Source organism: Cytobacillus purgationiresistens, from assembly GCF_030813235.1.
Lineage (GTDB): Bacteria > Bacillota > Bacilli > Bacillales > Cytobacillaceae > Cytobacillus > Cytobacillus purgationiresistens.
In genome coordinates this window covers 57,672-115,342 of the sequence record NZ_JAUSUB010000011.1, presented here as the reverse complement: position 1 = coordinate 115,342, position 57,671 = coordinate 57,672, and the positions used below count along the sequence as shown (strand labels likewise).

55 protein-coding genes and 2 pseudogenes (2 of these 57 cut by a window edge) are annotated in these 57,671 nt (G+C 37.8%); 17 read left to right on the top strand and 40 right to left on the bottom strand.

From position 1 onward, the window contains the following. The 4 genes from J2S17_RS28880 to J2S17_RS13880 form a co-directional block, all read right to left on the bottom strand. Nucleotides 1–306, bottom strand: partial view of a TnpV protein gene (locus tag J2S17_RS28880; RefSeq protein WP_370875023.1) — the 5' portion only. The gene continues 42 nt to the left of window position 1, outside the view; only the first 306 of its 348 coding nucleotides appear in the window; the start codon lies at nucleotides 304–306; its stop codon lies off the left edge, out of view. A gap of 754 nt (nucleotides 307–1,060) precedes the next feature. After that, complete coding sequence (locus J2S17_RS13890; RefSeq protein ID WP_307475805.1) at nucleotides 1,061–2,062, bottom strand: Fic family protein; 1,002 nt, start codon at nucleotides 2,060–2,062, stop codon at nucleotides 1,061–1,063. 168 nt (nucleotides 2,063–2,230) lie between these two features. Next, entirely contained in the window at nucleotides 2,231–2,674 is a 444-nt protein-coding gene (locus J2S17_RS13885; RefSeq protein WP_307475803.1) for a hypothetical protein, read from the bottom strand. A 78-nt stretch (nucleotides 2,675–2,752) separates the two neighbouring features. Further along, on the bottom strand, nucleotides 2,753–3,508 hold the full coding sequence (locus J2S17_RS13880; protein WP_307475801.1) for a hypothetical protein: 756 nt from the start codon (nucleotides 3,506–3,508) through the stop codon (nucleotides 2,753–2,755). Between the two features lie 564 nt (nucleotides 3,509–4,072). On the opposite strand from J2S17_RS13880, the gene J2S17_RS13875 reads away from it, so the two are divergent. From J2S17_RS13875 to J2S17_RS13855, 5 genes and pseudogenes are all read left to right on the top strand, one after another. Further along, a complete protein-coding gene (locus J2S17_RS13875) occupies nucleotides 4,073–4,246 on the top strand; it encodes a YjfB family protein (protein ID WP_307475800.1) in 174 nt (57 codons plus the stop codon). Nucleotides 4,247–4,402: 156 nt separating this feature from the next. Beyond that, nucleotides 4,403–4,876: a DUF2306 domain-containing protein gene (locus J2S17_RS13870; protein ID WP_307475798.1), complete on the top strand. Its 474-nt coding sequence runs from the start codon at nucleotides 4,403–4,405 to the stop codon at nucleotides 4,874–4,876. A 204-nt stretch (nucleotides 4,877–5,080) separates the two neighbouring features. Further along, nucleotides 5,081–5,593 (top strand): annotated as a pseudogene (locus J2S17_RS13865) (DUF3231 family protein). A gap of 420 nt (nucleotides 5,594–6,013) precedes the next feature. Further along, nucleotides 6,014–6,529, top strand: coding sequence for an RNA polymerase sigma factor (locus J2S17_RS13860; protein ID WP_307475796.1), 516 nt, complete (start codon nucleotides 6,014–6,016; stop codon nucleotides 6,527–6,529). Next, nucleotides 6,516–7,160 (top strand): hypothetical protein, encoded by a 645-nt coding sequence (locus J2S17_RS13855; protein ID WP_307475794.1) that lies wholly within the window; start codon nucleotides 6,516–6,518, stop codon nucleotides 7,158–7,160. The genes J2S17_RS13860 and J2S17_RS13855 overlap by 14 nt, the downstream gene beginning before the upstream one ends. Before the next feature lie 281 nt (nucleotides 7,161–7,441). Here the strand turns inward: J2S17_RS13855 and J2S17_RS13850 are convergent, their stop codons facing one another. Continuing rightward, nucleotides 7,442–8,002 (bottom strand): hypothetical protein, encoded by a 561-nt coding sequence (locus tag J2S17_RS13850; protein WP_307475792.1) that lies wholly within the window; start codon nucleotides 8,000–8,002, stop codon nucleotides 7,442–7,444. A gap of 269 nt (nucleotides 8,003–8,271) precedes the next feature. Between J2S17_RS13850 and J2S17_RS13845 the strand changes: the two genes are divergently transcribed. Both J2S17_RS13845 and J2S17_RS13840 read left to right on the top strand, forming a co-directional pair. Further along, a complete protein-coding gene (locus J2S17_RS13845) occupies nucleotides 8,272–8,526 on the top strand; it encodes a M15 family metallopeptidase domain-containing protein (RefSeq protein WP_307475790.1) in 255 nt (84 codons plus the stop codon). Nucleotides 8,527–8,917: 391 nt separating this feature from the next. Next, a complete protein-coding gene (locus J2S17_RS13840; protein ID WP_307475788.1) occupies nucleotides 8,918–9,385 on the top strand; it encodes a hypothetical protein in 468 nt (155 codons plus the stop codon). Between the two features lie 50 nt (nucleotides 9,386–9,435). Here the strand turns inward: J2S17_RS13840 and J2S17_RS13835 are convergent, their stop codons facing one another. After that, entirely contained in the window at nucleotides 9,436–9,801 is a 366-nt protein-coding gene (locus J2S17_RS13835; RefSeq protein WP_307475847.1) for a CPBP family glutamic-type intramembrane protease, read from the bottom strand. Nucleotides 9,802–9,823: 22 nt separating this feature from the next. Next, complete coding sequence (locus J2S17_RS13830; protein WP_307475786.1) at nucleotides 9,824–10,216, bottom strand: hypothetical protein; 393 nt, start codon at nucleotides 10,214–10,216, stop codon at nucleotides 9,824–9,826. 756 nt (nucleotides 10,217–10,972) lie between these two features. Here J2S17_RS13830 and J2S17_RS13825 point away from each other — a divergent pair. Next, nucleotides 10,973–11,542 carry a DUF6944 family repetitive protein gene (locus tag J2S17_RS13825; protein WP_307475784.1) on the top strand — a complete coding sequence of 190 codons (570 nt, stop codon included), beginning with the start codon at nucleotides 10,973–10,975 and terminating at the stop codon, nucleotides 11,540–11,542. A 453-nt stretch (nucleotides 11,543–11,995) separates the two neighbouring features. Here the strand turns inward: J2S17_RS13825 and J2S17_RS13820 are convergent. Next, a pseudogene (locus J2S17_RS13820) lies at nucleotides 11,996–12,544 on the bottom strand (N-acetylmuramoyl-L-alanine amidase family protein); the annotation flags it as partial. 510 nt (nucleotides 12,545–13,054) lie between these two features. Here J2S17_RS13820 and J2S17_RS13815 point away from each other — a divergent pair. From J2S17_RS13815 to J2S17_RS13790, 7 genes are all read left to right on the top strand, one after another. Then, entirely contained in the window at nucleotides 13,055–13,246 is a 192-nt protein-coding gene (locus J2S17_RS13815) for a DUF4177 domain-containing protein (protein ID WP_307475782.1), read from the top strand. Nucleotides 13,247–13,342: 96 nt separating this feature from the next. Next, nucleotides 13,343–13,489 carry a hypothetical protein gene (locus J2S17_RS13810; protein ID WP_307475780.1) on the top strand — a complete coding sequence of 49 codons (147 nt, stop codon included), beginning with the start codon at nucleotides 13,343–13,345 and terminating at the stop codon, nucleotides 13,487–13,489. 611 nt (nucleotides 13,490–14,100) lie between these two features. Further along, nucleotides 14,101–14,325 carry an SDR family NAD(P)-dependent oxidoreductase gene (locus J2S17_RS28875; protein WP_370875025.1) on the top strand — a complete coding sequence of 75 codons (225 nt, stop codon included), beginning with the start codon at nucleotides 14,101–14,103 and terminating at the stop codon, nucleotides 14,323–14,325. Continuing rightward, nucleotides 14,292–14,624 carry an SDR family oxidoreductase gene (locus J2S17_RS13805; protein ID WP_307475845.1) on the top strand — a complete coding sequence of 111 codons (333 nt, stop codon included), beginning with the start codon at nucleotides 14,292–14,294 and terminating at the stop codon, nucleotides 14,622–14,624. The genes J2S17_RS28875 and J2S17_RS13805 overlap by 34 nt, the downstream gene beginning before the upstream one ends. A 62-nt stretch (nucleotides 14,625–14,686) precedes the next feature. After that, nucleotides 14,687–15,286, top strand: a complete 600-nt coding sequence (locus J2S17_RS13800; protein WP_307475778.1) for a hypothetical protein — start codon at nucleotides 14,687–14,689, stop codon at nucleotides 15,284–15,286. A gap of 87 nt (nucleotides 15,287–15,373) precedes the next feature. Next, on the top strand, nucleotides 15,374–15,754 hold the full coding sequence (locus J2S17_RS13795) for a PH domain-containing protein (RefSeq protein ID WP_307475776.1): 381 nt from the start codon (nucleotides 15,374–15,376) through the stop codon (nucleotides 15,752–15,754). Nucleotides 15,755–15,932: 178 nt separating this feature from the next. Continuing rightward, nucleotides 15,933–17,033 (top strand): glycosyltransferase, encoded by a 1,101-nt coding sequence (locus tag J2S17_RS13790; RefSeq protein WP_370875022.1) that lies wholly within the window; start codon nucleotides 15,933–15,935, stop codon nucleotides 17,031–17,033. Nucleotides 17,034–17,129: 96 nt separating this feature from the next. Here the strand turns inward: J2S17_RS13790 and J2S17_RS13785 are convergent, their stop codons facing one another. From J2S17_RS13785 to J2S17_RS13760, 6 genes are all read right to left on the bottom strand, one after another. Further along, the gene (locus J2S17_RS13785) at nucleotides 17,130–23,090 is read right to left on the bottom strand and encodes a beta strand repeat-containing protein (protein WP_307475771.1); all 5,961 of its coding nucleotides are present in this window, start codon (nucleotides 23,088–23,090) and stop codon (nucleotides 17,130–17,132) included. Between the two features lie 386 nt (nucleotides 23,091–23,476). After that, nucleotides 23,477–23,917, bottom strand: a complete 441-nt coding sequence (locus J2S17_RS13780) for a VanZ family protein (RefSeq protein WP_307475769.1) — start codon at nucleotides 23,915–23,917, stop codon at nucleotides 23,477–23,479. Beyond that, on the bottom strand, nucleotides 23,914–24,630 hold the full coding sequence (locus J2S17_RS13775) for a metallophosphoesterase family protein (protein WP_307475767.1): 717 nt from the start codon (nucleotides 24,628–24,630) through the stop codon (nucleotides 23,914–23,916). The genes J2S17_RS13780 and J2S17_RS13775 overlap by 4 nt, the downstream gene beginning before the upstream one ends. 40 nt (nucleotides 24,631–24,670) lie before the next feature. Beyond that, nucleotides 24,671–25,279, bottom strand: a complete 609-nt coding sequence (locus J2S17_RS13770; protein WP_307475766.1) for a hypothetical protein — start codon at nucleotides 25,277–25,279, stop codon at nucleotides 24,671–24,673. A gap of 90 nt (nucleotides 25,280–25,369) precedes the next feature. After that, nucleotides 25,370–25,516 carry a paeninodin family lasso peptide gene (locus tag J2S17_RS13765; protein WP_307475764.1) on the bottom strand — a complete coding sequence of 49 codons (147 nt, stop codon included), beginning with the start codon at nucleotides 25,514–25,516 and terminating at the stop codon, nucleotides 25,370–25,372. Between the two features lie 101 nt (nucleotides 25,517–25,617). After that, on the bottom strand, nucleotides 25,618–27,408 hold the full coding sequence (locus J2S17_RS13760) for an ABC transporter ATP-binding protein (RefSeq protein WP_307475762.1): 1,791 nt from the start codon (nucleotides 27,406–27,408) through the stop codon (nucleotides 25,618–25,620). Nucleotides 27,409–27,723: 315 nt separating this feature from the next. Here J2S17_RS13760 and J2S17_RS13755 point away from each other — a divergent pair, with 315 nt between their 5' ends. Then, the gene (locus tag J2S17_RS13755; RefSeq protein WP_307475760.1) at nucleotides 27,724–29,772 is read left to right on the top strand and encodes a right-handed parallel beta-helix repeat-containing protein; all 2,049 of its coding nucleotides are present in this window, start codon (nucleotides 27,724–27,726) and stop codon (nucleotides 29,770–29,772) included. 72 nt (nucleotides 29,773–29,844) lie between these two features. Here the strand turns inward: J2S17_RS13755 and J2S17_RS13750 are convergent, their stop codons facing one another. The 24 genes from J2S17_RS13750 to J2S17_RS13635 all read right to left on the bottom strand — a co-directional run bounded on the left by J2S17_RS13750 (nucleotide 29,845) and on the right by J2S17_RS13635 (nucleotide 54,334). After that, on the bottom strand, nucleotides 29,845–31,389 hold the full coding sequence (locus tag J2S17_RS13750; RefSeq protein ID WP_307475759.1) for a lipopolysaccharide biosynthesis protein: 1,545 nt from the start codon (nucleotides 31,387–31,389) through the stop codon (nucleotides 29,845–29,847). 9 nt (nucleotides 31,390–31,398) lie between these two features. Continuing rightward, nucleotides 31,399–32,661: a peptidase gene (locus J2S17_RS13745; protein ID WP_307475757.1), complete on the bottom strand. Its 1,263-nt coding sequence runs from the start codon at nucleotides 32,659–32,661 to the stop codon at nucleotides 31,399–31,401. Beyond that, nucleotides 32,654–33,646, bottom strand: a complete 993-nt coding sequence (locus tag J2S17_RS13740; RefSeq protein ID WP_307475754.1) for a polysaccharide pyruvyl transferase family protein — start codon at nucleotides 33,644–33,646, stop codon at nucleotides 32,654–32,656. Before J2S17_RS13740 ends, J2S17_RS13745 begins: the two co-directional genes overlap by 8 nt. A 40-nt stretch (nucleotides 33,647–33,686) precedes the next feature. Then, nucleotides 33,687–34,037: an XRE family transcriptional regulator gene (locus J2S17_RS13735; RefSeq protein ID WP_307475752.1), complete on the bottom strand. Its 351-nt coding sequence runs from the start codon at nucleotides 34,035–34,037 to the stop codon at nucleotides 33,687–33,689. Between the two features lie 32 nt (nucleotides 34,038–34,069). After that, nucleotides 34,070–35,215 (bottom strand): DegT/DnrJ/EryC1/StrS family aminotransferase, encoded by a 1,146-nt coding sequence (locus tag J2S17_RS13730; RefSeq protein ID WP_307475750.1) that lies wholly within the window; start codon nucleotides 35,213–35,215, stop codon nucleotides 34,070–34,072. A 54-nt stretch (nucleotides 35,216–35,269) separates the two neighbouring features. Next, entirely contained in the window at nucleotides 35,270–36,088 is an 819-nt protein-coding gene (locus J2S17_RS13725; protein ID WP_307475748.1) for a methionyl-tRNA formyltransferase, read from the bottom strand. 17 nt (nucleotides 36,089–36,105) lie between these two features. Then, entirely contained in the window at nucleotides 36,106–36,720 is a 615-nt protein-coding gene (locus tag J2S17_RS13720) for a sugar transferase (RefSeq protein ID WP_307475746.1), read from the bottom strand. A gap of 277 nt (nucleotides 36,721–36,997) precedes the next feature. After that, the gene (gene galE, locus J2S17_RS13715) at nucleotides 36,998–38,080 is read right to left on the bottom strand and encodes a UDP-glucose 4-epimerase GalE (RefSeq protein WP_307475744.1); all 1,083 of its coding nucleotides are present in this window, start codon (nucleotides 38,078–38,080) and stop codon (nucleotides 36,998–37,000) included. Between the two features lie 19 nt (nucleotides 38,081–38,099). Continuing rightward, complete coding sequence (locus J2S17_RS13710) at nucleotides 38,100–39,299, bottom strand: glycosyltransferase (protein ID WP_307475742.1); 1,200 nt, start codon at nucleotides 39,297–39,299, stop codon at nucleotides 38,100–38,102. 26 nt (nucleotides 39,300–39,325) lie between these two features. Continuing rightward, nucleotides 39,326–40,459 (bottom strand): glycosyltransferase family 1 protein, encoded by a 1,134-nt coding sequence (locus tag J2S17_RS13705; RefSeq protein ID WP_307475741.1) that lies wholly within the window; start codon nucleotides 40,457–40,459, stop codon nucleotides 39,326–39,328. Between the two features lie 11 nt (nucleotides 40,460–40,470). Next, nucleotides 40,471–41,550: an EpsG family protein gene (locus J2S17_RS13700; protein ID WP_307475739.1), complete on the bottom strand. Its 1,080-nt coding sequence runs from the start codon at nucleotides 41,548–41,550 to the stop codon at nucleotides 40,471–40,473. 28 nt (nucleotides 41,551–41,578) lie between these two features. Continuing rightward, nucleotides 41,579–42,472, bottom strand: a complete 894-nt coding sequence (locus J2S17_RS13695) for a glycosyltransferase family 2 protein (protein ID WP_307475738.1) — start codon at nucleotides 42,470–42,472, stop codon at nucleotides 41,579–41,581. Then, complete coding sequence (locus J2S17_RS13690; RefSeq protein ID WP_307475736.1) at nucleotides 42,472–43,587, bottom strand: glycosyltransferase family 1 protein; 1,116 nt, start codon at nucleotides 43,585–43,587, stop codon at nucleotides 42,472–42,474. The genes J2S17_RS13695 and J2S17_RS13690 overlap by 1 nt, the downstream gene beginning before the upstream one ends. Continuing rightward, nucleotides 43,572–44,723 (bottom strand): glycosyltransferase family 4 protein, encoded by a 1,152-nt coding sequence (locus J2S17_RS13685; protein ID WP_307475734.1) that lies wholly within the window; start codon nucleotides 44,721–44,723, stop codon nucleotides 43,572–43,574. Before J2S17_RS13685 ends, J2S17_RS13690 begins: the two co-directional genes overlap by 16 nt. Beyond that, nucleotides 44,720–45,604 carry a UTP--glucose-1-phosphate uridylyltransferase GalU gene (gene galU, locus J2S17_RS13680; RefSeq protein WP_307475732.1) on the bottom strand — a complete coding sequence of 295 codons (885 nt, stop codon included), beginning with the start codon at nucleotides 45,602–45,604 and terminating at the stop codon, nucleotides 44,720–44,722. Before galU ends, J2S17_RS13685 begins: the two co-directional genes overlap by 4 nt. 26 nt (nucleotides 45,605–45,630) lie before the next feature. Continuing rightward, on the bottom strand, nucleotides 45,631–47,454 hold the full coding sequence (locus tag J2S17_RS13675) for a nucleoside-diphosphate sugar epimerase/dehydratase (protein WP_307475730.1): 1,824 nt from the start codon (nucleotides 47,452–47,454) through the stop codon (nucleotides 45,631–45,633). A gap of 297 nt (nucleotides 47,455–47,751) precedes the next feature. Next, nucleotides 47,752–48,417: a CpsD/CapB family tyrosine-protein kinase gene (locus tag J2S17_RS13670; RefSeq protein WP_307475728.1), complete on the bottom strand. Its 666-nt coding sequence runs from the start codon at nucleotides 48,415–48,417 to the stop codon at nucleotides 47,752–47,754. Next, nucleotides 48,404–49,132: a YveK family protein gene (locus tag J2S17_RS13665; protein ID WP_307475727.1), complete on the bottom strand. Its 729-nt coding sequence runs from the start codon at nucleotides 49,130–49,132 to the stop codon at nucleotides 48,404–48,406. The genes J2S17_RS13670 and J2S17_RS13665 overlap by 14 nt, the downstream gene beginning before the upstream one ends. Nucleotides 49,133–49,276: 144 nt before the next feature. After that, nucleotides 49,277–50,473, bottom strand: a complete 1,197-nt coding sequence (locus J2S17_RS13660; RefSeq protein ID WP_307475725.1) for a nucleotidyltransferase domain-containing protein — start codon at nucleotides 50,471–50,473, stop codon at nucleotides 49,277–49,279. A 1-nt stretch (nucleotide 50,474) separates the two neighbouring features. Then, nucleotides 50,475–50,945, bottom strand: coding sequence for a lasso peptide biosynthesis B2 protein (locus J2S17_RS13655; protein WP_307475724.1), 471 nt, complete (start codon nucleotides 50,943–50,945; stop codon nucleotides 50,475–50,477). Between the two features lie 24 nt (nucleotides 50,946–50,969). Then, complete coding sequence (locus J2S17_RS13650) at nucleotides 50,970–51,269, bottom strand: lasso peptide biosynthesis PqqD family chaperone (RefSeq protein WP_307475722.1); 300 nt, start codon at nucleotides 51,267–51,269, stop codon at nucleotides 50,970–50,972. Beyond that, nucleotides 51,266–52,198: an aldolase gene (locus tag J2S17_RS13645; protein ID WP_307475720.1), complete on the bottom strand. Its 933-nt coding sequence runs from the start codon at nucleotides 52,196–52,198 to the stop codon at nucleotides 51,266–51,268. Before J2S17_RS13645 ends, J2S17_RS13650 begins: the two co-directional genes overlap by 4 nt. Before the next feature lie 82 nt (nucleotides 52,199–52,280). Continuing rightward, nucleotides 52,281–52,406: a paeninodin family lasso peptide gene (locus J2S17_RS13640; protein WP_307475718.1), complete on the bottom strand. Its 126-nt coding sequence runs from the start codon at nucleotides 52,404–52,406 to the stop codon at nucleotides 52,281–52,283. A 5-nt stretch (nucleotides 52,407–52,411) separates the two neighbouring features. Beyond that, nucleotides 52,412–54,334 (bottom strand): asparagine synthase-related protein, encoded by a 1,923-nt coding sequence (locus J2S17_RS13635; protein ID WP_307475716.1) that lies wholly within the window; start codon nucleotides 54,332–54,334, stop codon nucleotides 52,412–52,414. An 822-nt stretch (nucleotides 54,335–55,156) separates the two neighbouring features. Between J2S17_RS13635 and J2S17_RS13630 the strand changes: the two genes are divergently transcribed. Beyond that, nucleotides 55,157–55,639: a hypothetical protein gene (locus tag J2S17_RS13630; RefSeq protein WP_307475714.1), complete on the top strand. Its 483-nt coding sequence runs from the start codon at nucleotides 55,157–55,159 to the stop codon at nucleotides 55,637–55,639. A gap of 296 nt (nucleotides 55,640–55,935) precedes the next feature. Here the strand turns inward: J2S17_RS13630 and J2S17_RS13625 are convergent, their stop codons facing one another. Together J2S17_RS13625 and J2S17_RS13620 are read right to left on the bottom strand one after the other, a co-directional pair. Continuing rightward, entirely contained in the window at nucleotides 55,936–57,105 is a 1,170-nt protein-coding gene (locus tag J2S17_RS13625; protein ID WP_307475712.1) for an endonuclease, read from the bottom strand. A 238-nt stretch (nucleotides 57,106–57,343) separates the two neighbouring features. Beyond that, nucleotides 57,344–57,671 carry the 3' portion of an SDR family oxidoreductase gene (locus J2S17_RS13620; RefSeq protein ID WP_307475711.1) on the bottom strand. The gene runs 314 nt beyond the window's last position, so only the last 328 of its 642 coding nucleotides appear in the window; the start codon falls outside the window, past its right edge — the gene reads right to left on this strand; the stop codon is at nucleotides 57,344–57,346.

The window sequence follows — 57,671 nt, the reverse complement described above, 5'->3', positions numbered from 1 at the left end:
AGATGACCATAGATTCTTGTATTGCGCTACTTCCATGAGTTCTTCTGTCTTCGGTCCTGGGTTTTTCATCTCCAGTTCTTGCATTAGACTGATTATGCTGTCTTTCGCTTCTCTGTCCATTTGATGCAGCATGTCCATTAAGGTCCCGTTCATTTGTAACTCCTGAAACCGAATCGGATACTTTTCTTGAAGAAATGACATCGCTAGTTTCCCGTACTTCCCTAACTCCTGGTGCGCTTGTTCGTTGTTGCTCAATTGTATGTTCGGATAAAGGTTTCCGTCCTCTTTCAATTCGTAACTTATCATTGCTAACATCCCTTTCCAAATTGTATTGTTTTTTCAATTTTGCAATTTCACTCATTGCGTCTTGTGTACTTGTATTTGTTATATAACCTAATATATTTATTTTAGATAAATCGTTCACTTCTTTTATATAGGATAAATCTTGTGAAGGAAGCGGTTCCAAACCGCATTTTTCTCGAATGGCAAATTGCGTACTATTTACCGCCAGTTCATAAAATGCCTTAAACCTTTTATCCTTTTCAACACCGATAAAATTATTAAACGCATCTTCACAATGATCTTCCACATTTAAATAAATTCCTGCAGCTGTACGTTTAGCCAATGCATCTATGCTTTCTTCTAAGGTTTCAACCCTAGAATCTGAATGAGATAGAGCACTATGGATAAATTCTCGCTCCTCATCTTGAATCGTCCATACGGGCCTTTGTAGAGCTTTCCCATTGGTCTGAGTTACATCAAAGAGATAATCAACTATTTGCTGCCCACCTTGATATTTTGTGACCAAAATTGCCTTTGAACGTGGAATAATTCCTCGCTTTACTTTATTTCATATCTGTTTGGTCGCCAACATAGTCACGTTAGGATTCTGAGCATATATAAATGTAGCCTGGTCAAATGGATATTTGTGAATTCTAGCTCCAAATGATAAAAAGTATTTCCATTCTTTCTCCGAGCTTACGATTTGATTCAATACATTTTTATATAAAGTCTGTAGATTAAGATCACTCATTGTTGTTCATACACTTCCATTATTTGGTTATTCTCTTTCAATTCCTCGTTTTTTTACCTTGTTAGAAGGCTTATTTTTTACAGGAATTAAAATATCTATGTCGGGATTCTTGGCCAATTCTTTATTTGCAAACATTTTTATTCTCTCGTCTTCTTGCTCAATTAATGGATTTGCAAATTCTACAAATTTTTCTACATCTTGGTTGGCCAGAATATTTATATAAGTCGCCTTGTCTTTAGCTTCGATAATCAATGGAGGAATCCCATTCTGCATTAAAGAATAATTTAGAACTATTCTTCCAGTTCTCCCATTTCCGTCAGAAAACGGATGAATTCTTTCGAATTGAATATGAAAATCTCCAACGGTTTTTAATATTTGTTCTCTATTTGTAGCTTGGTCTAATTGATAGTTCACGTTCCCTACCCACTGATTCATCAAGTATGGTGTCTCAGCTGGCGAAGCCGTTTTAAAATTTGCTCCTCTAATGGCATTATCAGATGGTTTGAACATTCCTCTATCATGCCGAAGCTTATTTGTTAGCAATTCGTGTATATCTTTTATGCTATCTAACGTCAATGGCATCTCATTTTGTATTTGGTTAATCAGATAATCGAAAGCTTCACGGTGGTTGTCAACCTCGTAAAACTCACGTAAATTGACCTGACTAGGGACAGTATTATAAAGAAGAATAGATACTGTATCTGGAAGACTAATCGTGTTACCTTCTATCGCACTTGAATGGTGAGCCAACCTTACCATAACATCCTCCAAGTACTCTTGAGGTAGACCATCTCTTTTCATAATAAAACTCCTTTCAATAAATTTAGTTATCATTTGATCTTGTCCAATTTTTCCTACAATAAATTCCCTTAATCCCTCTTCAGGAATACTCCATCCTTCTTTTTTGGACTTACGGAATGCGCCAGGAATACTATTTTTGTTTAGGTATCTTCTAAGAACTTGAATATTACTTGTAATACCTTCAGCCTCAAGAATTTCTAGTGCTTCACTTGTTGTATAATATCGCATTTACATCACCTCAAAAAAACTCATTAGTATCATTATATACCCTATTATATTTTTAATGATACTTTTTAACGAGATTTTTTTGATTGCAAATTAAATTTTGGCATCACCTCCTAAACTGAATAATTAATATGGCCAACTTTAGTAAATTTTTTGAGCTATTCTATGTGTTTATATATTGACTTCCCTAACACCAAAACTACTGCTGTCAAAGTATATTTTGTCTTTACTCAATAAAATGTCCTTATTTTTTCTTTCAAAAGAATTAATAAATTGAACCATATTCATTTCAACAAAACACACAGGGTTAACTACTGGATAGAGGGTTGTTCCATTTTCTAAATCGTGATGAAGATAATCACCCCTTGATTGATCATAAAAAATATAATTGGAAACAAATACATCGTCAAAGCATTCATTATTGATTTTATTAAGAACAATTAGACCTTGAGCTTTATCGTAATATGGTTTAAATGAAAAACAGTTCATTTTCTCTAGCTCTCTTGCAACATCAATTGCTGAATCAACATCATCGGCTGTATAAGTGTGATTCATTTCTATAGAGATTTCAAAATCATCATGGTAGTAATCTAAAACCATTGTAAAAGTTTTCATTTTTAACTCCCCTTTGAATGTGATCTTCAAAAAAAGAGTAGTCCCATAAGGAACTACTCCATTAATTCAAGCAGAATATTATCTAACAATAGCTGCAGCTAACTCTTTTTTATTTGATATCTTCTTGTCCCTCATGTTTTTATCTAATTTCAATTTATCGTTCCAATCTTTTGTTATATCATTTGTAGGAAGAAAGCCTAAATCATTATATTTTTCTGAATAAGCCTTGACCTTTTTATGCATTTTGTTAATTTCAATTGAATTAATTCCAGGTGCATCTAAAGTTTTCATGAGATTAAATCTTCCTGATTTAAAATGTTCAGCAAGACCCCTAGCGCAATTATCAATGGCTGATAACAAATTAATTTGCTTTGGCTGCTCATTTACTTCCAATGACTTTCCAAAATACTTTCCATAACCAAAATTGTTTGCAATTTCATTAGTATCACTTAAGTTAGTTTCTGCTTTATGAATAGCAACAATATCTTTCCAATTGACGTTATATTTAATTGCCGCATCTTGATAAAGTGGGATGTGTTTTTTAGGAATCTGCAAATCATTAGGAATCAAATTATGGAAAGTGATTTGTTGGCCGTCTTTTGTGTCCAATACCATATTTTTAAACCTGTCTACAAATTTATGACCGGCTACATCATTGTCTACACCTAAGAAAACACCTTCAGTTGGGTACGAACCTCTTGATACATACGTATGCTGAATCATCTGCATAACTGTCTTTGGTTTTAATCCACTCATTGAAATCAATCTGCGGTCCTTAATGTTTTGGTTATGAGTTTTGGTTATGAAATCAGACTGTTTTTCTCTAAATTTCAAGAAAGAACGGGGATATTTCATAAACGAACGTTTTCGGTAATCCCTTAGCGTACAAAATTTGTTGTGTTCCATGTCGAAATTTGCTTAGCGTATAATTTCCGCGTTTTGTCGGCTGGACCCCTCCACGAAGCATATTATTAGTTTTACACCGTCGATGGCGTGGTTTATTTTTTAAATCATCCAAACAATCTCGTCCTCGAATACATGCTCCCCGCATAAATAGCAATCTCCCATGATACAACCACTTGCCATAAATAATCCTCCCGGCTAAACTGAACTATCAATATGTTTCGTTAGCAACACTCAATCTTAATTGGATAACCATCTACCTCTGTTATTCCATTACCTCCAAATACATTAAGGAACTTGACTGTATCTCTAGCCTTGTTTTCGCTCTCTCTTTTACTTCTTCTACCGAGTTACCTGTGGCGAGATAATGGCCAAAATCACAATCATCTAAATGGTAACTTCAAATAACTTCAAGATAAAATTCCCTCCTTAATTAACTGCTTGCTTATTTAATTTCCAAAAAACAATCCGATACATAAATCAGAGGTGAATATTATGGATATCGCAGCATTATCAATTGCAATGAATCAAGCTTCACTTAGCCAAAATGTCAGCATTGCTTTGACCAAAAAAGTCTTGGAATCTACAGAGCAAAATAGCGCTGAATTAATTAAAATGTTAGAAACTCCACATCCGACCTTAGGTAATTCAATAGACTTAAAAGCTTAAGATTTGAAAATGCATTCGACTAAGAGTGCTTTTTCTTTTTTATGGAAACATCTTTACTCTTTTGTTTATTTAAAATCTAATTAATGATTTATTATTAAGTAGTTCTTCACCCTTATATTTATGGTAAAATATATAAAAAAAGGGTGATTATTCTTGATGAGTGAAATTCTATTAGTTACACATATCCTGTTCGGTACCATATGTTTACTTACTGGTTTTTTTGCTATACTCTTCAAAAAAAGAAAGGGCAAACATACAATAAGTGGCGAAATTTATCATTTTTCATATTTCTTAATTTTTTTCACTTCTGTTGTAATGGCAATCATTAATTGGAATGAAAGCGCCTATTTGTTTTACATAGCAATATTCTCCTACAGCTTGGCTTTAATTGGATACCTAGCTCGGAAATTCAAATGGAAAAAGTGGTTATACACGCATATAGTCGGTATGCTTGGGTCTTATATAGGTGTAATAACTGCAGTATTAGTTGTTAATCAATCTAAGATTCCTATTCTGCAAGATCTCCCACCCTTGTTAGTTTGGTTTTTACCAACTATTATTGGTAGTCCATTAATAACAAAAACAGTAGCTAAATATATAACTAAGTCAAAAAAGACTTTATCAACTTGAAAGACTGTCTATTCTCAGATAATCTTTTTCCTTACTTAGAGAAACTTAATAATTCAAGAGTTGATTAACTCTTGATTTTCGTATATGTTGCCGATAACCTCACAAAAGGAATTTACAGCACCTAGACAAGTTTCATCATGTAGTCAAAAACCACTAGAAAAATATTTCACGTCCTGAGTCCAATTCCAATTTTCACCTTCTTGGATTTTTACAAGATCCCCCTCATTAGGCAGTAACCCAAAAGATGAACCTTTACATTATGGTGAAGTATAATGGCTTATTCACATACCTTTAACAAACAATGGGACAATTGCTGGATATCAAACATTGATTAATCACGCGGGTGATGAAGATCTAAAAAAGCTAATTGAAGTGGCAATCAAAGGATTACAATCTGAAAACCAACAATTAGAAGAATTACTGAAAACTAACGGAATTGGGCTTCCACCTGCTCGTCCTAATGCAAATTTAGATGACATTCCAGTAGGAGTCAGATTCACGGATCCAGAGATCAGCGCTGGTATTTCTATGGGTACAGCAGCAGGATTAGTTGCATGCAGCCAAGCCATTGGTCAATCAATTAGAGAAGATGTTGCAATGATGTATGGTCAGTTCCATACAAATAAAGCCCAGTTCGGTGCTAATGTTAAAACTTAAGAAGGATAAGGATGGTTAGTTCCTCCTCCGTTACACCACAATAAGGGAACAGAATCATAATAAAAAGGAGTCTCACTTGAGGCGCCTTTTATGCTTTTTTGTTTTCAAAAAAAGAGTCATCCTTTCATTTATCCATTTTTGTCTACATCGAAACAACTTACTAGCTTCAACTTCTGCCTCTGTAACTTCTTCCCTCATTTTTCTTAACCTTATTCCTTCTATAATTATCGACAATCATTAACATTCCTCATTATCCCATCCATCAAAAGCTATATTTACAAAGAAGATAAATCGAACCCTTCCACCGATCAAACCTCTTTCCAAGTCCCCTGAAAACCAAAACATCTTTTCCACCAAACGTCGATTTAACTGATCGCCCTAATAGATATTGATGTAAAATAATACCTAATTACTCCCATACAAAAAAAATGGAAAGATAATTAATTCATATTCGTCTAATTAATAAAAAGGAGAAATCCCATGGAAAACAAGGAGATTATTAGAGAATGGTATTCGCTATATGCCAATGATGTGTACAACTATCTTGTATATTATTTAAATAATACAGATGCAGAAGATATTCTCCAGGAGGTCTTCATTAAAGCCATGCACAGCTTAGATCGATTCCAAGGAAAGTCACATCCTAAGACTTGGCTAATACAAATAGCAAGAAACATTGCAATAGATCAATCTAGAAGGAATAAACGATTTACAGATATCCTCAAGCATATCAATAAAACAGAATCACACTTATCAGTTGAAAAATCTCTTATCGATAATGAAGAGGTACTGGAGCTTTATCAATATATTAATAAACTTTCACCAAAGTATAGAGAAATAGTAATCCTGAAAGGCATACTTGAGCTAAATACGAAGGAAATCGCCATTGTTACTGGATATAAAGAAAACAACATAAATTTAACTTTTCATCGAGCAAAACAAAAATTAAAAGATTTCTATTTTGGAAGGAGTGTTATAAAAAATGAATCCATTTGAAAAAGAGTTCAATTTCAAAAATGGTTTTCCGAAATTCGAAGTAGATCCTGATAAAAATGAAGAAATACTAAATAGTATATTGCACTATGAAAAGGACTCTATCAACCATCCAAAAACTCAGAATAAAAAATGGCATTCCATAACTAAAACATCCAACATTGTTTTACTAGCAGCCTGCTTTCTTATCATATTTGGTGCATTATTTGGGATGATTTATTATCAGTCTGCTTCCTTGTATAAAGAAGATAAAATCCTTAGTGATATTAATGTTGCTATTGAAAAACCGAGAATTCTATTAATACCCCATTACTTCGAGAAATCCGGGATAAAGGACCAAAAAGATGCCTATCTATTATTAGAAAATTATTATAGTGGATCTGCCTTAAATGAAATAAAAGAGTTTTGGGAAGTAAATAATACTAAAGAAGTTGTTTATGAAAAGGATATTGAAGGAACGATTGTTGAATTCTCTATGGGAGCCCTGAACGATGCCGAAGATATTAGGGTTGAGAAAATTCAAAACAACAACAGAAGGATTAATTATTATGACGTGCACTTAAAAAAGGAAATAACTTTAGATTGCGAACTAGTGGCTAAGAAATGGCTAATTTATGCTATAAGAATACAATAGTCATTCCTTTTCTATTACCTGATTCGAGGAGCACTCTCCCTTCTTATACAACATGAAACTGGTGTATTTTTCTGGGAACATACTAAGGGCTCATACCATTATGTAAGTATTTTGTATTTTTTGTTTTTGCATAGTATGGATTGCTGAATTAAAGTCCAATTCGTCTTCTATTGGCGGTTAAGTATGATAATCAACGCTTCATCTATAACTGCCTTAACAATTATTACTACACCCATTATTAATACAAAGAATGTAGTGTTTCAGCTTCTAAATAAGATGATTTAAGACTCAACTCTTAATTTTAAGATGAGCTTTGTGAACCAGTAAGATAAAAATATTATACCCACATCAAAGAGAAATAGGTGAAATTGATTCATTCCATTCCTAAATTCAACTAAGCCCAAGTATTTTTCAAGAGAAGCAAACCCAAATGCAAATACAGCACTTAATATTAAAGTATATAGGTAAAAATTGTTCTTCCTACTAGTACAATATTGGTATAACCATAAGAATGCTACCGGAAGAACAGAAGCAGTTATATTAGTTGAAATTGGTAATGAAGGTATTAAAAAATATTTGTGAACAAATAAACCACTTCTTCCAAGTGCTATATCACTTAATGTCCAAAGCATATTGACTGTATAACCGAAGAAAAATAGCTCAAATATTCTTTTTCTATCTACTGTAAAATAGAGCAAAATGATAGGGGCTATTAGTAACAGCAAAACCATCCAGAACTGCCATGTACCAAAGTCAGAGTATTGATTCCAGTAATTAGTGAGCAATGAGTTCAATTCATCGCCTTTTGAATGTATTTGTTGCCAATAATCTTTATTATCCAAGATATCTTCCTCCTAATGAATGCTCTGTTTTACAATGTGCACAAAATGAACATTCAATACAGGATATATGGCATTCATTTTTATAAGAGTTGGATGAATGATTTCCCCATTGCGGCAGAGTACTTTACTGGCAGCGATGGATAAGTTTTATATTTTTTTTAGATCAGTTGATTATTCCAATTGTATTGATATTAAAGAAGGGAAAAATGTAAATGAGGAGAAATTAATCTTTAAAGGGAGAATCCTTTGGAAGAACTAAAAAAATTCTAATGAGTGATCCATCGATTTATGGAATGAATGTGCTTTCGTCTAAAGAACCCTTTGTTGACCTTATTTATTTTGATTCTGACATAATTGTAGACCAGACGCTTTCTACCAGGACGGATTACTTCTCTTTTGTTCGTCTTTCAGTAGCTGAGAAACATTCTTTAGCCAAAAGCATGCTTCCAAAGGGCTACGGTTTTTATATTAAGGAAGGTTTAAGACCGTTCGCCTCCAAGAAGCAGCTCTTGAGCGATCGATAGAAAAGAGTGAAAGAAAGTTCAACAAATCATGAATTGAATTATTTAATTGAAGAAGCATCAAAATATGTAGCACCTCCAAGCGTAGCTGATTCAAGTGAATCTGCAAGGATTTGACGATTTAACCTTGAAAAGGAGTTAATAGATTTCATTCCTCAGAATAGCTAAAAGAAGGGTGGTCAAAGTACACCAGCTTCTCATCTTCCTCTTTTTTGAAATTCTAAACTCTAATTCAATTCCACATTTAATATACGATATAAGATTAAATACTCAAATCTATAACCCCATTGCACTTTGTTACACCCTTTTTTCCTAATAGTATGAGAAACTGAGTCTTTTATACGTATAAAATTCCTATCATTCCATATCCTAAGAAAAAAAAGGGGTGAAGGTTATGGCTGTAAATATATTCAGAATCGGAAATGCAATCATTCTGTGGGCAATGATCATTTTCTTCCTTCCAAAACGATCCTTCAAAAGATACTTACCAGTTACATTATTTACGTCATGCATTTTGTTAATAGAGACCCTATTAAACCTGATTTTTAAATGGTGGAAAGTAAAAGGTGGAACGAAATTCATTATATTTGATGATCTCGCTTTTATATTTGGACCGTTTTTTACCATTAACCTGTGGATTTTTCATTTTACATATGGAAAATTCTCATTATATGCACTTACTAATTTAGTTATGGACCTACTGTTTGCTTTCCCTTTAAATGCACTTTTTCAAAGAATCGGCCATTATAAATTAAAAAAATTAAATTCATTTGGACTGTTTCTTACTTACTATGCTCTTTCTTTTTTGAACTATGGGTTTCAAAAATTTTTAGAAAAACCAAATTCACCAGAAACTCATTAATGGTTTCTATAGCAAGCTTTAATATTAGAATAACGTCTTAAACACTTACCTTAATTTAACGTCTTTCTTTTCCAATTGAGTTTTGGATAAATAAACTCCAACAAAACTGCTCCGATGATACTAGGTAATTGAATAAAGGCGAAAAATTGGAGCGTGAATAGTCCACTCACCTCAAAAGGATGTTGGATTGGGCTTAAAATTTGTGTGGCTGTCATAATCGCAACATGGAATCCAATAGATGCCCAAATATTTCCTGATAACGCTCTAAAATACCCTAATATCAATGCAAAGCCAGGTATAAAAAGAAGCTGCTCATATGAGTTAATAGATCCAATAAAGTAAGCAAATAAGAATAAAAGCATCTGTATAAGGAGTGTTATCCAATGCCGGTATAATACATTTAAGTACCGGTAGATAAGTCCCCTAAAAATAATCTCTTCAGGGCAGGGCTTCTATAAGAAACACGGTAATAAATAGTATTAAAATGCTCAGCATGAGGTAATTTAAACTTGATAGCAAAGTTATTTCAACCCAACCAAGTTTTAAGCAGACCACTATACCAATCAATGCAAGGATAATCCAGGAAACCAACCCCACAAAAAAAGAAAAGAGATTCGATCGTAACGTAGAAAACCCGAGTTGCTTCCATTCTATTTTATCAACTCTTAGTGCTATACCAACGAGGATTAAATTTAATAATGTAAGAAATACAGCAATAAAAAAATGAATTGTACGACTATATGCTTCTCCTATATAAACATGATTGAGAATGCCTACAATCCTCCAAAAGATGATGGCAAAAATTAAGACAACAACGATTCTAGCTATCATGTTGAGCTTGTTTAAACGAGTTTTTCACCCACGTTAAACCTCCTTCAGCTTATCTCTTCTGCTACATCATAAGTTATGAGGTAAACTCTATTCAAACCATTCCTCCTTTTATTTAATCTTTAGTAGTATCACACTTATAACCTACTCGCACTATAGCAGAGAATGAACCAGCTTTATTAGATGCAACTTTAATCGAAATCATCAATAAGAACAACGATACATAATACTAATTTCACTTAAACATTCCTCTAAATGCAAATATATACCAGTTAAACCGAATCCGTGAATGTGGTAATATATGTATTGGATATTTTTCCAATAACAGCCTAATCATTTCATAAGCTACAACAAATAACTATACATATATCTATTAATCACACAACTTGCCTTATACTAACTAATGGAGATGGTTAACATGGTATACCCGACAGTACTAAGCAAACATTCAGATGTAATCCACATTGTAAAGGACCAGAACAATACATTTTGCGGATATCGGTTTAACACGTTCGCAGCTCTTACAAGGAATGATTTAAAAAGCATCAAATTTGCGACAGTAGATAAAATCAATTGCACTACTTGTAAATCTCTCATGTATCCTACATGAAGGTTTTTTTCTTATCTAATCCGGTCATTCGTTTTACACTTTTTTAAACCTTTTCAGTGAGTAAGGGCATTCATTATACGAATGAGAAAGTCAATCTGATTCATAATGAATACGATATCAATAATTATTAAAAGTTCGTGAGGTGTAAAATGAATAGTCACTTAAAAGAAGTAGTCGGATCTGTCTTATCTGTCATAGGGACCATTGAGGCTGCCGTAGGAAGTACACCCTTTCAACATTTAAGTGATGAAACTAAATTCAATTTAAGATTACAAGGTAATGTTCTACAGGCAACTGGAGCCGGTTTGTCAGCTGACGGGCAAAATTCAATCTCACTTGAACTGATTGGCGACCAAACCCAGGCCATTGGCAATACGGTAGTGATATCTGGCCTTCTTTTAAAAGTGAATCAAGTAACAAGCCAAAGATTGATTATTACCGGCAATTCTTTTCAGGCAGTCGGCAGCTTCGTTGGTCTTGCAGATGAGTTCTTTGATCATACTCCTTCTGGCCGTTCATTTAATATAATTGGTGGATTATTACAAGGCATTGGCAACAGTCTACAAGCAAAAGGCGGTTCTGAACAACTGAATGACAAAAAAGACGGGCAACGAATAGGCGTCATTGGCAGCTGGATTCAGGCAATCGGTTCAGTATTATCCCTAATTGGACAAATCAAGGAAGAAACGCAGGAAATTCAATTAGGAATAAATGAATAGTATTTTTGAAACTGCCCCTTAACCAATTTTTATAGTCTTAAAGAAAAAGCCCCTCATGTGAAGGGCTTTTGTCTATCATCCACGTAATTTCTTCAACAGCTGCGTGTTCTGTGCAGCTGTACCTGTATAATTATTTATTCCGTTTTGAGCGGCTAGCTTTTTGCGATTGGCAAAGCTTGCGTCTTGTTTAATGGATTTTAAATAATCTACGACACTTGTCGTTTTCATATCTCCTGTTGGGTTTGGACCAGGTTTGGAGCCATTTTTTATTTTATTCAGCAAGTCGGTATTTTGCTTTGCCGTACCCGTATAGTTCTTTATTCCATACTGATTAGCTAGTGCCTTCCGGCTGTTAAACGAAGAATCTTTGCCAATTGATTTAAGATAATCGACAATGCTATTTGTACCCTTGTCCTCATTTTCACCAGGTGAAGGCGTTGGCGGATTTGGGGCAGATGGAGTCTTCTTAATCAAATTAAATGCCCTTGCTAAACCATTCACATGACCTTTGGCAATATTCTCAATAACAGCCGCTTGCTTTAGCTTGTTGGCGTCAGCTGCATGATCAATAAAACCATTTTCTGTTAATAGAGCTGGCATTACTGACTCCCTAAGAACATGAAAGTCGGCCTGTTTCTTGCCACGATCGCTCAAACCAGCTAATTTCACCACTTCTTCATGAATGAGGTTTTGATATGTCGTGGTTGGAGCCCCAGTACCAACATAAGTGTAATCCTCATAGCCTGTACCACCACCGGCATTGATGTGAACGGATAGATAAAAGTTAGCACCCCAATTGTTTGCAGCAGTTGTTCTCGCAGAAAGGGGTACTGTCTGATCTTCTGTCCGGCTCATTAATATAGATACATTATTGTATTCACTCATAAGCATGTTTCTGATCCTAGTGGCGATTTGCAATGTCAATGCCTTTTCCTGAAGTCCATTTCCAGTTGCACCTGTATCAGTACCGCCATGACCTGGATCTATAAAAATTTTAACCATAAAAATCTCTCCTTTCTTAATAATCTATGAAAAAAGGAGCCATCCGAGTGGGCAGCTTAACTACTATTATTTTTATCTTTAGTACTTTTTTCAGCAAAATGAACAGAAATCCTGATTCATTAGACCTTTTCATCCCAGTGGTATTAACAAATGAGATTCAAAATAAGTAAATCTTGAATATTGTAGAGAAAGTACATATGATTTTACAAACGCCTCTGTAGCTCTAGAAGGAAAGGTCGGCGGAAAACATTGTATAACCGGGTTGCAAGGCAAGGGTTTCAGAAGCACCGAAAAGCAAATGAGCTGAGGCAGGTGAAATTCCTAGCCGGTGAAACCCCGTAGGAAAGCGTGTTCCCCCTAGCCTATGCTTAACGTATGTGAGTTCGGGTTCGAATCCCGTCAGAGGCTACCTGCTATTTAAACTTTTTCATTTGTATACATTCGTTAATAATGAAACCTTCCCTCTTATCAGTTCGTAAGCATATTATCAAAACGAACGGGGGAGTAAGGATGTACGAGTATAAATTTGTCGATATACCTTTGGGAAGTTTTAGCGGTTATCCTAAGGAAGATTACGAAGAAATTGTCCATGAGCACGCACGTCAAGGTTGGAAACTTCATCAAATATTAACCCCTCCTTTTGCAGCTAGCGGACAAGCATCAAGCATGGAATTAATCTTTGAAAGAAAAGCTGCCAATTAAATGGATTAATACGTCCTCATTCTAAGGCAACACATTCTTCACTCATAATGATTGATTTAATCTCATAAACTAGTATAAAAAGCTGGAGGGTTAATCATGAGTGAATTTATCGTTTGTCAGGAATGCAAGGAACTAACTAGTTATGAAAATATTACATTGATTAATAAAAAGTCGATATGTGAAAGCTGCTGCAAAATCATCTATGAACCTTTATTGCAAATAAGCGCAAATCACAAAAAATAAGAAATGCTCCTCATTTGGGAGCATTTTCTTTTTATATACGAATACACATCACAACATTATTTGGATTATCTTTTAACAGTATCCAGTCCTCTTCCTCTCTCTTATGCCCTTAATCAACGTCTTTATTGAAATCAGAATAAATTAAAGTACACTATAACTACTTATGAATCATGAACATATTTTTCGGATTTCATTATGGCAATTATGGCTTTAATCTATTCAACTTTTTATTAGGTTCTTTATGTAAACTGAGGTTTAGGCGATGCATCTGAGAATCGTAATAAATGTAAGAAGAAATTTGTTGTTGGTTTACTTTAAATAATAATCTAACCTTAGCACAAAGATTGTTTGTTGGAAGCCCCTCACCTTCGAACGAGTTAAATAATGTGGGGTTATTATGAGACGTTTAGAAGAATAGGTTGCAATTATTACTGGAGGTAGCTCAGGCCTGGGGCATCTATTGGAAAAATATTTGCAAAAGAAGGAGCTAAAGTCATTTTAACTGATTCAAATGAAAAGAGTGGACAAACTCTTTTAAAGGAAATAACAGATGCAGGAGGTATTGCACGTTCTATCCACATAACGTGACAAGTGAGGAAGAATAGGAAAGTATTATCAAGAAAACCATCGATGAATTAGGCGCGTTAAATATCATTGTCAATAGTGCAGGAATAGTTATTCCGAAAAGTGTTGAGGACATTTGCTACAATGAATGGAAGAAGGTATTAAGTGTAAATTTAGATGGGACTTTCTTAGGGATTAATCATAGAATCATCGCTATAAAGAATACAAATTCCCTGGGATCAATCATCTATATGTCTTCCATCCATGGTTAATAGAGGCTCCTTTCTCTGCTCCTTACTCAGCTAACAAAGGCGCGGTTCGAATCCTTACAAAATCAGCTGCATTGCATGTAGCTAAAGACCAAACCCGCATCAACAGCATTCACCCAGGTTTTATTAGTACAAATTTAGTCAAAGATAATCTGGATGTGGAAGATCTAATTGCGCAAGAACAAGTTTGGCGATTAGGAGAGCCTGATGAAATTGCCTATTGCGCCCTTTATCTAGCCTCTGATGAATCTAGATTTACAACTGGAACAGAGCTGGTTATTGACGGGGGCTTCTTCGTATAGTAATCATCAAAAGCCTTGATTGAATAGTTTTCAATCAAGGCTTATTCTTCCTTTATTTCAGTATGCATCTAAATCTTCAATCCTCTTCTCTTTTTCAAGCGTATAGCAAAGCACTTGTCGCAGATACCCTTATTATCAATGTACTCAATTTCATCGGTCATTTTTTGCTTACATTTAGAGCAATTCCATTGATGTTTAACAACTTGCTCCATGTGCTCATCTCCTTTTTTATTCTATGTTTCTATAAAAATGGTAAAAACCCTCTTATTTTAACAGAAAATTCTATTAATTTATACGACACATTTACAAGTATGAGTTTTCAACCATTTTGCAATACTGTTGATATAACACCAAAACAAGTAGAGGCGAAAAACATGAAATTTTTTTTAATCCTATCTGTCATTATCCTCCCTATTGGACTTTACCAGCTCCAAAAGCGCTGGAAAAACATAAAGCTGATTTTCAATGTTCTTTCGGTGGCTTCCGTCATGATCTTCGGCAGTATTGTCTCAATTACAATATACGAAATTTTAAAAGATCAAACCGTGTTTATGACTAATGTTCACGCTGTTTTTCTCAACCCTTTGTTTCTATTCACGGGAGCCTATTTAGGGATTTTTTTCACCTATCGTTTGATCTATTTGTTGCTGGAACAAAAATGAATTTTTTTTAAATTGTGCCCTTACATGTAAATAGTATGATATATTCCAATTATAGGTACTTAATCTGTTTTTATGGAGGATTATATCATGGGATTCTTAAATGGGTTATTAGGCAATGCCTCAACAGTAAGTAATGAAGAAGTGCAGAGTGAATTAGGACCGGTATTGATTCCTGGTGAAGAAGTAGATGCAGCATTTAAATTGGTTCGAGATTTGATTGTTTTTACAAACAATCGTCTGATTCTTGTTGATAAACAAGGAATAACAGGTAAAAAAACAGAGTATCATACCATCCCATATAAGTCGATTTCACATTATAGTGTAGAAACCGCGGGAAGATTTGATTTGGATTCCGAATTGAAGATTTGGATTTCAGGAGCACAGCTACCTGCCATCTCTAAACAATTTGGAAAGAACAGCAGCATTAATGATATACAAAAGCTGATGGCTGCAGCAGTCACTAGATAATTCAACTCAATTTTCCCAAATGAATTCGTCTTTCTATAAAGGGCATACCCAAAATGACACTGGGGAATGTCCTTTTTATTTTGCCATTCCATGATCTTTTTCAAAAGGTACGCCCAAGTTTCCAAACCTTTATTGAAACCATATACTAATAAGAATTTTTTAATGGTGGTGAATGCTTGTGATTACAATCAGCTTATGCATGATTGTTAAAGATGAGGAAGAAGTATTGCATCAATGTTTAAGCAGTATAGTAGATATTTGTGATGAAATCATTATTGTAGATACAGGATCATCAGATAAAACGAAAGAAATTGCTGAACAGTTTACAAGCAACTTATTCGACTTTGAATGGATTGATGATTTTGCTGCAGCAAGAAACTTTGCCTTCAGCAAAGCAAATATGGAATACATTTTATGGCTCGATGGGGATGATCTCTTACTCCATGCCGATCAAACTAAACTTAAAGCACTGAAAGAAAACCTGTCGAACGACGTCGACGCGGTAACCATGCTATATCACCTTGCGTTTGACGAATTCGGACACTCAACCTTCAGCTCCCGCAGACATCGTTTAGTAAGAAAAGACAGAGAGTTTAAATGGATTGGACCTGTTCATGAGTATTTAGAAGTTGGCGGAAACATTATACAATCAGACATAGTTATTCAACATCGAAAATCCAATAAGACAAATGACAATGTTCAGAGTGATAGAAACATAAAAATATACGAAAAACGATTAGAAAAGGGAGAAGAATTTTCACCTCGCGATTTATTTTATTATGCGAATGAATTAAAAGACCATCAACAATTTGATAAAGCAGTCTTATACTATGTTGAATTTTTGCTAACAAAGAAGGGCTGGGTAGAAGATGAAGTCCGATCATGCATAAATCTTGCCAGCTGCTATAGAAACTTAGGTGATGAAGAGAAGGTCCATGAAGCCCTGGTTCTTTCTCTCAAGTATGACGTTCCAAGGCCAGAGGTATCTTGTCAGCTTGGCGATATTTACAAAGAAAAAAACATGTATAAAAAAGCAATTATCTGGTATAAACTCGCAGTGGAAGTTGACATAGACGATACACTTGGCTTTAAGCAGGAGATTTATTCAACCTGGTATCCACATCTGCAACTTTGTTACTGCTACTGGCAAATTGGTGAACAAGAACTCTCAATAAAGCATAATTCCATCGCAAAAAAATTCCGACCGGATGATTCAAGAATTATTTATAATGATCAATTTTATAATGAATATTTCAAAAGCGAAAATTATAATGAATAAAGCAAAAATAGCAATGTGAGCGAAAATAATCTTTCTACTCACATTGCTATTTTTTATTTTATTTTTGGAGATATTAGTTTTAAGAAAATCTAGTTATTACCCAATTTGCTGTATCGTCCAATATACCCCTTGACCTGCCCCACCTAAGTTTATTCCAACTGTTAAGCCATTCGCCACATAAAATAATCCAATTGTATCCCCAGCATTCAATGTCACATTACCAGCAATGGTTATTGTACCACTGCCGAGTACGGCTCTTAAAGTAAGTAACAATGCAATATTTACATTTAATATTGGAAATAACCCTGTAAAGAGCGTAGTGGCTGTTGGAGTAATACGTGAAATTATAAATTCAGGATTAACCCCTGCTCCTAAGCTAATAGTGAGCGCAGCAGTTGTTTGATAGTTTATTGTTGCTTCAATATTGTATCTACCTGTAGTTGGTACGATAAAGGTTCCAGTAGTAGTATTGAAATTAGCACTTCCATAATAAGGAGAGGTAACCGTCCATGTTCCCAATTGTTGAGAAGCAGTAACACTCGCCAGATTTGTAACTGCAGAAAAACCTTGTGGGAATGCTGGACCTGTTGGACCCGTTACTCCGGTTATTCCTGTTGGACCCGTTGGGCCGGTTACTCCTGTTAATCCGATGGCTCCGGTTATTCCTGTTGGACCGGTTACTCCTGTTGAACCCGTTATTCCTGTTGCCCCCGTTAGTCCGGTTGGGCCTGTTGGGCCGGTTACTCCCGTTATTCCGATAGCTCCAGTTATTCCTGTTGCTCCGGTTACTCCTGTTGGACCCGGTAGTCCGGTTGGGCCGGTTGGGCCGGTTACTCCCGTTATTCCTGTTGCTCCTGTTGGACCCGTTAGTCCGGTTGGACCTATTGGGCCGGTTACTCCCGTTATTCCGGTGGCTCCGGGTACTCCTGTTGCTCCTGTTGGGCCGGTTACTCCCGTTATTCCTGTTGCTCCTGTTAATCCTGTTGGACCGGTTATTCCTGTTGGACCGGTTATTCCTGTTGGACCCGTTATTCCGGTTGGGCCGGTTGGGCCGGTTACTCCTGTTAATCCGATGGCTCCGGTTATTCCTGTTGCTCCGGTTACTCCTGTTGGACCCGTTATTCCTGTTGGACCCGGTAGTCCGGTTGGGCCTGTTGGGCCGGTTACTCCCGTTATTCCGATAGCTCCAGTTATTCCTGTTGCTCCGGTTACTCCTGTTGGACCCGTTATTCCGGTTAGACCCGTTGGGCCGGTTACTCCTGTTAATCCGATGGCTCCGGTTATTCCTGTTGTACCGGTTACTCCTGTTGGACCCGTTAGTCCGGTTGGACCTGTTGGGCCGGTTACTCCCGTTGTTCCGATAGCTCCGGTTATTCCAGTCCCTCCCGTTTCTCCCGTTAACCCGGTGGCTCCGGTTATTCCCGTTGCCCCCGTTAGTCCAATCGCTCCGGTTATTCCTGTTGCTCCTGTTAATCCTGTTGGACCCGTTATTCCGGTTACTCCCGTTATTCCGGTGGCTCCGGTTATTCCTGTTGGACCCGTTAGGCCGGTTACTCCCGTTATTCCGATAGCTCCAGTTATTCCTGTTGCTCCGGTTACTCCTGTTGGACCCGTTATTCCGGTTAGACCCGTTGGGCCGGTTACTCCTGTTAATCCGATGGCTCCGGTTACTCCTGTTGGACCCGTTATTCCGGTTGGACCTGTTGGGCCGGTTACTCCCGTTGTTCCGATAGCTCCGGTTATTCCTGTTGCTCCGGTTACTCCTGTTGGACCCGTTATTCCGGTTGGACCCGTTATTCCGGTTGGGCCGGTTGGGCCGGTTACTCCCGTTATTCCGATAGCTCCAGTTATTCCTGTTGCTCCGGTTACTCCTGTTGGACCCGTTAGTCCGGTTGGGCCGGTTGGGCCGGTTACTCCCGTTATTCCTGTTGCTCCGGTTATTCCTGTTGGACCCGTTATTCCGGTTGGGCCTGTTGGGCCGGTTACTCCCGTTATTCCGATAGCTCCGGTTATTCCTGTTGCCCCCGGTAGTCCGGTTGGGCCGGTTGGGCCGGTTACTCCCGTTATTCCGGTGGCTCCGGTTATTCCTGTTGCCCCCGGTAGTCCAGTCGCTCCGGTTATTCCTGTTGGACCCGTTAGTCCGGTTGGACCTGTTGGACCCGTTAGGCCAGTTGAACCCGTTAGGCCGGTTACTCCCGTTATTCCGGTGGCTCCGGTTACTCCTGTTGGACCCATTAGTCCGGTTAGACCTATTGGGCCGGTTACTCCCGTTATTCCGGTGGCTCCGGTTATTCCTGTTGGACCCGTTAGGCCGGTTGGGCCTGTTGGGCCGGTTACTCCCGTTATTCCGATGGCTCCAGTTATTCCTGTTGCTCCGGTTATTCCTGTTGGACCCGTTGGGCCGGTTACTCCTGTTAATCCGATGGCTCCGGTTATTCCTGTTGCCCCCGTTAGGCCAGTCGCTCCGGTTTCTCCCGTTAACCCGGTGGCTCCGGTTATTCCTGTTGCTCCTGTTAATCCTGTTGGACCCGTTAGTCCGGTTGGACCCGTTGGGCCGGTTACTCCCGTTTCTCCCGTTAACCCGGTGGCTCCGGTTATTCCCGTTGCCCCCGTTAGGCCAGTCGCTCCGGTTGCTCCCGTTAACCCGGTGGCTCCGGTTATTCCTGTTGCTCCGGTTAATCCTGTTGGACCCGTTAGTCCGGTTAGACCCGTTGGGCCGGTTACTCCCGTTATTCCTGTTGCCCCCGGTAGTCCAGTCGCTCCTGTTATTCCTGTTGGACCCGTTAGTCCGGTTGGACCTATTGGGCCGGTTACTCCCGTTATTCCGGTGGCTCCGGTTATTCCTGTTGGACCCGTTAGTCCGGTTGGGCCTGTTGGGCCGGTTACTCCCGTTATTCCGATAGCTCCGGTTATTCCGATAGCTCCGGTTATTCCGGTGGCTCCGGTTATTCCTGTTGCTCCGGTTATTCCGGTTGGGCCGGTTGGGCCGGTTACTCCCGTTATTCCTGTTGGGCCCGTTAGTCCGGTTGGGCCGGTTGGGCCGGTTACTCCCGTTATTCCGATAGCTCCAGTTATTCCTGTTGCTCCGGTTACTCCTATTGGACCCGTTAGTCCGGTTGGACCTATTGGACCTATTGGACCGGTTACTCCCGTTATTCCGATGGCTCCGGTTATTCCTGTTGGACCCGTTAGTCCGGTTGGACCTGTTGGGCCGGTTACTCCCGTTATTCCGATGGCTCCAGTTATTCCTGTTGCTCCTGTTAATCCTGTTGGACCCGTTAGTCCGGTTAGACCCGTTGGGCCGGTTACTCCTGTTAATCCGATGGCTCCGGTTATTCCTGTTGCCCCCGTTAGGCCAGTCGCTCCGGTTGCTCCCGTTAACCCGGTGGCTCCGGTTATTCCCGTTGCCCCCGTTAGGCCAGTCGCTCCGGTTGCTCCCGTTAACCCGGTGGCTCCGGTTATTCCTGTTGCTCCGGTTAATCCTGTTGGACCCGTTAGTCCGGTTAGACCCGTTGGGCCGGTTACTCCCGTTATTCCTGTTGCCCCCGGTAGTCCAGTCGCTCCTGTTATTCCTGTTGGACCCGTTAGTCCGGTTGGACCTATTGGGCCGGTTACTCCCGTTATTCCGGTGGCTCCGGTTATTCCTGTTGGACCCGTTAGTCCGGTTGGGCCTGTTGGGCCGGTTACTCCCGTTATTCCGATAGCTCCGGTTATTCCGGTGGCTCCGGTTATTCCTGTTGCTCCGGTTATTCCGGTTGGGCCTGTTGGGCCGGTTACTCCCGTTATTCCTGTTGGGCCCGTTAGTCCGGTTGGGCCGGTTACTCCCGTTATTCCGGTGGCTCCGGTTAGTCCGGTGGCTCCGGTTATTCCGGTTGGGCCGGTTACTCCCGTTATTCCGATGGCTCCTGTTAGTCCTGTTGGACCCGTTAGTCCGGTTGGACCTATTGGACCGGTTACTCCCGTTATTCCTGTTGCCCCCGGTAGTCCAGTAGCTCCGGTTATTCCAGTTGCTCCGGTTATTCCGGTTGCTCCTGTTAGTCCTGTTGCTCCGGTTATTCCGATGGCTCCGGTTATTCCTGTTGCTCCGGTTATTCCTGTTGCTCCGGTTATTCCGATGGCTCCGGTTATTCCGGTTGGGCCTGTTGGGCCGGTTACTCCCGTTATTCCGATAGCTCCTGTTAGTCCTGTTGCTCCGGTTACTCCTGTTGGACCCGTTAGTCCGGTTAGACCTATTGGGCCGGTTACTCCCGTTATTCCGGTGGCTCCGGTTATTCCTGTTGGACCCGTTAGTCCGGTTGGACCCGTTGGTCCTGTTGGGCCCGTTAGTCCGGTTGGACCCGTTAGTCCGGTTGGACCTGTTGGGCCGGTTACTCCCGTTATTCCGGTGGCTCCGGTTACTCCTGTTGGACCCGTTAGTCCGGTTAGACCTATTGGGCCGGTTACTCCCGTTATTCCGATGGCTCCAGTTATTCCTGTTGGACCCGTTAGTCCGGTTGGGCCGGTTGGGCCGGTTACTCCCGTTATTCCGATGGCTCCAGTTATTCCTGTTGCTCCTGTTAATCCCGTTGGACCCGTTAGTCCGGTTAGACCCGTTGGGCCGGTTACTCCTGTTAATCCGATGGCTCCGGTTATTCCTGTTGCCCCCGTTAGGCCAGTCGCTCCGGTTTCTCCCGTTAACCCGGTGGCTCCGGTTATTCCTGTTGCTCCGGTTAATCCTGTTGGACCCGTTAGGCCAGTTGGACCCGTTGGGCCGGTTACTCCCGTTTCTCCCGTTAACCCGGTGGCTCCGGTTATTCCTGTTGCTCCTGTTAATCCTGTTGGACCCGTTAGTCCCGTTGCCCCCGTTAGGCCAGTCGCTCCGGTTACTCCCGTTAGCCCGGTGGCTCCGGTTATTCCTGTTGGACCCGTTATTCCAGTTGGACCCGTTGGGCCGGTTACTCCTGTTGCTCCCGTTAGGCCAGTCGCTCCGGCTATTCCTGTTGCTCCGGTTATTCCTGTTGGACCCGTTAGTCCCGTTGCCCCCGTTAGGCCAGTCCCTCCCGTTTCTCCCGTTAACCCGGTGGCTCCGGTTATTCCCGTTGCCCCCGTTAGTCCAATCGCTCCGGTTATTCCTGTTGCTCCGGTTATTCCTGTTGGACCCGTTAGTCCGGTTGGACCCGTTGGGCCGGTTACTCCCGTTGCTCCCGTTAGTCCAGTCGCTCCGGTTATTCCTGTCGCTCCCGTTTCTCCCGTTAACCCGGTGGCTCCGGTTATTCCTGTTGCTCCTGTTAATCCTGTTGGACCCGTTAGTCCCGTTGCCCCCGTTAGGCCAGTCGCTCCGGTTACTCCCGTTAGCCCGGTGGCTCCGGTTATTCCTGTTGGACCCGTTATTCCAGTTGGACCCGTTGGGCCGGTTACTCCTGTTGCTCCCATTGCTCCCGTTAGGCCAGTCGCTCCGGTTGCTCCCGTACTCCCTATACCAGTTGAACCCGTTGCTCCGGGGTCTCCTGTCGGTCCAGTGGGACCAGCTATCCCCGCACGCCCTGGCCTCCCGCTAAGACCTGTTGCTCCAGTGGCTCCGGTTGCTCCTGTCGGTCCGGTTACACCTGTTACCCCCATTGGACCCGTTGCACCTGTTGCACCACGAGGTCCAGTTTTCCCCCTAGGGCAGCAATGATGACAATGATGACCCTTATGACGACACCTATGACGACAATGATTGCCCTTATTGCAACATATATGGTGATTTGAGAACCTAACTTCAATTTCAGAAGATGTATGACAGGCAAGGTCAGAATCTCGGTATTCATCATTATCAAAGTTAAACCCTTTTATCACCTGTAATAAATCATCATCCTGTAAGAACTTCGATAAGATTGTCCGCTGTTCATCAGAAATAAATTCGAAATTATAAGAAAACCCCTCAACAAAATCAGGGAATATTTTCCTGAAAAGTCTAAATAACTCATCTTCAATTGGTTTTGTATTCTGATTTCCTTTTTCCTTCATTTTCAACAAAATGAAATGAAGGTTAATAATATCCTCTAAGATAGTTTGAAAATCTGGATGCTCAGACATTACTCCTCTCCCTCTTCATATAAGTGAAATTATTTTATATTCATTAAATTAAAAGAATCAATCAGCTAACAATCTATTTAAATGTTGGAATACTGGAATACTAAAATTCTATAGAGCTCTAAGTTTAGTTTTCCTCTTTTATATAGCTTGGTTTATAAAACTGATCAAAACACAACCCCACTCTAACCTATTCCTTAAAGCACGGGGACGTGTAAGCTAATGCCCCAATTCATTGGGATATTGTATGAAAGTTTTAATAAGTGGAGACAAGGATAGATGGTTAATGATTTAAAAAACAATACTTATGCGGATTATTAAAGGAAATAAATTTCGGGGGCAAAAAGACTGGGTTGAGCTTTCCAATTTATGAGATGGAAAGCTCAAGATTAAGTACTCTGTTTCACGTTTGTTTTGCTTTTTTCTTTTATCAATCGACGATTATTATAGTATTTTTTAAAAATATACATTACTACCAATACACCAACTATATTTTTCAATAAATCTAGCAGTGAAAAGGATCTAAATGGGACATACAGTTGATGTATTTCATCAACTAAGCCATACCCAATAGAAAATACAGCAGCAGCTACTTCCTTCTTTACTGTGAGCCCACCATATGTTAACAGTATGTGCAATAAAATTAAATAAAGAATACCGAACTCGATTAAATGAGCAAGCTCGAGTAAAACACCTAAAAAGATAATAACATTCATATTTATGTAGCTAGCATATTCGTAAAATATCTCTGGGTTAAAATAGCTTGATTGCAGCCATATAAACACTAAATATATCAATAGACTACATAGTAAGATAACTCTTTTCATCATACTTTTCCATTAAATAAGGTCTTACTAAGAAAGTCTCTGTTTGGGTAATCAGATTTGTCCAGTCTATTCAACTCTTGCTCTACATCATAACTGACTCTAATGATTGAAACTTGATATGCTTGCTCTTTCACTTCAATTAACCCATAAGAGGATTGGGTTGCTCCGTCAAACGGTAATCCTACACTGCCTATATTCACTACACATTTATTATCTATAAATCTAATATAAGGCTTATGGATATGCCCATATACATAAACACTTGCATCTTTCACCATCAGTTTATTGATTAATGTTTCATCCTCCTCATAAGGCATCACGACTTCAAATAAACTATCAGGTGTGGCATGAAAAGCATGAATATCAATTCCATTTAAGTTCATATCAATTGTTTCAGGTAAGGAGTTTAAGTAGGCTATATCCCCTTCCTCAAGATGCCGGTATGTCCAGTCGCGTTCGATTGTCATATTTTCTAATGCATATTCCGGAACTTCACCTTGTCTAATTCCCCTTACAACCCATTCATCTGCATTTCCTTTAATCACTCTGCAATTCAAAGATTGAACTATTTTGAGTGATTTTTTTGGTTCTAATCCTCGAAAACTTATATCGCCAAGTACTGCAATTTCATCCACTTGTCTTTGATTAATGTCCTCCAACACTGCTTCAAGAGCAGCTGCGTTCCCATGAATATCTGAAATAAAAGCAATCTTCATATAAATCCTCCCCGGAAGTAATCTTTTCTCATTCATTCAATTATTTTTTGATGAATAGACGCTTTAATCGATAGAGCTTATTATCTGCCTTTTTGAGCTTTAATTCCTTTTTAAATAAAACTCGAACCATTTCCTCGTTTTGCATAATCCTTTCCATATCACAGACAACCGGAATTAATGAAGTACCCGTCATTTCTATTGATTGACCCACTTGTATAATGTTAAGACCAAATAAGATCCTCATCATTCTAAAAAAACGTTTTTCCATCATCGCAATATAATACTTGGGTTTGTGAGTTTGTGCATGGTGATAAAAGGCTTCGCCAAAATTTTCAAAGTATCCCCTCCTTTGAAAATCTTTATGTAAACAAAGCTTATCTATCTCCCATACTCGTTTTTGATGTTGTTGTATCTTTTTTAACCTGGAAAAACGGAAGTGATTTTCTACGGTACTATTTGGATGCTTTCCTTTATAAGGGACAAACTCAATTGTTCCTATTACTTTCCTTTCTGCTTGAGGTAAGAGCAAATTATAGCGAATGCCATTTTTCGCGTAAGGATCATTGTACCAACCATACATTTCGCAAAAGTATTCCCAAATTTCCTCAAAGGACTTTTGCTGTCTCGACGATGTAACAATTTCAAACATAGACTGATCACCTTTTTCTCTTTAGTTTGAAATAAAAATAAATAAAGCCTTAATGACTAATTTTCTTAGTACATAAAGGCTTAACCTATATTAGCTATCTAACTCTGGTAATTCTGGATCAGGGGTACCAGGATCAGGAGGAGTTTCTCCACCACCACCTCCAGGAGGATGCTTTCCTTTTAGTGTCATGCTAATATCCAACTCTTCCAAACGTAAGCTTTTCCAATCTTTTTTCATTATTATGCTCCTTTATGATTTATTTTTAAGTATATGCAACAAACAAAGCTGTGTATACATTCCCCCTTTCAATAGAATAATAGGACGAGTGACAGGTATGATTACATGACCTCCAACTGCCTGCCCAACAGCTTGCTGAACATCTGGTTCTGTTCCTCTGATAATTGCTGAAACCCGCCTTGCTGTATCACTTCACCTTGCTCTAAAACAATCACCTGATCCGCATTACGAATGGTGGAAAGACGATGGGCAATGACTACAATCGTTAATGTTCCTTTTAGTTTGTCTAACGCTTCCTGAATCTTTCTTTCACTCTCTGTATCTAGAGAACTAGTCGCTTCATCCAACACCAGGAGCGGCGGCTTGCGCAATATGGCTCTAGCTAATACGAGACGCTGACGCTCACCACCCGACAGCTTGATGCCTCGATCCCCGATTAGTGTATCCAGTCCATCAGACAGCATTCTGACAAATCCTGCAGCAGAGGCAAATTCGAGTGCATCCCAAAGCTGTTCTTCTGTTGCTTCCGGTGCAACAAGAAGCAAATTTTCTCTAATACTCTCATTAAATAAGAAGGGATCTTGCGGCACGTAGCCGATACTCTGTCTCAAGGCAAATAGATTCTCTTTCGTCAGTTGTTTATTATCTATAAATATTTCTCCTTTTTCTGCCTCGTTAAGTCCCATGATTAAATCGATTAAAGTGCTTTTCCCTGCACCTGACCGACCAACAATGGCAGTCATCTGATTCGCAGGTATAAAAATATTAATATCCTTTAAGGCATATTCTTGATCTTTGTTATATCGAAAGTGAATATTTCTAAATTCAAACCCTTTCTGAAAAAGAATCGGTTTGATATCTGAAGAGTTAGCGTTCAAAAATTCTGCTGAATCCACGCATTCTATTTGCAGTGATTTCACTGCCTTAAAAGATGGAAGAGTGGAAGCAATTTGCTCCAGCGAAGCTTGAATACCGGCTACTCTCGGCCATAGTCTTGAAAAAATTAAGATGATCAATAAAAGTTCTCCTGCTTGAGCATGAAAAATATTGACTGAAACTACTATAAATAAAGCTAAAAAGATCGCCGATGAAATCTTATAATTAAGCTGTGAAGTCATTCTAATCCTTGTGTATTCTACTTGCTCTTCTTCCATTTTTGCTGTCATTGTTCGGACCCAACTCATGCGCGACTCAACTAGATTATTACTTTTTATATCTTTGATACCATTAATTTGATCTGTCATACCAGCTAAGAAATTTTTTCCTAGCTCATAATTCCTTGATCCTAAGGCATGCGATTTTTTTAAATAACGGCGGTTTAGATAAACAATAAATAACCCTGCTACCAATACAAACAAAGTAATTTTGACCGAAAGCCATAATGCAATGGCAATTTGTATGAGGGAAAAGATAAAAGAAGAAAACAGCTGCAATACTGAATTTGTGCCACTGCTTGTTCTGGCAACCTCAGAAAGAAGCAAATTAATTAAATCAGATTTTCTTTTTCTTATAAAAAAAGACCAATTGGCACGAAGGACCTTCTCATATGTTTCTGTCCTCAAATATCTTAAAAACCCTATTTGAATCTTTGTGTTTCCAATCATTACTGATCTCTCAACCACATGATGTAAAATGACAATAAAAACATAAACACATAATATAATCGGTAGCCCTAATGTTATAGGAATCTCATTAAATACGCTAAACAGATTCGCAATAGGTGATTCTTCAAGTCCCAGATCTACAATTCCTGTCATGCTAATCATCGGTACAAGCAGCAGCACTCCGATTCCATCTAATAATCCAATCATTGTCATTGCGAAGAGATTTATATATAGCATTTTTCCTGCATATGTATGTATTTGCTTTATGAAAAATAAAAGATCCTTCAAGATTTAATCCTCCTATTAGGCTCTGTTCAGATTGTTCCTTATTAAGAACAACCAACTAAAAAATAAAGAAATAAAACATCTATTATTCCACTTTTTGTTCTTTATAAAGAACTCATTATCTAAAAATTATCATTCCTAAAAAGAAATGTCAATTACTTTTTAGGTATTAATAACTATTTTGTATCAAAAAACAGGTGAATCACCGAATACAATAGCCCTCACCTCCATTTCATCTGTTTCATATCCTGATTAATAAGGAACAATCTCTCAAAATAAAAGAGTACAAGCTTACTCAAGAAATGTAGGTGAAACTTGTTGACTGGTTCATATTTACTGGAACTTACACGCTGGAATATTAAAAACAATGGTACCGATGCACCCAATACTTCAATGGGCATTAATAACGCCATCGTTTGGGCGGCTGCTGAGGGAATCTCAGAAATCGTCTTTCCTAACGGGATTTATTTGATAGATGAGAATAACCCCATTATTCCTCAAAGTTATATGACATTGAATTTAGGTGGAGCAACATTAAGAATTAGGGATAATGCGTTGCCAATATATTCGATTATACTTATGCATACTAAACAGCATTATGTCCGAATTACAAATGGAAAAGTTGAAGGTGACCGCTATACACATAGTTATGTTGGTGGTGGAACGCATGAGTTTGGTGTTGGGATTCAATTAATGCATAATGTTCAATTCGTCACCCTTGATAACCTGGAAATTTTTAATACAACTGGAGATGCAATAAACGGAATCACTTCTTTTGGAAGTCTTGGTGCAAACTTTCCTAAATTACAAGGGAACCTGGAAATAGGCGGAATTAATACCTCGACTGGCGCTCTAACTGCCGCCTCAAACCGAATTCGTACTTCAGTTAATTTTCCGATAGTACCTCAAATTGAGACTATTGGATATTTCGGAATTTACGGTGATAGCTATGGGGTAATTGGTAATGAGGTTACTACAAGCACTTATGATGTAATTTTTTATAAAGAGGACAATCTCTTTCTGTCCTCCATTACTAATCTTCATTTCTTTGATGAAATCCAAGTTCCTCCAGAAGCAAGCTATGCAAGGTTTGTACTACATCAATCAACCGTTCCCTCACTACCTGGTAATAAACTAACAATAAGAACACCAGAGTTTCCTTCACAAATTTATATAGAAAAATGTGAACTTCACCACTGTAGACGATTGGGCGTTGCCATTTGCGGGATGAAGCATTGTTATGTAGATGGAAATAAAATTCACCATATCGGCGGAACATCACCTGCATCCGGAATTGATATAGAAGATGGATATGAAATTAACCAGTATATATACATTAATAATAATAATATAGATAATAATGAGAGATACAGTATTATAGTTGTAGCAGGTATATATGTAAGTATTACGAATAATAAAATTAAATCAGGAATACTTACAATTAATCCTCGTGCACAGAAAACTATTATTGATAATAATCATTTTAATGATTGTGTACCACTGCTTTCAGGACAAATCACCTTCTCGAATAATCAACTAACTTCATGTAGAGTTAGATTGCTTGATACAGCACAAGCCATATTAAACAATTGCTTCTTTCTCAACACACCAATAAACTTCAATACACAAGGGGCTTATGCAACACAAGTAAGCGACTGTAAATTCATATTCGATAAAGACTTTACGGAAGCTTCATCTAATTCTGGAGCTCCAATCATATTCAGCAAAGAACCACAAACCATATCAAATTGCTCTTTTGAAGGAAACGGTATTGAAGCCTTCACTGTCGTTCCGGCAGGGGCATACGGTTGGGTATTGAATAATGTTTCCTTTAGAAATATTAAACACAAAGATAATCGAATTACTCGTTTGCCCCCCGGTGTCTATTCAGATTGCAGGTTTCTAAACTGCGGAACGCTTGGAGAAATATTCAGTGGAGAGAATGCCATATATGAATTTAATGGTTGCCAGTTTGAATGGAGCTCCTATACTTTATTTTATTTAGGACAAGGGAAGGGTGTTAACTTCTTTAAAGTAAACAATAGTTTCTTTTTTAATCCAAACCTTTCAGATATAGCCTTTTATATTAATGGTACATGGGGAAGTTTCCACTTTTCAAACAACACGTTTAATTACCCAAATGGCACCAATAATCCTATGATTGATATTCGAAGTACTGCTGCCGCTCAATTTATGCGAATGAATGATAACTCCTTCACATCAAATAAGAGTATGATTGCAGTAAGAGCAAATACTTCGCCTTCCATTCCATTATTATTTGCAGGAAACATTTTAACTCAAACAAACCTCCAATTGCACAACAACCATATTAAAATTGATAATATTGTCAACGGAGAACTCGTTTAATAATTAGAATTTTTCCTTACCTAGCTTTTAAGGTAAGGCTTCTTTTTCTCTCAGTAAATCCAACCTATTCTCCTAAGAGCTTAATCCTTTTCTCCTGTTTACATTTATAGGAATCATTTTCTTCATTAAATTTAATACATATTTTAGTTCTTCTGACCTTCTAAATAAAATAAAAAACACAAGATTAGGGACAATTAAGCATAGAATCCCTCGAAAAATAAAGTTAAGCATAGGATTATGAACAAGAATATAACTACCTAGCAAATCTGTAAGATACGCTATAGCAATAATTAGTAAAAAATAAAAAATATAATTTTTGAAGTATGATTGAACAGATCTTTGAAATAGATATTTAAAAATAACATATGGATCAAACCAAAAATACGTACATAGCCTGCTAAAAACTGTACCTAGAAATACTCCTGCTAGCCCTAGGTTATTTACCAGCAAGAGGGAAGCTACAATATTTATTACTGCAGCAATGATTGGTCTATACTTGCCCTTTTTAAACAAACCCGTTGTTTCTCGATAAATTGTTGAAGCATTCTGCATGCCAGCAGTTAAGAAATTAAATAGAATACATAATACGATTAACTTATCGAATACATATGCCTCCCCCAGCCATAAAGTTATAAATGGGTTGAGTAAATTCCATAAACAAATAACGCAAAAACCATATGTCCAAAAATTCAAGAAGTGAATAACTCTGAAAATGAAATATTTCTTTTCAGTTGATTCTGTGACATGAAGATTTCCTACACTGGCTGTAACTGAATAAAAAATATAGCTTAATAAGGTAGATAATGTCATTAAAATCAACAAATAATTAGAATAAATCCCCACTATCGCTATTCCTAAAAATGCTGCGATGATGATATTATCCGTCCCGTTTATGACAACTCCACTTATTTTATAAAGTAGAAGTGAGTATAAGTTCTCAAAGAAATCCTTTTTTTCTTCATTTGTTAACTTAGCCTTGTTTTTAACTTTAAGAAAGGGATATAAATCATTAGCCTTTTTAGCCAAATATATATTCTCTATGATTCTGAATAGTATTTGTATGATCAAAACAACAATATAATTTCTCGTTGAAATCAAAAGTATGACTTGTATGACATTTGAAATAATGACAAACTTGGTATGCACTTTTGAGATAATATAATTTTTCTGATCGGCTATAATGATGGACTGCTTATAGACAAAATAATAGGATGACGCAGAATTCAGTAAAAAAAGCATATAAATTATATTAATATGTTCAACTGACGTAGTCCCATTCATTAAGTTAGGCAGTATTGGCACTATTGCTAAACCAATAATAAAAACTACAAAACCTATGAGCCTATATGCTTTTTTGTATAAATTCATAAGCGCCTGAATTTTGTACTTATCCTTATCGGCAAGTGGCTTGTACATACTATATATCATCGCTGTATCAAAACCTAGATTAGCCAAAGATAACATCAACAAGATACTACTAAAGAGACCTTCTACTCCTAAATACTCGATACCCAGAGTATATATAAAAACCGTCCTGACAATAAAACTCATGACAATGCTAATTATTTGTCCAGTTAATCCATAGATCATATTATTTATTGAATTTTTCAGCCTCATCTTTTTGCCCTAACCATTTTGTATAAGAAATTTGTTGATTTTCTCATTCATTCTTCTTTTTATGATAGGAATGAAATTAGTCAACCTATATGTTAGAAGTGCCTTCTTTCTTTCAAGTGTAAAATCGTAAATTAAAAACCATGCCAATAAATCTTTAGATATTATATTTTTTTGGTTTTCTTCCATTCTCATTTTTGCCAATTCCCATTGCATTATCTTATCTTTGTTAAAGAACTTTACATTGAGCTCTAGGAATTCTTTTATATGGGTGGATAAATTCCTCTGTATTTTAAAACCATAATCATTAGGAAGTTGGCCCTCCGCCAAAATACCAACCATCGTTCTTACACATTTTTCACACTCACAGCAATTCTCTTCATTTCTAAAACATACTCTGAGGTTAACTTTACTATTATAATTTTTCGAATCATTCACTATCACTTTCACCTTTTCCTGTCTGTTCATATCGTAGCCATGGTGAAAAACCTCACCTGAAGCAAACTTTATCTCATTATCAACAGTAGGGTCTGATGCACATTTAGCTTTATAACCTTCAAAAAAAGAGCTCGCAATATAAATGCATTTCACCTTTAATTTATATGCAATTGGGATAGCAGCAGTAATAATAGCTAATCCATGATGCAATCCATGCCACCATGAATCCCCCAATTTCTTTTGGAAGTCTTTATCAATTACTGAGGCATTAAGAAAAGTGCCATAGTTTGATTGTATCAAGACATTTTTTAATCCTTGTTTTGCGGAAAAATCCATTACATGAGACTTATCGCCTTCCCAAACACCGCTTTTTTCAACTTTATCAATATGCCAAGCATACTCAGTAATTAAGATTGGTTTGGTATTCTTAATTCTTACATAAGTTGAAAGCGCATCAAGTCCTCCACTAAATAATTGCGCTGCCTCATGCTCAACTTCATACGTATTTTCCACAATGTTTTTTGCGATTATTTCTCCGTTAAATGGAACATTAGGATACATATTTTGATATGCCTTCTTTATATACTTTAAACATTGGAAGAATGATTGATCTAACTGATCGACTAAAATAGTTGAATTTGTTATCCATGCGAGCGGCGCTAGATTTGCCACAAAAGGAATGGCTAAAATACTTTCCGGCACTTCCGTTAAATCATCATTAAATTCAAAAAACAAATGCTCTCTACAGACGTATTTTTTAATTTTTTCGCTTGTATTAAAAAAATAATCAACCTGATTATCATTAATTACGATCTGATTCAGTGAGATATTATTCATTGTACACCCCGTCATTTTGTCTCTTGAATTGATTCAGCCATTGTTTCACTGCATGGAAATCAACTTGGACATTCGTAACTATTTTTGAATGAATCATTTCTTCCAATTTACTGAGTTCATTCCGTTCAATCATATTAAGGTTATATGTTTCATTCATACCAAAAGCTCTTTCATCTATGCCTATAATTATCGATCTCTTTTTCTGCCTCATAGCGTATATTCCTCCATGTAGTCTCGTTCCAATGTAATCAACATCCGTTTTAAGGACGCTTTCATAATCCTCCAATGTTGGAGGGATGATTTCTATTTTTTTGATATGGTCAAATGTTCTCAAATAATTTAAATCATCTGCATCTTGAATCCAAAAATATACTTTTTTATAACTTGAATTTAGTGTATCTATTAATAACTGATCCTTTTCTTGATCCTTAGAATGATGTGTTAATGTAAATACAACAGCTTCTGCTTTATCAACAGGAATCTGCAAGCAAAACTCTGTGGTTAGCGACCACATTGTTGCACAACCTGTATTTATTGCCTTGAAACCAATGCCTTCTAAAATTTTCTTTGTTCTTTCATCTCTTACACTATGATAGTAATCGTGGGAAAGCACTCTCTTATAAAGATATTTTGTGTAGCCTTTTATTACATCGCCTTTACCCGCTCCTACTCCTACTAAAATACTTCCTTTAATAGGACCATAGTTAAATATATTAATGTTCCATTGAGGAAAATGTGTAAGCATATCCATAGTTAATAAATTTGATCCACCTACAAATTTATATTTGGCATTACTATAAATCTTCACCCTATTTGATTTTCGAGCAGTCTGATACCAATGAAAAGGAGACACATGCGTTGGTAATGTCAGTAAATAGGAGTCCTTTGTAATTTCTTTTAACTGATTTCGTACACATTTCATTATGATGTCGTCTCCTTTGTTTAAGGAACCTACAGACGTATCCATTAACAACATATTTTCCATATGATCTCTCCTTATATTGGGCTGAGCTATCACTTAACTGTTACTCATTTTTACCACTATTCTCTTTCTGCCACTTAATAAATTTAATTAAAGTCCTATACTCTTCTATTTGTTCCTTATCAATCCCTGACACCTTCATCTCATTTATTAATTCCAGCCATTCGTCTTCTAACTGTTGTTCACCAGATCCGCTTTTATCAGTTTTAATGAGAAATTTCACCTCGACACCTAAGACCATAGCGATTTTTTCTATGACATTAATAGAAGGATTTTGGTGTAGGTTTCTCTCTAGATTACTTAAATAAGATTTTGCCACTCCTGCACGCTCGGCAAGCTCGGTCAATGTCATTCCTTTTCGCTTTCTGAGTTTTGATATATTGCTTCCGATCATCCATCTAACCTCTTTTTCATATTGACCACATTTTACACCCTGACTTTCACTAAGTTTTTGATGGAATTGATTACCCTGTATTGCTCTTCAATTGTTAATGCCGTACCTGATGGAAGACATATGCCTGATGTGAATATCGCTTCAGAAACATTGATTTCTTCCTGATGAGAATAGTATCTTTTCCCCTTGAATAAGGGCTGCAAATGCAATGGCTTCCATACTGCGCGCGCCTCAATATTTTCTTTCTCAAGAGCCATTATCATGTCAGATATCGATAGGCCTGTTGCTTTTTCATTCACTGTCATCACAGAAAGCCAGCGGTTAGATATTGTATATTCAAGATCAGGCATAAACTGAATACCTGGGATAAACGATAATTCATCCTTATAGCGGGAGAAGATTGACCGTTTTAAGCGAATTTTTTCATCCAATTCTTGCAGCTGTGCTCTTCCCATTCCAGCTAGAATATTGCTTAATCGATAGTTATAGCCAACTTCGCTATGCTGATAATGTCTTGCTGGATCACGTGCCTGAGATGCTAAAAAGCGGGCTTTCTCAATTGCGGTCACATCATCTGAAATGAGCATGCCACCACCTGAGGTTGTGATAATTTTGTTTCCATTAAAAGAGAAAGTACCGTATTTTCCAAAGGTGCCGCTCTGCTTGCCTTTATATGTGGAACCCAACGACTCTGCAGCATCCTCGATGATCGGGACATTGTATTGATTACAAATCTCCAAGATTTCATCCATCTTAGCCATCTGTCCATATAAGTGAACAACAATGACTGCTTTTGGCAGAATCCCTTCTCTTTCCGCCTGTTGAAACGCCCTTACTAAGGCTGAAGGGGACATATTCCATGTATCTGGCTCTGAATCAATGAATACTGGCTCTGCACCTAAGTATAATATTGGGTTCGCACTGGCCACAAACGTAAATGTGGAGCAAAAAACGATATCACCGGCTTTTACATTTAATAAGGAAAGAGCCAGATGGATCGCTGCAGTCCCTGAATTAACGGCTGCGGCTCCACTGACTCCTGTATATTTGGCTATTTCCTCTTCAAACCCATCAACATTATGACCAAGGGGAGCAATCCAGTTTTTTTCGATTGCTTCTTGGATGTATGTGTTTTCTTTACCTGTTAAGTGGGGAGGTGAGAGATAGATTTTACTCATTGCATACACCCTCTTTTATATTTTCAATTATGCCATCACCAAATTGTTCATTTCTTAAGAATGAATTAGCTTTGATAAATCAGAAAGAATTTTCTGATCTGTTAATGTATAGTATTGCTCGCCAACCTTAACCTTTGCTCCTTCGTATGGTGGATACCAAAATGCACGAATCCGTCTCGAAATTTCCTCACTGGAATCATTTTCATCTGTAATCTTCATGCTTTCAAACATTTCACGATCAATATAAATACCGTTTGATTTTATATTTTTAATTAAGTTCTCCCTATGTTGATTCATTTCGATTAATTCAACAGTCTCTTTAAAAAGATCTAACATATGAATTTGGCTTTTCAATTCTAAAGAAAGAGCAGTTTCTAAATCCTCATCAATATTAAACCTATTTAATTTAATAATATCTCCTGAATCAATTCCCTCATCCATTAGATGAGCGGTTACTCCATATTCAGTACAACCGTTTAATATAGCTGCATTATATCCCCCCAATCCTTGATATTCAGGAAGAGGAGCAGGATGGAAATTTATAGCGCCTAATCTAGGAGCTGATAAAAGTGGTTCTTTTACCTTTTGCCAAAAAAGATAGGAAATGACTAAGTCTACCTCGTCTATAGCAATAGGGCTATTCATAGAATCGTCAAACCAAGAATACAACTCTTCTGAAGTGGGAGTTAAGATACCGAGTTGAGTAGCCGTCTCAACAAGGGAGCCTTTACTGGAATCTAGTTCATCATTCACCTGTCTTCCCACAACCGCTACGACTTCATGGCCTCTGTCAATCAAATACTCTAACGCCTTTGCAGACCAGTGCTTCCTTCCGAGCAAAACTATTTTTAAAGATTGTTTGGTATTATTCACGTATAGCCCTCCTGTCCTTAGCCTTCCATCTTTTTAGATATAGGTTGGCTACCCTTAAAGTTTTCTACTGTCGTATTTCCTGATTGGTTAATTCCTTCTGACTGGATAACCTTTTTCATCGTAATAGCCAAGATTTTCAAATCCAGTAAAATGGTTTGATTATTTACATACCAAACATCGAGTGCAAACTTTTCTTCCCAGCTAATTGCGTTACGCCCATTGATTTGCGCCCAGCCGGTGATACCTGGCTTCACATTATGACGTGCCGCCTGTTCAAACGTATATAGCGGTAAATATTGCATTAATAGCGGTCTAGGACCAACTAAACTTAGGTCGCCCTTTAAAACATTGATGAACTGTGGAAGTTCATCAATACTATATTTCCGTAAGATTCTGCCAAAAGAGGTTAGCCTATGCTCATCTGCCAGCAAGTCGCCTTTTCTGTCTCTTTCATCTGTCATTGTTCTAAATTTATAAAGATTGAAAGGAACAGTATATAATCCTGGCCGTGGTTGTTTAAAGAAAATAGGGCTTCCTAGTTTTATTCTCACTAACCAGGCAATGAGAAAGATAAACGGACTTAAGATCACTAATATGATTAGTGAAGATACAATGTCTACACATCTTTTCACTCTTTTTGACTCTCCCTTAATTGAAGTGCAAGGGGGGTTCGATATTTAGAACCACCAAGCGTTTGGACAATAATAAGTACATTAGAAAGTTTCAAAACCTTCTTAAACTACTTCTTATTTATTAAACTATTTAGCTTCATTTTTATTTCACTAATCACTTCTATTGTAGATATAGCTTGCGTTTTATTCACACAGACGTGAATCTCTTCCATCAGTTCTTTAAAATCTTGTTCTGATATTTTCTTAGACTTAATCACTCTTTATCCTTCTTTCATGGTCATTTATGCATAAAAAAGTCCCCATTTATAAATGTAAAAGAGGATTTTTCTTGGACTTGCTCATTTGAAATAGGCTGATACCCATCCGGATTAAGCTGCTGCCATCTCCATGCATCCTCACACATCTCTTCAAGTTTTTTTTCAGCTGTCCAACCGAGTTCCTCTTTCGCTTTGTCTGGGTTGGCGTAGCACAATGCAGTATCACCAGGTCTCTGTTCTGTAATTTTATAAGGGATATGAATATTGGTGGCCTTTTCAAATGCATGAATGACTTCTAAAACGCTATAGCCTCTTCCTGTCCCTAAGTTATATAACTTAATTCCTTCAGTGACCTGAATTTTTTCCAGTGCTTTCACATGCCCTTGGACTAAATCCACCACGTGAATATAATCTCTCACACCGGTCCCATCATGCGTTGGATAATGATTCCCATACACACTTAATTCTTTTAGCTTGCCAATCGCTACTTGAGAAATATATGGCATAAGATTATTGGGAACGCCATTGGGATCTTCGCCAATTCTGCCGCTTTCATGCGCACCAATCGGATTAAAATACCTTAATATTGCTATGCTCCAGCTTGGATCCGAGTGATATAGATCACCGAGGATTTCTTCAATCATCCATTTCGTTCTCCCATAAGGATTCATTGCCTGCAATGGTGCATCTTCGCGAATCGGCATTTGATCAGTTGGACCATATACTGTTGCAGAAGAGCTAAAGACAAGCTTCTTCACGTCATATTTTTGCATCATATGGGTAAGAATCACTGTTCCAATAATATTATTTTGATAATAATACAGTGGCACTTTTACTGATTCGCCAACTGCTTTTAAGCCAGCGAAGTGGATAACCGCCTCGATATCATTCTCAGCAAAGACCATTTCAAGTGCGTTCGTATTACATAGATCCACTTCATATACTTTAAAGTTCTTTCCTGTCAATTCCTTCACCCGATTTAATGCTTCTGACTTACTGTTGATAAAACTATCGACAACAATAATTTCATATCCATTATTGAGAAATTCCACACATGCATGACTGCCAATATAACCGGCCCCACCAGTGATCAATATGGCCATTTTATCTGTCTCCTATCATTCAAGATTCGATCAGCTTATATAGTTTTTCAATTTCATCTTCATTTCCGTAATTTTTGCTTTTTGTATTTTCGATTAATTGATCACGCAGTGTTTTGTTGTCGATGAGGCATTTTATCTTTTCTGCTATTCCTTGCGCGTTAAGCGGAGCAATTAAAGCATCTACCCCATCTTTAGCTTGGCTTTTAGCTGTTGGGTAATCGGTGATAACCACTGGCTTTCCAAGAATTTGCGCTTCTCTCACCGTGACTGCCTTTCCTTCATACCTTGAAGGCTGCACATAAATATCACATACCTGTATATATGGGTATGGATTCACTTTTTTCCCAAGCAAGAAAAAGTGCTTTTCCAGCTGGAGCTCTTCTATCAATAGGATTAACTCCGATTCCAGTTGTCCATACCCAATGACATACCACTCGATGAGATAGCCCCGATTAATTAGATCCACACAAGCATGGATAGCATAATCCAACCCTTTTGCGTGGGAAAGGCGACCGACAGTGACTATAATGGTTTTTTCTGTGGCGGGATTTACTTCTTTCGGAGATTCTATCTTTGCTTGCTCATGAATAAATGCTGGCGATAATATATTTTCGATGACCTCTGTTTTTTCATCAAAGGCAGGATACAATCCTAAAAACTGATCCATGCACTCTTCTGAGACTGCAACAATATGATCCAGTTTCCTCCACATATTTATTTCTATGCGCGGATTTAAGGTGATATTGGAATAGTCCGTATGAATCCACCCAATTCTTTTCTTCGCCTTCACCTTTTGTCCAATAAAATGATGCGGCCAGAGAAAACCAATTGCGACATCATATTCCTGTGACAATTCAGGGAGGAACTTACATGTCATCTCCCAGCCGTATTGAATCGTTAGATAACCTGGTTCAGGTATATTTTTCATTCTTCCATAGAAGGAACTAAATGATCTCGCCGCCAGTCTTGATAAGCCAATTTGATAATAGCCGTCTCTTACAATCTCTCCAATTGATTTTCTGAACGTCGCGTATTGAGGCACTTCATTTAAGAGCTTAGGAGATGATGGCAGCAAATCTAGAAATTCTCCCTCATGTTTAAATAGCATGATATCCACATCATATTTGCTGTAATCCAGTTGATTTAACAACCCAACCAGACTCCTTTCAACACCGCCAATAGCCAGGTCAAAGGAGGATATTAATATCTTTTTCTTCATTTATATCTGACCCTTCATAAAAAAAATCAGCCGACATCATATAGTTGCATCCAATCCTGCAGCACATTCTCTATATGAAACCCCTTATTTGTAAACTGCTGCCGAATCTCATCTTTGCTTGGTTTTGAGACAGATAGCGATGACTTTATTTCTTTACACCACTGCTCTATACTGCTATGAAGACTTAAATATTTTGTCAGGCCCAACCCCATGTCGGTACTCTTTGGTACAGAGTCTGCCGCAATGCATGGTACGCCTGCGCATTGCGCTTCTAACAGGACGATACCAAATCCTTCAAATAATGACGGAAATATAAATATGTCAAACCCATTCATTAATTGAGGAATATCTGTCCTGATTCCTAGAAACTTTACATTCTCCCCAACCCCAAGTTCTTCAGCTTTACTTTCTATTCTTTGTCTCAAAGGGCCATCACCAACGAAAACGGCATAATAATCAGGCCCTTCTACTAGTAAACTCTTTAATACATTGAGGATGAATTGCTGGTTTTTTGAGTCGGAAAATCGGCCAACATGTCCGATGATTTTGGCATGATCAGGTATATTTAATGTTTGATGCATCATCATTTTAAGATTGCTATCCGTATTCACATACTCATTAACTTCAATGCTGTTATGGAGAATTTGAACCTCTTTTTTTCGCTTTTTACCAAATAAAAAAGCAGCAGCTTCTTCGCTGCAGCTACAGTATTTTGTGGCAGATAATCTAATGAGACTTTTCAAAACCTTTAACGCAAGTTCTTCTCTTTTCCCACTTTTCAGCCAGCTGCTGCTATGGGAGTGGCATATTCTTGTTTGTATGCCGGAAAGCTTAGCAGCAAGAGCAGGAAAACCTGATTGATAGTCTGTGTGTGCATGGACGGCGGTATATTCGCCGTTACTCATCATTCTCTTCAAGTCTTTCACATAACGGAAAGGGCCGATTTCACCTAAACTTTGAATCTGATAGATTCTCCCTCCTAGATTTCTAATCTCTTCATCATAATCTCCCACACCGCTGCTATGAGTAATAAAATCAAATTGACATAAGGAGCGATCCATATTTCTATATACATTCATGATGAGGGTTTCAGCCCCACCTCTGCCCATGGAACTGACAACATGGAGAACTCTTTTAGGCACTTGTGGTTCCATTATCATTTCCTTCCTTTTTATAAGAGCTGATTTAATATATTACTTTTATAAATCGTATTCAAACTAATCACATTTTCATAAAAATAATAGGCAAGGTAGCAAATCAGTAAGGCATAATAAATGAATCTTTGCTCCTTTGTTCGAAATAGGACAATAATCCATGAAATTAAGATAAGCTGATACAAGGTGAAATAAATGGATACTCTTGCAAATATCCAATTTTGTGTGGAGATGACCATAAAGATAAAGCCGACCAACACCATATTCACGATGTAATCGCTGCTAGGATAGATTTCTCTTAACTTGTGTCTGCCTAGGAAAGCAATCATCAGCGGAACTGCATTTACCGCCACTCTTAACGTGTTTGCCCCGCCTTCTTGAAAGCTTGAATAACCGCTATATTGTGTATTTTCCATCGCTGCAAATAAAATGTTTGAAAATTGATCGTAACCGATGACAATAATAACTGAACAAGCTAATAATAGATAAGTTGCCTTCGACCATGCCTTATACCGAACTAAAAAATAGATTGGAATGAGGATTAATGCACTTTGATGAAATAAAGAAGCTAACAAAACAATAAATATATACATGAGCCAGTTGCCATTGATGAGAAATCTTGTCGCGGTAAATATTATTGCAGCGGCTAGCATTTGCCTAATGCCATTCATGGAAACGAGAAATAATCCTCCAGTAATGTATACATAGATGCTTAATTCAAACATTCTGGAATACTTGCTTAACACATAGACAATCAGGACATTCGTAATCAATGCCGTTGTAAAGATTAATATCTGCGGATCTTCAGACAGATTTTTGAGCAGCATTTGTAAAATGCTAAAACCAATATCTTTTTGTGAAGAGATGTAAGACCATGTGATTTCATTGTTTTCATAAGCGTGCCGATAAAAATAAGTATCACCAATATTAATTCTCAAGCCTGAAACAGCTACTAATGAGCACATGACACCCAAAACGAGCAGCTGATTGGGCTTCACCGGAGCATATATCCCAGCAGAAGCGACAGGCCGCGCAAAGTATCTTGCAAAAAAAGAAAGAACAAAAACGAGAGAAAGGTTGATCCATAAAAATGTCATGTCTGATTCCTTTCTATTCCTGTGCTATTTATACGTGTTTGACCGTTCTTGATTTAAATAAGATGTAAACATACAATAGTAAACCAAATGGAATGGCTAAAAGGGTCAACCCTTTCTTTGGCGATTCTTTCAAAAAATATTGGTTCCTCATCATCAAGCTGCTGGAAACGAAATGGATCGCTTGCCTAAATTTAAAAAGCTGCCCTGCGTAAGGGAGCTTCATTAACTCTTTTCTATAGAAGGCAAAGCCTTTGGGATTCTTTCGGTATTGATTGATCATATTGTGTGTTGACCCATCTTCAAGGTATTCCACATGGCATAGCACCTCGTCTAACAACAGCATTTCATACTCTTGATCCAGCTTATAGTATTTAAAAGCAAGGCCTACGTACTTCTCATCTTGAAAGATTGGATAGGGATATTTGTTTGTTAACTCTGTTCGATACACTAGCTTTTTATCACCGGTCACACCGTATTTATTATAAAGATTAAACAAAGTGGAACGCTTGATCTGAGCTGGCATTCTTGTACCAATAACACGTTGGTGCTGATCCGCATCAAGCCCAATGATTCCGCTCACATCCTTATTCCCGTTTTTTTGCCAAAAATGAATGATTTTCTCCACAGCACCATCAGCTAAATAATCATCTGAATCAATGCACATATTCAGGTCTGTCTCAATCAGCTGATAGGCTTTGTTATGGGCACCATGCATCCCTTGATTTTCCTGGTAGTAATACTGTATCTCTATTTTTTGCTCTTTGACCCACGAATCTACTAATTTTCCAGTCTCATCTGTGGAGCCGTCATCAATGATAAGCCAAATAAACTCTTGATTGGTTTGGCGCAACAAGCTTTCATAACATTTCCCTAGACAATATGCACGATTATAAGCAGGTGTAAAAATCGTTAAAGTTTTCATTAAGGTGCCCCTATATATGACAGGTAAAGCGCTTGAACACTTGTGGCTGTCCTTGAAATATCATATCCCTTTGCCACAAGCGGCTCTTTATCACTCCTGCGTTCAATCTTGGCTGATTTCCTGCGTTTGATAGAATCTACCCACATACTCGTGTTACTTAATGGCAAATATTCTACAAGATTCATATCAAGATCCGCTTCACTCGAAATTTGATCCGATATGATACATGGCAACCCTGCTCCTTGCGCTTCAATGAGAGTAACAGGCAACCCCTCATGAAAAGAAGGAAAAACAAATAAATCCATTGCCTGTAAGACTTCGTTCACATCATCTCTAATGCCAAGAAATCTCACTTTGTCTTTCAAGCCTAAATCCCTTACTTTCCGTTCCATTTCCTCTCTTAAATGTCCATCACCTAATAATAAAAGGACGGAATTTTTATTTACCCTTTCATATTCTGCATATAGCTCAATTAAAAAGGAATGATTTTTCTGCTTGGCAAAACGGCCTACATGCCCTATCGCAAAGATGCCATGGTCAAGCTCTAATTCTTCCCGCACTTTACGTCTCGTTTCTAAAGCGAAGTAAAACGGGGCGAATGCGATTCCGTTTTTCACCATTTTCGCTTTGCTATATTGCTGACGGAATAGCCACTTTGCTGCCTCAGATGAGCAAGCAAAATAATCCGTTGATGATGGAACGATAAAAGTGCCAGCCCACCATTTATATAACCTTATAGCCGTTCCACCTTCGCTTTTTGTATTATGACTATGTGCGATCCTAATTGGAATGCTACTCTCCTTCGCCGCTTTCAAAACAAACCCACTCATCTTATCCATATGCGAATGTACAATTTGATACTGATGATTAGCCTTGAAGAAACCTTCAAGCTCGCTTATATATTTAAAATGACCTACATCCGAAACATATGGAATCCTATGAATGATTCCGCCCATCACCTTTATTTCCTCATCAAATACGCCTGGCTTACATGTTAAAAAATCAAATTGGACCTTTGATCGATCGATATGACGGTAAAGGTTCATTATGAGCGTTTCAGCACCGCCACGATTCATATTCACAACTACATGCAATATTCTTAATGGACTGCCCATTGAACCTCTCCCCCCATTTCATTGATGACTTTTTTATATAGCTTTCGTTTTTCTTCAAGTACCTTGTTTACACTATATTTCTCAAGAATGATTTCTCTGCTTTCCGCACCCAGCTGTTTACATAAACGTTCATCAGCAGCCAATAATTTAACTTTATCAGCCATCTCATTTACATTTTTCACGATCCAGCCATTCCTTCCACTACACACCAGCTCCCCGTGTCCCCGGTTAGGAACTGCAACAATCGGTAAACCGGCTGCCATTCCTTCCATGATATTGACGGGCAGCCCTTCCCTTAGGCTTGATGCAACGACAAGATCACACATTTGTAAAAGCAAGTCAATATCCTTTCTAAAACCTAAAAAATCAACCATATGCCTGATACCAAGACTTTCCGCAAGTTCCTTACAATGATTCAACTCCGGACCTTCTCCAGCAAGTATTAGTCTTGCTTCAGGCTGTTGTTCCTTTATATGCGCCAACGCTTTAATAAGGAAGGACTGATTCTTATTACGATTAAATTCTGCTCCATAAAACATTAAAAAAGCATCACGATGATAGTGATGCTTTTCTCTCAGTATGCCTTTTTGTATTTTTGTGACAGGGGTAAATCTATCAGGATTCACACCTACTCCATGGATTAGAGCAATTTCCTTTGCTTTAAATTTATGTTTCATTGCTAAGCTATAATCCTCGTGATTGATAGTAATCAGTAAATCGGTAAAATGTGCCATTATTTTTTCGATTGGATAGTACACAAGCCAATTAAGAAGGGGTGCCCCATTACAAAAGTGAAAACCATGAGCGGTATAAATGACTTTCAGGCCTTTATTACGCCTATTTCTCGCTGCCAGCCGCCCAAGAATCCCCCCCATTGGCGTGTGACTGTCAATGAAATCATATTGATACTTTTCAATTAGAGCATTAATTTTTTTATATGCTGCTATATTATCCTTTTTTAATGGTGAACGCTGGATTGGAAGATGAAATTGATAATCAACATATGGAAGCTTTAAGCTCCCCGCTGCTGCAACGTGCACCTCCCAGCCTTGTTCTTTAAACCATTTAATAAAAGGAAGATGAAATAGGCTAAAATGATAATCAACTGTCGCACAAAACAATATTTTCTTCTTCATTTCTTGATCGCTTGCCTATCTATTACAATTGATAAATATTCGAGTAATGATGATTTTAATTCTGGATTTTCCAATGCAAATTCAATCGTTGTTTTAATAAAACCGATTTTCTCACCAACATCGTACCGCATTCCATCAATCTGATAAGCATATACTGCCTCATGCTCATTTAATCTCGCAATGGCATCAGTCAATTGGATTTCATTTCCTGCACCAGGCGATTGATCACTTAGGATATCAAAGATCTTAGGTGTAAGTATATAGCGTCCCATTATGGCTAAATTTGAAGGGGCGAAGTCTTTTTCTGGCTTTTCTACGAGATTTCTTACTGAAGAGATTTGATCATCCATCGCAAAGCCATCAATGATTCCATATCGTGATACTTCGTTATCTGGTACCCTCTGCACACCAAGAATGGATGCATGATAGCGATTGTATTGTTCAATCATTTGTCCAATGCATGGTTTGTCGGATTGGATAATATCATCCCCTAATAAGACAGCAAACGGTTCATCTCCAATAAATTTTCTCGCACACCAAATGGCATGGCCCAATCCCTTGGGCTCCTTTTGCCGGATATAGTGAATATCTGCTAAGGTTGAAGATTTTTGGACAGCATCTAAAATGGCCATTTTGCCTTTATCATAAAGGTTTTTTTCCAACTCAAAGGAATGATCGAAATGGTCCTCAATGGCTCTCTTCCCCTTGCCTGTTACAATAATGATATCTTCAATTCCAGCAGCGATGGCCTCCTCCACGATATATTGAATCGTCGGTTTATCTACAATCGGCAGCATTTCCTTTGGCATCGCCTTTGTTGCCGGCAAAAATCTTGTGCCTAAACCAGCCGCTGGAATAATCGCCTTTCTTACCTTTTTCATTGATACTCATGCCCCCTTTCTCCTCTTTAAATAGACATCACTGGCTGTGAATGCTCTTCATTCCTTCTGTTAGCCAAGCTTAATAATTTCACCCTCAGGATTTCTTTATCCACCGTTTGAAAAAGGGATAATATTTCGTTTATTTCTTCTAAAAAAATACTAGATGTTTTTCCTATATAAATGTTGGGATACACTTGCTGCTCATATACTTCATCTTCCTTAAGCAGCTCTTCAAACAACTTTTCTCCTGGTCTCATTCCAGTGAATTCTATGCCAATCTCATCGATATTATAGCCAGATAGTTTAATTAAATTTTTTGCAAGATCAATGATTTTAACTGGTTCCCCCATGTCTAGCACAAAGATTTCCCCGCCATCTGCTAAGGCGCCAGCTTGCATCACTAATCTCGATGCTTCTGGGATAGTCATGAAATAACGTATCATATCCGGATGGGTGACTGTTACTGGCCCCCCTTTTTCAATCTGCTTTTTAAAAAGGGGGATTACACTGCCCCGGCTTCCTAAGACATTGCCAAACCTCACAGCAACAAACCTTGTTTGACTAATGGTATCCATATGCTGAATAAACATTTCAGCCAGCCTTTTTGTTGAACCCATGACACTTGTTGGATTGACTGCCTTGTCGGTTGAAACCATCACAAATACGTCTACGCTTTCCCAATGAGCAGCTTCAGCAATATTTCTTGTTCCAAGGATATTATTTTTCACAGCCTCAACAGGATTACGTTCCATTAAAGGCACATGCTTATGCGCCGCTGCATGATAGACAACAGATGGCTTATATGTATGCATAACCTCGAGCATCTTTTTCTCATCCTGAATATCTGCAATTTCAGTAACGAATTCTATCAATGTATGTTTAAATTTTTCTTCCAGCTCCAAATGAATGGAATAGATGCTGTTCTCACCATGCCCAAGTAGAATGAGTTTCTTCGGATGAAACGCAGATACCTGTCTGCAAATCTCTGAGCCGATAGAACCTCCAGCACCAGAAACCAATACAGTTTGATCGGTTACATAATCAGATATACTTTCAACATTAAGCTCAATTGGTTTTCTTCCAAGTAAATCCTCCACTTGAACATCCCTAAATTGATTAACAGACACCTTCCCCGTCACTAAGTCTTCCAGCATCGGTAATATTTGTGTTTTAGCTTTTGTTTTCGCACATTCTTTAAAGATCGTATTTAATCCTTTTTTATTTAACGATGGAATGGCGATGATAATATGATCAATTTGCATGCTTTCTGCAACAGATACAATGGCGCTTACTCCACCGACAACAGAAAGGCCTAATATATCAAAATGGTGTTTTTGGTGATTGTCGTCTATAAACGCGACAGGCATTAAGTTCGCTTCATTGCTTTTTAAAAGCTGTCGGGCCACCATGACACCAGCGGAACCAGCGCCAACGATGAGGGTCCTTTGTTTATTCTGATTTCTCATTATTACTTCGTCTCTATAGATTCGCCAATAGAAGCGCGATCCTCCAACGAATAACAGATGAAGAAGCCAAATGATAATGAATAAACGAATAGGGATTGCTTGGAAAATAGTGAATTGAATAATAGCTGAAGTACTGATTGCATAAGTAACGATCTTCATAATAATCATGAGTTCACCTATACTTGCATACTCCCAAACCTTCTTATAAAGATGGAATTTGAGCGCGTATAAATGGTGAAAAAGCAATATACACATGCCTGATATAAACAGAGTTGAATTTTCCAGGTGAAGCTCCTTTGCTAATAAAGCACCAATCATCAAAGCAGAAAGAACTAAGCAAGTATCTATTAAGATAAAGAGTGAAAGCCTTTGCCGATAGGTCATTTATACGATCCTCCTTTCAATTTTCTTGAAACCGTCATTAAGACCTGCTATTAAAGCACTTAGTAACGGGGTCTTAACGCATAATTAAAACCCCATAACTAAATTCATTAATAATAAGGGCATCTAACCCTACCTCACATCACACTCTTGACGACTGGCGTCTAAGGCAATTGCCCACAGCATGACCGAGTGCTTCCATTGATAACGGTAAGGAAACATCACCATTCGTAAAAATCTCTATTAAAACAAATGATTTATTCTTTATAACGAACATATTGATTAAAAAAATTTACTTTTTCATTTATTTTGTTCATTTAAAATGACACCGATAATCTGAGACTTTGCATATTGCAGAACTCTTTTAGCATTATAAGTATGTTCAGCTTTTGTTTTACCTTGACGGACAACTAAAATAACGCCATCACTCAAATTGGCCAAAATCTTTGTATCCGTGACATCAAGTACAGAAGGGGAGTCAATTAAAGTAATATCATATAACGGACTCACTTTATCCAATAACCTTTTCATTGCCTTTGAACTTAAGAGTTCAGAAGGATTTGTAGGAACCTTGCCGCTTGGCAATATTTTTAATCCTGGAATTTGAGAAGAAACCACTGCTTCCTCAAAGGTAATATATCCCTTTAGTACATCAGTCAGTCCTGCTGTATGGGGGAGCTGAAAGATTTCATGAATAGCTGGATTCCTTAGGCTGGCATCTATAAGAAGCACTTTTTCTTTTTGCTGTGCCATCGATACCGCTATATTTGCAGCGGAAGTTGATTTACCTTCTAGCTTACTTGGTGAAGTTATGAGAAGAATCGGGTTGTTTTTCTCGCCATTGATGAATTGAATATTTGTTCTTATCGTCCTGAATTGTTCAGAAATGATGGAGTCTGGGTGCGAAAAAGTGACTAAGTTTCTTTGTCCCGCAGGTTTGCTCGTCTTCCTCTTATTTAGACTCAATAGTCTTCCCCCTCATTTCCTCAGTTGATTGCCTTATTTTCATCTGGCGAACATTTTTCTTATCCATTTTTGAAACACTGCCGATCACTTGTACATCTAGCAGTCGTTCGATTTCACGCTCGGTTTTAATCGAATCATCAAGTGAATCCAGTAAAAAGATGAAGCCTACCCCGGCAATCACCCCAAAGACAATGGCAATAATGATGATAGGGATTTGAGAGCTTTCATTGATTGGACGAGGGTTCATTTTTGCTTCAGATAATACTGATACCTCCTCAAAATCCATGATTTTTGGAATTTCTTCTATAAAAACTTTAGCCGTTGTATTCGCTATATCGGCAGCATTTTTAGAGTTAGTATCCGTAACTGAAATTTTCACAACCTGTGTGTCATCTATGCTCTCTACATTTATCCTATTTGCCAATTGATCAGAGGTTGTCGATAACCCCAATTTACCGATAACCTTTTCCAACACAATGGTATCTTTGATAATAACCTGTAGCGTGTTTCTATACCCAGCCTCTGCACCAATAATGATATTGGTTGAGCTTTGATATAATAGCGTTGTCTTATTATAGGTGCTATAAAAAAATGCAGCTGTACCAGCAAGAATGATAAAAATGAGAATGACCCAAAAGCGTTTTTTAATGACTTTATATAATTCAAATAAATTGATTTCTTTAGCACCTCTTGGTTCGTCAATAAAACGGCTCATAGTAAACCACCTTAAATGTTTATATGTTCTTAATAAAGAACTTATTCGTTAAAAAAATGCACATAAACAAAAGAATATACCCTTATATTAGTTCTCTATAAAGAACATGTCAATACTATTCAACCAACTTATATGATTATTTTCCTATTTAACTTCCATGTTTTTATATTTTGTGATATTCCTTGTTTTTCTCCATGTCCAAAGGAATGGTCGCAGCGGATAATAAAGAAAGTGTAATTTCCTTGGTAATGGCAAAGTCTCAAGATCAGAATATAATGGATGCAGCATCATAAATATATATGCAATTTTTTGCTGATAGCTCATAAGTGAAAAGAGATGCAAGGCATGATACTTTGCAACATCCCTCGGTACCTTACCGCTATGTAAGTTGACTTTGTTTCTTAAATAAAACAAAGCCTGCGCAGCTAATTGATTTGCTTTCCGTGTAATGAACATCTGAGCGTCTTTTGGTACATCTGTCTGAAATAGTACTGCTGATAGGATAAGTGCTTGGCCGGCGATCTTTTTACCTTTATGTTTTCTCAATAGAAGCTCAACCTTAGTCCAGTTCAAACCTTTTTCAACTATTTGATGAATGTCTGCCAGCCACCTAAGTCTCGACCAGCCATGTCTGGCTCCGTGAGTCACAAGGAAAAAGAATAAATCCTCATTGCCTAAAAAAAACAGTCTTGATGCTTGATGAGTGGTACTGCGCTGTTTTCGCTGCCAAAGTTCGTGAAACGCAGGCTCATTACTTGGAGCAGGGTTCAGCCTCCAGTGGACTTCAACCTTTGTTCCGAATGCTTCATGATAATAAGTAAAGTGGTGATGTCTCCATTTCCAATCATTCAATAAAGAATGTATATATTCATCTTGTTTATAGCCAAAGGAAACGAGTAAACGATCTGCCTTTGCTATATCCTCTATATGAATGAGCAAATCGATGTCTCCGCTCGTCCGCAAGGAAAGATCTCCATATAGTTCTTTTGCCAAAATCGGACCTTTTAGAAAAAGCGACTTAATTCCATTGTCCAAGAACATTTCATTGATTTTCTCCATTTCAGCGCTTAAATGGAGCATGTGAAAAGTATTTCTCTTATATGACCTCTCTAAAGACTCCATGACAAATGAAGGCAGCAGTCCATGATTTTGTTTGAATAGCCTTGAATAAACCAGTGGAAATACGCGATGATGCATCGCAAGTTCGAGAAATAGATGCCAGTCAATATTCTCCTTCAGTGTTAGGTCCCGATAAAGTCTATCGTCATTAATAATGATGGCTAAGATGAGGTCCAATTCTTTTGGTATGCCTTCTACATTTAAATGAGCTAGCTCTTCCATTTCATTCCCCTTCATAATCAAGCATCGATTTCTTAGCAAACATCCCGACAACCGTAAATTCATGCATCTCATCAGCACCAGATAGATAAATTTGCCCGCTTCTTAGCCACGCATGGGCGACCAGCTTACCTGTTTCATCTTTACCTGTACCGAAATAAAGTGTACTTTCTATCTTTCTCCTTTCAAGCATCTTCATGCCTGCGATGGCTTTTACAAGGCATTGGCTTTCCCAAAATGCAAAGGTACTCATATGATGGATGGCATGCGAAACACTTTTAATCGTCTTAGAATTTGTTTCATCTATCACATACGAAGTTTCATTCATGCCAACGCCTAATAGATGCGACACCTTAGCAAAGGGGAGCATTTTGTAGATACGCGCATAAGCCAAATAAAAGTAGGCTTCAAGATACATCCACTTCAGTTGCTTGTTCATTAATCTAAATGTATTAAATTTGTGCAGTATTTTCATATCAAGATCTCCTTACAGCAGCCTTTAAAAATCACCCTTCAATTGTATTAAATTCTCTTTTTTCAATTGAGCTAGGAAACTGGTAACCTCGGTCTCACATTCTTCACGTGTAACTTCATAGTGATCCATCAATTTTGATACGATTTGATCAATTTCTATCGGTTCACTTATGAGCTCCCAAATATCTCCGCCAATTTCACCTAAATTATAATACTTTCCATTTTCTATACTTAACATCACTTTTTCTCCACCCATGTCACTTACGAGATTCCCCTTCACCTGCTGAACCTTGTCTTTTAATGAAACCATTTTTTTCGTACTCATTGTCTCTGCTCCTCATTAATAGAATTGATGATCATCCCTGCCAATTCATGAGCTGTAAATTGATTATCCGGTCTCTCCAGTCTATACATATGAATATGTTGAGAGACTTTAACTGTCATATTAAAATGCCATTCCACTAGGTTTAATCTTTCGACTAAAAATTGCCGATACGTATGAGTGCTTAAAGTTTGCAATTGGTTTAATCCAGATATCGACTTTATTTGGACTGGATCAGATTCCGATTTCACCAATTCAAATATACCCGCCAACGGCAGTGAACTAGAAGAAAACTGAGTACAAACAGGAACAGCAAATTTACTTTCCCTATCATAAATCGGCCGAAATTCATCAGCTGTCATTCCGAACGCATCCAAGCTCGATTGCCATAGCTTTTGCTGAGGATATGCGGGAACAACTATAGGCGTACCATCATCGGACAATGATACAGGAATTACATCATCACTTAAAAGCCGATAACCTCTGCTTAATAATGCAGAAGCCAGCGTTGATTTTCCTGCTCCTGATTCTCCGACAATTAAGTATGCTTGATTATTTATCCTGACGGCACTTCCATGGAGTGGCAGTATTTTTCTTTGCATTAAAATAATCCCCATGCAGGAACCAAGGACAAAGAGGCGAATTTTATCTAACGATGCATTTTCTATCGGTGAAACAGTAATTTTATTTCCTTTTTCGATATGATAAATCGCTGTATCCGGCACTTCAAATAGAACTGAGTGGTCATGAATTACATTAAATTTTTTGCGCTTTCCATATTCACTCCATAATTGAGTTAAATCATTTTCTTCTATTTGAATATCTACTTCTGATAAAGGCTGATTATTTGCAATTAATTCCGGAAGCGGCATTGAACTTTGCAAATGCAAGCCAAATGCATAATACATATATGTTTTTATCTTAGTTATCATAGGGCCTCCAAACAAAACTTAGTAAAAACCCTCATACTTTTTAGAAGGGTACGAGGGCAGCAACAAAAAAGAAGTAACTAAATCAGCTGAATTTTACTGGATCATCCGGGTCTGGCTGTACAGAATCTGGTGTTTTTCTACCAGGTCCGGCCATAGTCATTGTGATTTCAAGCACTTCTAGAGTCGGCTTTTGCCAATGCTTCTTCATACGTATCACCCCCTTCCAATTAAAAAACGATACAAGATTAAGCTCCTCATTAATATCTTCATTTCATATTCAAAAGCAATGCTTGCATCCGGATGTTTTATTTTAGCTAAAGCAGCTATTAAAACTTCTTTATCTAATAATTCTTGGATGAGTGGGTTCTCCATCATTTTTTCAAGCTCGTCGATAAATTCATTCCAGGCAGGAATCATACGATGAACGCCATCTGCTCCTTGGACACCTCTTGTTTCATCATTTAATCGGATATTGTCTGGCAGATAGCCTTCAGTTGCTCTTCGAATCAGTGCCCTGTCCATTCCATTGCGGACAAATTGTTCATCAGGAATAGATAGACAATAGCGAATGACTCGTAAATCATCTGTTGGGTCTCTTTGTACAGTTCCATACCTTAATGCCATTTTTGCTCCGTAGGTGCCTGTTGTATTCCAATAGTAAAGCTGCTGAAATTGATCTTGTCTAACTTTATAAGCATTGCTGCTCATTTTTCCTGCAGGGTCTATACCATTCTCTTGTAATTTTTCAAAAACACCTGTTTTTCTTGCAAAACTCCTGTTAATGAATATGGGGAATAAATCTTCCTTTTTATAGGTAATAGGCATGAATTTTCGATTAACGACAACAGATACAATTCTTTTCCTTCCGATTCCTGATTGGCTGCTATAGGCATGCACTTCCTGATAAAACTTAATCCACTTCATTCTTTTGATTAAACGTGCGAAATAATCGAGGCTGGGTCCCCATGATACTGTCCAATTCCCTCTTTGGCCATTTAAGATCACACCGATACCCATCTCCGCTGCTTTTTCATAAATTCCCCTTAGCCAGTATGTATTTTCAAAGAATTTATAGGGCATTTCCAAAGCATCCAACCACTCATCTATTTCTGTGTATGGATTACGTTCGGACACTGATACATAGTTAGGAGATAAATTAGAATGATATTGTACAGTCGATTCAATATAGGGCCTTTCATTCGCTATCCTGCTTTTATGCGTCCAATCTTCAAAATCATCTACTGGCACAAAGCTGAAGGTATGCAGCATTTCTTTTTGTTTTTTCAATGTCCTACTAGCAAAAGCAGCTACAGATCCTGAATCCAGTCCTCCGCTTAAATGCGCCCCTTTTTTCTTGAACGTTCTCAGTTTAGAGTTTACAGCTGTTTGAAAAACATCTTGGAAGGCTTCTACATATTCGTTATCTGATTTAAAACGAAGCTTTGTTTCTTCGGTTAATGTGCAATACCTCTTAAGCTGGATTTTTTCATCTATTATTGTTATTGAATGAGAAGGTGAGAGTTGATGTATATGTTGGTAAGCAGTAGATGAAGTATCCACTGACTCGAACATCCCAGGATTCGCAATAAATTCTGCGAGCCACTCTTCGTTCAAATTCTTTGTTATGTATGGTAACGATAATAACGATTTCACTGTTGTTGAAAAGGCAAACTTCTCGTCATGCCTTGCATAATAAAGCGTCCTTGTACCAGAAAAATCTCTAGCACCAAACAATTTCCGCTTCCTTTCATCCCAAATCATAAATGCAAAGTCTCCAATTAAGTACTTTGGACACTCCTCTCCCCATTTCTCATAGGCAAGAAGGATAAGCTGACTGTCAGAGACCATGGGGCGATCATTTTTATAAACTTGCAATCGTTCAAAAAGATCATCCCGATTGTCAACAATTGCATCTGCTGTTATGGCTAACTGTCTTTCATAATCGTAGAAGGGCAGCACTTCGCTAACTGATTCAGGAGTGATCCATTGTGAACAGCAGCCGAAAAAGATCGAGTCCTTATTCCATACAGCCCTTCGATTGGCAGGGAAAGTCTGAAATGCCTGCATCATTCCATCCCTATGCTCGATTGGAATAGGTTCTTTATATAGATGATAAATTCCAGCTATCGCCGACACGACTCTCACACCTCTCGTTTGTTCTCATTAAAGAACCTTTAAGCTAAAAAAATGAGACTATCACTATATTAAATTATAATCCTTTTAAATAATGTGTTTATAAGGAGATACCCTTCAACTAAAAACCGCAATCAGTTCTGTATAAAGAACGATTTAATTATAAATTAACATCACCATTAGCAGATGTCAACTACATATAAATGTCAATTTTAGAAATATCTTTATTTTTGGCTTTTTTCTAAAAGATTGTTGTTTTTTCATAGGTTTTGATAAACCGTTGATAAAAAAGTTGATTGGAACGGGTGTGCGAGACCCCGCAGGAGTGAAGCGGACGAGGAGGTTCACCGCCAGCCCTGCGAAAAACAACAAAGTATACGAAAAACAGCCTTATTTTTTAAATTAGTATCCACCTTCGGCCGGACCCCTAATAGTTTTGATAACGATTAATCAAACCCTGAAGAGGAAATCAACCACTACCTGCGGAAAGCAATAAAGTATACGAAAACAGCCATTTTTAATCAGCTTTTTTGGGTAGGATTTCCCTTAATACATTCATTTTATTCTTCTTTTCTCTCCATATAACTAAGAAAAATAAATTAAGGTATCTTGTATATCTAATGGTAGCTTTCATAAAAATTTTTGCATATAACATACATCGGATCGTACGTTAATTAGTTGTAAACAATTAAATAATTCTTTACAAGATGTAGCCGATAATTTCATATCCATATAGTTTCTATTACAAATTCTTTAGATATATGAATGAAGCGTTTGATATACATTAGATGAAGGGAAAACATCTTCTAAAAGGAGGATGTTTCTATGTTTAATTGGGATGACTTAATAACAGCTTTTTGGGCTTTCTTTCTTATCCTTCCTCTAGTGTCACTCATCCATCAGTTAGGTCATTGGACGATGGCGAAAATTATGGGGGGAGATTCTCACCTTGTGATTGGTAGCGGGAAAACATTTTTAACAATTGGCCCAATTTCTGTAAAGCGCATTTATATCGCTGATTCATCATGTACATATAAAGGTCTAAAGATAAATAACAAGCTATCACATATCCTTGTGAATTCCGGTGGGATTATCTTTAATTTGAGCTCGATGCTAATACTCGACTTACTTATCATATTTAATATAATTCCAGAAACCACATATTTCTATCAGTTTGGATATTTTTCTGTATATTATATCTTCTTTGCTTTATTGCCCATTCAATATAGCGATAATCATGTGAGTGATGGACTCGCAATTTATAAAATCTTACGTAATATTGATCCAAAAGACATCGTTAATAAGTAGCAAATGATTAAAATACTAATATTAAATAGTTTGCTTATGCCAAAAACTTAACTTCTTCCGTTCTTGTTTTCTACTTATCAATTTTTGGTATTTTTTCTTGGGCTTCTCTGAAGTGATGAGTTTATAAGACCTTTTTTAAACTTGATTTAAAAGCAGCAAAGAATCAGCAAAGCGGATTGAGATCATCTTTTAGCGATAGTGAAACCCCACTATGTCCATATCAAGTTCTCAGACCTTGTTGGAAAAGGATATGGAAATAGAGTGAGGTCAGATCCATTAAGGGCAGCTCAGTTCTATCACTCGGTTCCCCAAATTTCTTCTGCCCATTCCGGATTATCAATAAATGGATTACGATTAAATTGAAATTCATCATAGATTATATCATTACGCTTTCTTTCAAAATCATCTACAGGATCCTCTTGATGCCATTCCAGTAGAATCGACAATTTTCCATGATTTGGTTTTTTACCATTGTTGACCTTATCGTTTAACTCTAAGTCTATTTCCCCTGGATTACCTTCGTAACGAACATCCATATAAAACAGCATTCTCGCAACATCGCCTTTCACTTCATCGCGAGGCTCCCAAGAATCATGGTCATAATAATTACCTAAGGCTTCGTCATGCTCTTTTCCACCGTTATCAAAATCCAGATTTCCCCTCGAGCCATTCACACTCACATCTGTTGGACGAAGATGATGGAGGTCAGTGCCAGCTCCTTGTTCATTGCCAAAGCCGCCATGAGACTTCGCCCATATATGTTCCCGGTTCCAGTCATCCGGATCAGCTCCATTAGAAGCCTTTGCTTGTGACCTGCCAGTATAAAATAACAATACATGATCATTATTTTCCGGATCTTCATCTGTTTGTTTTAATGCTTCCCAAACCTCAGCATATGAAATTTCATTATGGCCGCTAATGATTTTATGTAATGCGGTCTTCAATTCTTCACCGGTTTTTCCAATTGCACCTTTATAATAATTCTCATCATATTCCTGATTCTCTTCTTCAATTGGTTTCGTATCTAAAGCCATCTTTTCAACCTGCTTCACACCAGGTTTAGTAAAATAAGCTGTTAATTCTCCAGTGATTTGCACCTTTTCTCCCAGTAAATCCGCATTCGTTTTAAGACCAAATTGCAAACGTTGCTCTGCTGGTATTTGGACATAAATCATTTTTTCTATTTTGTGTTCTTTGGGTGAGTCCGCGAGCGCCATTGCATGATCATTTGAAAAATCTCCGGATATAACTGAAGACTCAGAAATAGGCTGACCAATAACATAGCCTTCTATGGTGTGTATGTTTCCAGTTTGATTTTGTATTGCTTGGTCCACTGTAAAAGGTGAAGACCAAGATCCCTCTCCGGACTTGCCATTTGACTCAATAGAAAAGAAGAGCGTTAAACTTGCTCCAACAACTAATATGATAGGGAGCAGAAACTTAGGCATTTTTCTTTTACTCTCCATTTAGGTCATCTCCTATCTAATTATCTATAAAATTCTATTATGTATGAAAGCAATATTACAATCTATAAAAAAAATAAAATGCGAAACTTCTTGCCTATGAGATTGATGCGTTTTTAGCCTATTTGATCGAGGGTTTAGATCATTCGTGTTCACAATACTTTTATAACTGGAACTGAACTTTTTTTCCTTAAAAAGGAGTAAAAGCCCCGGCATCTACGCCGAGGCTTTTATTTTATCATCATAATTGATTAACCGCTTCGTTGATTGAGGTTTCTCCTGAAACGAGATCAAATGAGCGATTGATTGTTTTTTCGTTATCTAACGATGCTACAATTGTTGCTGCTACATCTTCACGTGGAATCTTGCCTCTTTCAACATTGTCGCCTGCCTTTACTTTTCCGGTTCCTTGGTCATTTGTTAATCCGCCAGGGCGAATAATTGTATATTTCAAACCGCTATTTATCAGTAATTTATCTGCATAATGTTTGGCCACATAATATGGTTTGATATCTGTCCAAGACTCCCGCTTATCAGCATGAATGGCACTGACTATAACAAATCTGTCT

Bases quoted from the DNA above. Each gene is read 5' to 3' on its own strand.
- J2S17_RS13890 (WP_307475805.1), bottom strand. From the start codon at position 2,062: ATGCGATATTATACAACAAGTGAAGCACTAGAAATTCTTGAGGCTGAA.
- J2S17_RS13885 (WP_307475803.1), bottom strand. From the start codon at position 2,674: ATGAAAACTTTTACAATGGTTTTAGATTACTACCATGATGATTTTGAA.
- J2S17_RS13875 (WP_307475800.1), top strand. From the start codon at position 4,073: ATGGATATCGCAGCATTATCAATTGCAATGAATCAAGCTTCACTTAGC.
- J2S17_RS13870 (WP_307475798.1), top strand. From the start codon at position 4,403: ATGAGTGAAATTCTATTAGTTACACATATCCTGTTCGGTACCATATGT.
- J2S17_RS13860 (WP_307475796.1), top strand. From the start codon at position 6,014: ATGGAAAACAAGGAGATTATTAGAGAATGGTATTCGCTATATGCCAAT.
- J2S17_RS13855 (WP_307475794.1), top strand. From the start codon at position 6,516: ATGAATCCATTTGAAAAAGAGTTCAATTTCAAAAATGGTTTTCCGAAA.
- J2S17_RS13845 (WP_307475790.1), top strand. From the start codon at position 8,272: ATGAGTGATCCATCGATTTATGGAATGAATGTGCTTTCGTCTAAAGAA.
- J2S17_RS13840 (WP_307475788.1), top strand. From the start codon at position 8,918: ATGGCTGTAAATATATTCAGAATCGGAAATGCAATCATTCTGTGGGCA.
- J2S17_RS13830 (WP_307475786.1), bottom strand. From the start codon at position 10,216: ATGATAGCTAGAATCGTTGTTGTCTTAATTTTTGCCATCATCTTTTGG.
- J2S17_RS13825 (WP_307475784.1), top strand. From the start codon at position 10,973: ATGAATAGTCACTTAAAAGAAGTAGTCGGATCTGTCTTATCTGTCATA.
- J2S17_RS13815 (WP_307475782.1), top strand. From the start codon at position 13,055: ATGTACGAGTATAAATTTGTCGATATACCTTTGGGAAGTTTTAGCGGT.
- J2S17_RS13810 (WP_307475780.1), top strand. From the start codon at position 13,343: ATGAGTGAATTTATCGTTTGTCAGGAATGCAAGGAACTAACTAGTTAT.
- J2S17_RS13800 (WP_307475778.1), top strand. From the start codon at position 14,687: ATGCATCTAAATCTTCAATCCTCTTCTCTTTTTCAAGCGTATAGCAAA.
- J2S17_RS13795 (WP_307475776.1), top strand. From the start codon at position 15,374: ATGGGATTCTTAAATGGGTTATTAGGCAATGCCTCAACAGTAAGTAAT.
- J2S17_RS13785 (WP_307475771.1), bottom strand. From the start codon at position 23,090: ATGTCTGAGCATCCAGATTTTCAAACTATCTTAGAGGATATTATTAAC.
- J2S17_RS13780 (WP_307475769.1), bottom strand. From the start codon at position 23,917: ATGATGAAAAGAGTTATCTTACTATGTAGTCTATTGATATATTTAGTG.
- J2S17_RS13775 (WP_307475767.1), bottom strand. From the start codon at position 24,630: ATGAAGATTGCTTTTATTTCAGATATTCATGGGAACGCAGCTGCTCTT.
- J2S17_RS13770 (WP_307475766.1), bottom strand. From the start codon at position 25,279: ATGTTTGAAATTGTTACATCGTCGAGACAGCAAAAGTCCTTTGAGGAA.
- J2S17_RS13765 (WP_307475764.1), bottom strand. From the start codon at position 25,516: ATGAAAAAAGATTGGAAAAGCTTACGTTTGGAAGAGTTGGATATTAGC.
- J2S17_RS13750 (WP_307475759.1), bottom strand. From the start codon at position 31,389: ATGAGGCTGAAAAATTCAATAAATAATATGATCTATGGATTAACTGGA.
- J2S17_RS13745 (WP_307475757.1), bottom strand. From the start codon at position 32,661: ATGAATAATATCTCACTGAATCAGATCGTAATTAATGATAATCAGGTT.
- J2S17_RS13740 (WP_307475754.1), bottom strand. From the start codon at position 33,646: ATGGAAAATATGTTGTTAATGGATACGTCTGTAGGTTCCTTAAACAAA.
- J2S17_RS13735 (WP_307475752.1), bottom strand. From the start codon at position 34,037: ATGATCGGAAGCAATATATCAAAACTCAGAAAGCGAAAAGGAATGACA.
- J2S17_RS13730 (WP_307475750.1), bottom strand. From the start codon at position 35,215: ATGAGTAAAATCTATCTCTCACCTCCCCACTTAACAGGTAAAGAAAAC.
- galE (WP_307475744.1), bottom strand. From the start codon at position 38,080: ATGGCCATATTGATCACTGGTGGGGCCGGTTATATTGGCAGTCATGCA.
- J2S17_RS13710 (WP_307475742.1), bottom strand. From the start codon at position 39,299: ATGAAGAAAAAGATATTAATATCCTCCTTTGACCTGGCTATTGGCGGT.
- J2S17_RS13705 (WP_307475741.1), bottom strand. From the start codon at position 40,459: ATGATAATGGAACCACAAGTGCCTAAAAGAGTTCTCCATGTTGTCAGT.
- J2S17_RS13700 (WP_307475739.1), bottom strand. From the start codon at position 41,550: ATGACATTTTTATGGATCAACCTTTCTCTCGTTTTTGTTCTTTCTTTT.
- J2S17_RS13695 (WP_307475738.1), bottom strand. From the start codon at position 42,472: ATGAAAACTTTAACGATTTTTACACCTGCTTATAATCGTGCATATTGT.
- J2S17_RS13690 (WP_307475736.1), bottom strand. From the start codon at position 43,587: ATGGGCAGTCCATTAAGAATATTGCATGTAGTTGTGAATATGAATCGT.
- J2S17_RS13685 (WP_307475734.1), bottom strand. From the start codon at position 44,723: ATGAAGAAGAAAATATTGTTTTGTGCGACAGTTGATTATCATTTTAGC.
- galU (WP_307475732.1), bottom strand. From the start codon at position 45,604: ATGAAAAAGGTAAGAAAGGCGATTATTCCAGCGGCTGGTTTAGGCACA.
- J2S17_RS13675 (WP_307475730.1), bottom strand. From the start codon at position 47,454: ATGACCTATCGGCAAAGGCTTTCACTCTTTATCTTAATAGATACTTGC.
- J2S17_RS13665 (WP_307475727.1), bottom strand. From the start codon at position 49,132: ATGAGCCGTTTTATTGACGAACCAAGAGGTGCTAAAGAAATCAATTTA.
- J2S17_RS13660 (WP_307475725.1), bottom strand. From the start codon at position 50,473: ATGGAAGAGCTAGCTCATTTAAATGTAGAAGGCATACCAAAAGAATTG.
- J2S17_RS13655 (WP_307475724.1), bottom strand. From the start codon at position 50,945: ATGAAAATACTGCACAAATTTAATACATTTAGATTAATGAACAAGCAA.
- J2S17_RS13650 (WP_307475722.1), bottom strand. From the start codon at position 51,269: ATGAGTACGAAAAAAATGGTTTCATTAAAAGACAAGGTTCAGCAGGTG.
- J2S17_RS13645 (WP_307475720.1), bottom strand. From the start codon at position 52,198: ATGATAACTAAGATAAAAACATATATGTATTATGCATTTGGCTTGCAT.
- J2S17_RS13640 (WP_307475718.1), bottom strand. From the start codon at position 52,406: ATGAAGAAGCATTGGCAAAAGCCGACTCTAGAAGTGCTTGAAATCACA.
- J2S17_RS13630 (WP_307475714.1), top strand. From the start codon at position 55,157: ATGTTTAATTGGGATGACTTAATAACAGCTTTTTGGGCTTTCTTTCTT.
- J2S17_RS13625 (WP_307475712.1), bottom strand. From the start codon at position 57,105: ATGGAGAGTAAAAGAAAAATGCCTAAGTTTCTGCTCCCTATCATATTA.